Origin of the sequence: Rheinheimera sp. MM224, assembly GCF_947090785.1 — a bacterium.
Classification (GTDB): Bacteria; Pseudomonadota; Gammaproteobacteria; order Enterobacterales; family Alteromonadaceae; genus Pararheinheimera.
Window position 1 is genome coordinate 57,672 of sequence record NZ_OX352320.1, and the last position, 57,671, is coordinate 115,342.

At 46.5% G+C, this 57,671-nt stretch carries 54 protein-coding genes (2 of these 54 cut by a window edge); 37 read left to right on the forward strand and 17 right to left on the reverse strand.

All coding sequences use genetic code 11. The annotated features are described in order from the left end of the window. On the forward strand, window positions 1–1,387 hold the 3' portion of the coding sequence (gene ppc / locus OM978_RS00280) for a phosphoenolpyruvate carboxylase (RefSeq protein WP_264344517.1). Its footprint begins 1,244 nt before the window's first position; the window shows 1,387 of its 2,631 coding nt (coding positions 1,245–2,631); the start codon falls outside the window, past its left edge; the stop codon is at window positions 1,385–1,387. A gap of 69 nt (window positions 1,388–1,456) precedes the next feature. On the opposite strand, the gene OM978_RS00285 is transcribed toward ppc, so the two are convergent. Together OM978_RS00285 and OM978_RS00290 are read right to left on the reverse strand one after the other, a co-directional pair. Then, window positions 1,457–3,748: a TonB-dependent receptor gene (locus OM978_RS00285; protein ID WP_264344519.1), complete on the reverse strand. Its 2,292-nt coding sequence runs from the start codon at window positions 3,746–3,748 to the stop codon at window positions 1,457–1,459. 239 nt (window positions 3,749–3,987) lie between these two features. Beyond that, a complete protein-coding gene (locus OM978_RS00290) occupies window positions 3,988–4,959 on the reverse strand; it encodes an exo-alpha-sialidase (protein ID WP_264344521.1) in 972 nt (323 codons plus the stop codon). Window positions 4,960–5,115: 156 nt separating this feature from the next. On the opposite strand from OM978_RS00290, the gene OM978_RS00295 reads away from it, so the two are divergent. After that, the gene (locus OM978_RS00295; protein WP_264344523.1) at window positions 5,116–6,375 is read left to right on the forward strand and encodes an HlyD family secretion protein; all 1,260 of its coding nucleotides are present in this window, start codon (window positions 5,116–5,118) and stop codon (window positions 6,373–6,375) included. Between the two features lie 345 nt (window positions 6,376–6,720). Next, window positions 6,721–8,835: a peptidase domain-containing ABC transporter gene (locus OM978_RS00300; protein ID WP_264344525.1), complete on the forward strand. Its 2,115-nt coding sequence runs from the start codon at window positions 6,721–6,723 to the stop codon at window positions 8,833–8,835. Here the strand turns inward: OM978_RS00300 and OM978_RS00305 are convergent. From OM978_RS00305 to OM978_RS00315, 3 genes are all read right to left on the reverse strand, one after another. Then, window positions 8,832–9,197 carry a VOC family protein gene (locus OM978_RS00305; RefSeq protein ID WP_264344527.1) on the reverse strand — a complete coding sequence of 122 codons (366 nt, stop codon included), beginning with the start codon at window positions 9,195–9,197 and terminating at the stop codon, window positions 8,832–8,834. The two genes, OM978_RS00300 and OM978_RS00305, sit on opposite strands and share 4 nt — an antisense overlap. A 12-nt stretch (window positions 9,198–9,209) precedes the next feature. After that, a complete protein-coding gene (gene mtnK / locus OM978_RS00310) occupies window positions 9,210–10,382 on the reverse strand; it encodes an S-methyl-5-thioribose kinase (RefSeq protein ID WP_264344528.1) in 1,173 nt (390 codons plus the stop codon). Between the two features lie 100 nt (window positions 10,383–10,482). Next, the gene (locus OM978_RS00315; protein ID WP_264344529.1) at window positions 10,483–11,298 is read right to left on the reverse strand and encodes a copper resistance protein NlpE N-terminal domain-containing protein; all 816 of its coding nucleotides are present in this window, start codon (window positions 11,296–11,298) and stop codon (window positions 10,483–10,485) included. 209 nt (window positions 11,299–11,507) lie between these two features. Here OM978_RS00315 and OM978_RS00320 point away from each other — a divergent pair, with 209 nt between their 5' ends. Continuing rightward, window positions 11,508–14,594: an efflux RND transporter permease subunit gene (locus OM978_RS00320; protein WP_264344530.1), complete on the forward strand. Its 3,087-nt coding sequence runs from the start codon at window positions 11,508–11,510 to the stop codon at window positions 14,592–14,594. Then, entirely contained in the window at window positions 14,581–15,648 is a 1,068-nt protein-coding gene (locus OM978_RS00325) for an efflux RND transporter periplasmic adaptor subunit (RefSeq protein WP_264344531.1), read from the forward strand. The genes OM978_RS00320 and OM978_RS00325 overlap by 14 nt, the downstream gene beginning before the upstream one ends. Here the strand turns inward: OM978_RS00325 and OM978_RS00330 are convergent. The 3 genes from OM978_RS00330 to ygfZ all read right to left on the reverse strand — a co-directional run bounded on the left by OM978_RS00330 (window position 15,645) and on the right by ygfZ (window position 17,673). Further along, window positions 15,645–16,115, reverse strand: a complete 471-nt coding sequence (locus tag OM978_RS00330) for a CreA family protein (RefSeq protein ID WP_264344532.1) — start codon at window positions 16,113–16,115, stop codon at window positions 15,645–15,647. The genes OM978_RS00325 and OM978_RS00330 overlap by 4 nt on opposite strands. Before the next feature lie 86 nt (window positions 16,116–16,201). Continuing rightward, complete coding sequence (locus OM978_RS00335) at window positions 16,202–16,687, reverse strand: FKBP-type peptidyl-prolyl cis-trans isomerase (protein WP_264344533.1); 486 nt, start codon at window positions 16,685–16,687, stop codon at window positions 16,202–16,204. Window positions 16,688–16,698: 11 nt separating this feature from the next. Then, window positions 16,699–17,673: a tRNA-modifying protein YgfZ gene (gene ygfZ / locus OM978_RS00340; RefSeq protein WP_264344534.1), complete on the reverse strand. Its 975-nt coding sequence runs from the start codon at window positions 17,671–17,673 to the stop codon at window positions 16,699–16,701. 114 nt (window positions 17,674–17,787) lie between these two features. On the opposite strand from ygfZ, the gene OM978_RS00345 reads away from it, so the two are divergent. Both OM978_RS00345 and OM978_RS00350 read left to right on the forward strand, forming a co-directional pair. After that, entirely contained in the window at window positions 17,788–18,039 is a 252-nt protein-coding gene (locus OM978_RS00345; RefSeq protein ID WP_233009974.1) for a succinate dehydrogenase assembly factor 2, read from the forward strand. Further along, the gene (locus tag OM978_RS00350) at window positions 18,017–18,463 is read left to right on the forward strand and encodes a protein YgfX (protein ID WP_264344536.1); all 447 of its coding nucleotides are present in this window, start codon (window positions 18,017–18,019) and stop codon (window positions 18,461–18,463) included. Before OM978_RS00345 ends, OM978_RS00350 begins: the two co-directional genes overlap by 23 nt. Here OM978_RS00350 and nadB read toward each other — a convergent pair. Next, window positions 18,446–20,050, reverse strand: coding sequence for an L-aspartate oxidase (gene nadB / locus OM978_RS00355; RefSeq protein ID WP_264344537.1), 1,605 nt, complete (start codon window positions 20,048–20,050; stop codon window positions 18,446–18,448). The genes OM978_RS00350 and nadB overlap by 18 nt on opposite strands. Window positions 20,051–20,262: 212 nt before the next feature. Between nadB and rpoE the strand changes: the two genes are divergently transcribed. From rpoE to OM978_RS00435, 16 genes are all read left to right on the forward strand, one after another. Beyond that, the gene (gene rpoE, locus OM978_RS00360; protein ID WP_264344538.1) at window positions 20,263–20,838 is read left to right on the forward strand and encodes an RNA polymerase sigma factor RpoE; all 576 of its coding nucleotides are present in this window, start codon (window positions 20,263–20,265) and stop codon (window positions 20,836–20,838) included. 23 nt (window positions 20,839–20,861) lie between these two features. Then, on the forward strand, window positions 20,862–21,500 hold the full coding sequence (locus OM978_RS00365; protein WP_264344539.1) for a sigma-E factor negative regulatory protein: 639 nt from the start codon (window positions 20,862–20,864) through the stop codon (window positions 21,498–21,500). A gap of 2 nt (window positions 21,501–21,502) precedes the next feature. Further along, window positions 21,503–22,426, forward strand: coding sequence for a MucB/RseB C-terminal domain-containing protein (locus OM978_RS00370; protein WP_264344541.1), 924 nt, complete (start codon window positions 21,503–21,505; stop codon window positions 22,424–22,426). Then, complete coding sequence (locus OM978_RS00375; protein ID WP_264344544.1) at window positions 22,427–22,885, forward strand: SoxR reducing system RseC family protein; 459 nt, start codon at window positions 22,427–22,429, stop codon at window positions 22,883–22,885. 160 nt (window positions 22,886–23,045) lie between these two features. Then, window positions 23,046–24,845 (forward strand): translation elongation factor 4, encoded by a 1,800-nt coding sequence (gene lepA, locus OM978_RS00380; protein WP_413690769.1) that lies wholly within the window; start codon window positions 23,046–23,048, stop codon window positions 24,843–24,845. Between the two features lie 14 nt (window positions 24,846–24,859). Next, window positions 24,860–25,783 carry a signal peptidase I gene (gene lepB / locus OM978_RS00385; RefSeq protein WP_264344546.1) on the forward strand — a complete coding sequence of 308 codons (924 nt, stop codon included), beginning with the start codon at window positions 24,860–24,862 and terminating at the stop codon, window positions 25,781–25,783. Continuing rightward, window positions 25,783–26,457: a ribonuclease III gene (gene rnc / locus OM978_RS00390; RefSeq protein ID WP_264344548.1), complete on the forward strand. Its 675-nt coding sequence runs from the start codon at window positions 25,783–25,785 to the stop codon at window positions 26,455–26,457. Before lepB ends, rnc begins: the two co-directional genes overlap by 1 nt. After that, window positions 26,447–27,343, forward strand: coding sequence for a GTPase Era (gene era, locus OM978_RS00395; RefSeq protein ID WP_008898015.1), 897 nt, complete (start codon window positions 26,447–26,449; stop codon window positions 27,341–27,343). The genes rnc and era overlap by 11 nt, the downstream gene beginning before the upstream one ends. 1 nt (window position 27,344) lies before the next feature. Further along, window positions 27,345–28,025 carry a DNA repair protein RecO gene (gene recO / locus OM978_RS00400; protein ID WP_264344551.1) on the forward strand — a complete coding sequence of 227 codons (681 nt, stop codon included), beginning with the start codon at window positions 27,345–27,347 and terminating at the stop codon, window positions 28,023–28,025. Window positions 28,026–28,027: 2 nt separating this feature from the next. Beyond that, window positions 28,028–28,759: a pyridoxine 5'-phosphate synthase gene (pdxJ, locus tag OM978_RS00405; RefSeq protein ID WP_264344553.1), complete on the forward strand. Its 732-nt coding sequence runs from the start codon at window positions 28,028–28,030 to the stop codon at window positions 28,757–28,759. Further along, on the forward strand, window positions 28,759–29,136 hold the full coding sequence (gene acpS, locus OM978_RS00410; RefSeq protein WP_264344555.1) for a holo-ACP synthase: 378 nt from the start codon (window positions 28,759–28,761) through the stop codon (window positions 29,134–29,136). Before pdxJ ends, acpS begins: the two co-directional genes overlap by 1 nt. 88 nt (window positions 29,137–29,224) lie before the next feature. Then, entirely contained in the window at window positions 29,225–30,013 is a 789-nt protein-coding gene (locus OM978_RS00415) for an SAM-dependent methyltransferase (protein WP_264344557.1), read from the forward strand. Window position 30,014: 1 nt separating this feature from the next. Then, complete coding sequence (locus OM978_RS00420; RefSeq protein WP_264344560.1) at window positions 30,015–30,551, forward strand: GNAT family N-acetyltransferase; 537 nt, start codon at window positions 30,015–30,017, stop codon at window positions 30,549–30,551. Between the two features lie 128 nt (window positions 30,552–30,679). After that, window positions 30,680–30,955 carry a hypothetical protein gene (locus tag OM978_RS00425; RefSeq protein ID WP_264344562.1) on the forward strand — a complete coding sequence of 92 codons (276 nt, stop codon included), beginning with the start codon at window positions 30,680–30,682 and terminating at the stop codon, window positions 30,953–30,955. A gap of 2 nt (window positions 30,956–30,957) precedes the next feature. Next, on the forward strand, window positions 30,958–32,706 hold the full coding sequence (locus OM978_RS00430; protein WP_264344563.1) for a GGDEF domain-containing protein: 1,749 nt from the start codon (window positions 30,958–30,960) through the stop codon (window positions 32,704–32,706). A 72-nt stretch (window positions 32,707–32,778) separates the two neighbouring features. Next, entirely contained in the window at window positions 32,779–33,450 is a 672-nt protein-coding gene (locus tag OM978_RS00435) for a hypothetical protein (RefSeq protein ID WP_264344565.1), read from the forward strand. Here OM978_RS00435 and barA read toward each other — a convergent pair. Next, entirely contained in the window at window positions 33,447–36,221 is a 2,775-nt protein-coding gene (gene barA, locus OM978_RS00440; protein ID WP_264344567.1) for a two-component sensor histidine kinase BarA, read from the reverse strand. The genes OM978_RS00435 and barA overlap by 4 nt on opposite strands. Window positions 36,222–36,307: 86 nt before the next feature. On the opposite strand from barA, the gene rlmD reads away from it, so the two are divergent. The 5 genes from rlmD (at window position 36,308) to OM978_RS00465 (ending at window position 42,082) form a co-directional block, all read left to right on the forward strand. Further along, window positions 36,308–37,648 (forward strand): 23S rRNA (uracil(1939)-C(5))-methyltransferase RlmD, encoded by a 1,341-nt coding sequence (rlmD, locus tag OM978_RS00445; RefSeq protein WP_264344570.1) that lies wholly within the window; start codon window positions 36,308–36,310, stop codon window positions 37,646–37,648. A gap of 3 nt (window positions 37,649–37,651) precedes the next feature. Continuing rightward, window positions 37,652–39,844: a GTP diphosphokinase gene (relA, locus tag OM978_RS00450; protein WP_264344572.1), complete on the forward strand. Its 2,193-nt coding sequence runs from the start codon at window positions 37,652–37,654 to the stop codon at window positions 39,842–39,844. A gap of 66 nt (window positions 39,845–39,910) precedes the next feature. After that, window positions 39,911–40,699, forward strand: coding sequence for a nucleoside triphosphate pyrophosphohydrolase (gene mazG, locus OM978_RS00455; RefSeq protein ID WP_264344574.1), 789 nt, complete (start codon window positions 39,911–39,913; stop codon window positions 40,697–40,699). A gap of 194 nt (window positions 40,700–40,893) precedes the next feature. After that, window positions 40,894–41,124: a hypothetical protein gene (locus tag OM978_RS00460; RefSeq protein WP_233009954.1), complete on the forward strand. Its 231-nt coding sequence runs from the start codon at window positions 40,894–40,896 to the stop codon at window positions 41,122–41,124. 52 nt (window positions 41,125–41,176) lie between these two features. Further along, window positions 41,177–42,082 carry a hypothetical protein gene (locus tag OM978_RS00465; RefSeq protein ID WP_233009953.1) on the forward strand — a complete coding sequence of 302 codons (906 nt, stop codon included), beginning with the start codon at window positions 41,177–41,179 and terminating at the stop codon, window positions 42,080–42,082. Between the two features lie 531 nt (window positions 42,083–42,613). Here OM978_RS00465 and OM978_RS00470 read toward each other — a convergent pair. Next, a complete protein-coding gene (locus OM978_RS00470; protein ID WP_264344577.1) occupies window positions 42,614–43,729 on the reverse strand; it encodes a RelA/SpoT domain-containing protein in 1,116 nt (371 codons plus the stop codon). A gap of 553 nt (window positions 43,730–44,282) precedes the next feature. Between OM978_RS00470 and folE the strand changes: the two genes are divergently transcribed. After that, the gene (folE, locus tag OM978_RS00475; protein ID WP_264344579.1) at window positions 44,283–44,927 is read left to right on the forward strand and encodes a GTP cyclohydrolase I FolE; all 645 of its coding nucleotides are present in this window, start codon (window positions 44,283–44,285) and stop codon (window positions 44,925–44,927) included. Between the two features lie 94 nt (window positions 44,928–45,021). After that, the gene (locus OM978_RS00480; RefSeq protein WP_264344581.1) at window positions 45,022–45,426 is read left to right on the forward strand and encodes a VOC family protein; all 405 of its coding nucleotides are present in this window, start codon (window positions 45,022–45,024) and stop codon (window positions 45,424–45,426) included. Here the strand turns inward: OM978_RS00480 and OM978_RS00485 are convergent. Beyond that, window positions 45,362–46,501, reverse strand: a complete 1,140-nt coding sequence (locus tag OM978_RS00485; RefSeq protein WP_264344582.1) for an alkaline phosphatase family protein — start codon at window positions 46,499–46,501, stop codon at window positions 45,362–45,364. The two genes, OM978_RS00480 and OM978_RS00485, sit on opposite strands and share 65 nt — an antisense overlap. A 212-nt stretch (window positions 46,502–46,713) precedes the next feature. Between OM978_RS00485 and OM978_RS00490 the strand changes: the two genes are divergently transcribed. Then, window positions 46,714–48,105, forward strand: coding sequence for an alanine/glycine:cation symporter family protein (locus tag OM978_RS00490; protein WP_264344584.1), 1,392 nt, complete (start codon window positions 46,714–46,716; stop codon window positions 48,103–48,105). A 52-nt stretch (window positions 48,106–48,157) separates the two neighbouring features. On the opposite strand, the gene OM978_RS00495 is transcribed toward OM978_RS00490, so the two are convergent. From OM978_RS00495 to OM978_RS00515, 5 genes are all read right to left on the reverse strand, one after another. Then, window positions 48,158–48,559 carry a DUF3010 family protein gene (locus tag OM978_RS00495; RefSeq protein ID WP_233009947.1) on the reverse strand — a complete coding sequence of 134 codons (402 nt, stop codon included), beginning with the start codon at window positions 48,557–48,559 and terminating at the stop codon, window positions 48,158–48,160. 502 nt (window positions 48,560–49,061) lie between these two features. Continuing rightward, a complete protein-coding gene (locus OM978_RS00500) occupies window positions 49,062–49,193 on the reverse strand; it encodes a hypothetical protein (protein ID WP_264344587.1) in 132 nt (43 codons plus the stop codon). A gap of 75 nt (window positions 49,194–49,268) precedes the next feature. Next, window positions 49,269–49,799, reverse strand: a complete 531-nt coding sequence (locus tag OM978_RS00505; RefSeq protein ID WP_264344589.1) for a hypothetical protein — start codon at window positions 49,797–49,799, stop codon at window positions 49,269–49,271. A gap of 279 nt (window positions 49,800–50,078) precedes the next feature. Beyond that, a complete protein-coding gene (locus OM978_RS00510) occupies window positions 50,079–50,963 on the reverse strand; it encodes a LysR family transcriptional regulator (RefSeq protein ID WP_264344591.1) in 885 nt (294 codons plus the stop codon). A 188-nt stretch (window positions 50,964–51,151) separates the two neighbouring features. Next, the gene (locus tag OM978_RS00515; RefSeq protein WP_264344593.1) at window positions 51,152–51,772 is read right to left on the reverse strand and encodes a class II aldolase/adducin family protein; all 621 of its coding nucleotides are present in this window, start codon (window positions 51,770–51,772) and stop codon (window positions 51,152–51,154) included. 106 nt (window positions 51,773–51,878) lie between these two features. On the opposite strand from OM978_RS00515, the gene OM978_RS00520 reads away from it, so the two are divergent. The 6 genes from OM978_RS00520 to OM978_RS00545 form a co-directional block, all read left to right on the forward strand. Continuing rightward, a complete protein-coding gene (locus tag OM978_RS00520) occupies window positions 51,879–53,036 on the forward strand; it encodes a methionine aminotransferase (protein WP_264344596.1) in 1,158 nt (385 codons plus the stop codon). Further along, entirely contained in the window at window positions 53,012–53,794 is a 783-nt protein-coding gene (locus OM978_RS00525) for an amidohydrolase (protein WP_264344598.1), read from the forward strand. The genes OM978_RS00520 and OM978_RS00525 overlap by 25 nt, the downstream gene beginning before the upstream one ends. 9 nt (window positions 53,795–53,803) lie before the next feature. Continuing rightward, complete coding sequence (locus OM978_RS00530; protein WP_264344599.1) at window positions 53,804–54,985, forward strand: MFS transporter; 1,182 nt, start codon at window positions 53,804–53,806, stop codon at window positions 54,983–54,985. A 101-nt stretch (window positions 54,986–55,086) separates the two neighbouring features. After that, the gene (locus OM978_RS00535; RefSeq protein WP_233009940.1) at window positions 55,087–55,509 is read left to right on the forward strand and encodes a cytidine deaminase; all 423 of its coding nucleotides are present in this window, start codon (window positions 55,087–55,089) and stop codon (window positions 55,507–55,509) included. A gap of 11 nt (window positions 55,510–55,520) precedes the next feature. After that, window positions 55,521–56,840, forward strand: a complete 1,320-nt coding sequence (gene deoA / locus OM978_RS00540; RefSeq protein WP_264344603.1) for a thymidine phosphorylase — start codon at window positions 55,521–55,523, stop codon at window positions 56,838–56,840. Between the two features lie 113 nt (window positions 56,841–56,953). Further along, window positions 56,954–57,671 carry the 5' portion of a TIGR02285 family protein gene (locus tag OM978_RS00545; RefSeq protein WP_264344605.1) on the forward strand. It continues 164 nt past the right edge of the window, so only the first 718 of its 882 coding nucleotides appear in the window; its start codon is at window positions 56,954–56,956; its stop codon lies off the right edge, out of view.

Consider the following 57,671-nt stretch of genomic DNA (forward strand, 5'->3'; position numbering starts at 1 on the left):
TGAGTGGGATGAATCAACCCGTCAGGCCTTCTTATTAAACGAACTGAGCAGCAAAAGACCTTTATTCCCCCGTAACTGGTCGCCAAGCCCTGACGTAAAAGAAGTGCTGGATACCTGTGACATAGTGGCTCGCCACGGCGCAGAAGCTTTATCTACTTATGTTATTTCTATGGCCGGTAAACCCTCAGACGTGCTGGCTGTGCAATTACTGCTGAAAGATGCTGGTATTACTTTCCCTATGCGGGTAGCGCCTTTGTTTGAAACCCTGGCGGATTTAACCAATGCGCCGGAGTGTATCAGCAAGTTGCTGGCCATCGACTGGTACAGAGGTTATATCAACGGTCGTCAGGAAGTGATGATTGGTTACTCAGACTCAGCCAAAGATGCTGGTGCTTTTGCCGCGGCCTGGGCTCAGTACAGTGCGCAGGAAGCTTTGGTCGCTATTTGTCAGCAGGCTAAAGTGCAACTGACCTTATTCCACGGCCGTGGCGGTACTATAGGTCGTGGCGGCGGCCCGGCTCACGCCGCTATTTTATCCCAGCCACCTGGATCGCTGGCCGGTGGTTTACGGGTGACTGAACAAGGCGAGATGATCCGCTTTAAGTTTGGTTTAAATGGCTTAGCGCAGCGCAGTTTGGCCTTGTATGCCAGTGCTGTACTGGAAGGGGTGTTGTTACCGCCGCCAGTGCCAGAGCAAAGCTGGCGCGAGCTGATGCAGCAACTGGCAACAGTCTCCTGTGAAGCTTACCGTGCCGTGGTGCGGCATCACCCTGATTTTGTGTCTTATTTCCGCGCTGCCACGCCAGAGCTGGAGTTGGGCCAGTTACCGCTGGGCAGTCGTCCGCCAAAACGTAATCCAAATGGCGGTGTTGAAAGTTTACGTGCCATTCCATGGATTTTTGCCTGGTCACAAAACCGCCTGATGTTACCGGCCTGGTTAGGCGCAGGTAGTGCGTTGGCCGTTGTCGTCGAGCAAGGTAAAACAGATTTGTTGGCGCAAATGCGTGCTAAATGGCCATTTTTCGCCACCCGTTTGTCGATGCTGGAAATGGTGTACTTAAAAGCGGATGCAGAAATTGCCGCCTATTACGATGAAAAACTGGTGCCGGAGCATTTGTTGCCTTTAGGTTCACAATTGCGTCAGCAGCTAGCCGCAGATACGGCTTTGCTATTAAAGCTGATCCAAAGCGATACTTTAATGGCGAATGAGGCCTGGATCCGCGAGTCCATTATGCTGCGAAATACCTATGTCGACCCGCTGCATATTTTGCAGGTGGAATTGTTAAACCGGGTAAGGCATGCGCCTGAAACCGTGAATGACAGCATTAAACGTGCTTTGATGGTGACTATTGCCGGTATTGCAGCAGGTATGCGCAACTCGGGTTAAGTTGGAAAAAAAGAGGGCACACGTTGTGCGCCCTCTTTATAACTTCTAGATGATTTCCGCTTTTAAAACTTAGAAAAAGTTCTTTTTAAACTCAACACCAATAATACGAGGTTCGTTAACAAAACCTGTCAGGTTGTTGAAGTCGATAGCACCTTTTAAGTTTTCTTCGTCGGTGATATTACGGCCAAATAAAGCCACTTCGTAGTCGTTATCAAAGTTCAGATAACCAATACGTAAGCCTGCTTCGAAGTTGCCGTTAGTGCGGTATTCCATAGATTCATATAGGAACAGGTTCGTTTCACCCTGACGGGCTACGTCACCATAAATATAAATCTCACCTGTGCTGACCGGAATATCGTAACGGGCATTCACCGTTAAAATAGTTTCAGGAGCTTGAGGGAATGGATTGCCGTCAATAAAGACTAAGCCGTTGCCGCCAGACTGATCTGTTGGAGTACAGGCACCTGAGCCGCAAGGAGCAACCAGTAAGTTCTGATCCTTCAGTTCAGTGTTGTTGTAGCTGAAGCCACCACCTACTACCAGGCTCTTGGTTGCACGCCATTCTGCGTCCACTTCGAAACCATAACCCACACCTTTGTCAGCGTTGATTAACTGGTTGCCCTGAGTTTCACCACCAATAGCGGATAACTGAATATCGTCAATGGTGTAATAAAACAGAGCACCGTTCAGACGCAGTGAATCGTCCAGTAAATCTGACTTAGCACCTACTTCAAATGAAGTAATAGTTTCTGAGTCTGCTACTGAAGGCGCTTTTTCGAAAGCAACGTCACGGCCCTGAATAGACTGAGCGCGGAAACCGCTGGCAACACGACCAAAAACGCTGGTGGAGTCTGTCAGGCGATAGTTACTGCTTAATTCCCAGCTGACCTGGCCGTCATCTACTTTGATTGGGTCGTAAACCTGGATGCTGGCTGATGGATTGCCATTAGCATCAGGCACAACTAAAGCAACGCCGTCTACGTTTTGCTGGCCTACCCAGAAGGTCTTTTCGTCGTAGGTGTAACGAATACCACCAGTAATATCCCAGCGATCCGTCAGGTTGTAGGTGGATTGACCAAAGACAGCCCAGCTTTCGTTACCGTGGTAAACCGTAGTAGCACCAAAGAAACCGTCGATACTGGTCACACCAAAAGAAGAGTCAAAGTAGAAAGCTCCGACCTGCCAATCTAAAGCTTCAGTGGTGTCACTGGCTAAACGAAATTCCTGAGTAAACTGTTCCAAATCATCCAACTGATCTTCAGTCACAGCATCAAAAGGAATAAAACCAGGGCCCATTTGTTCAGGTATGTTGTCAAAGTTAGAGTCGATGCGGTGACCACCGTCTATATCACCTTTACCTTTACCGTCGGCATTTTCCTGCGCTGTGATAGAAGTGAAGGTCATACCGTCAATATCAAATTCCAGCGTTAATGAAGCACCGAAATTGTCGTATTTCTGGAAGTTACCATCGCCTTTGTCGTAATAGACAGTGTCGCGATCATAATTTTCGTTCAGCTCATTGCTACCGGGAGTCAGGATATTGGCTCTGAATAAAGTGGATGTGCCATCCAGCTTACGACCATGCACATTCAGCAACGCAGAAAAGGCATCTGTGTCATATAAAAACTGTAAACGGCCTGCTTTTTCGTCATGACCACCAGTGAAATCTTTTTCACCGGTAAAACCGTTGTTGACATAGTCATCACGGTTTTGATTCATCAGAGAAATACGGGCAGACAATTCGTCAGTTAAACCACCACCTGCAGCACCTTCTACGTTAATAGTGCCGTAGCTGCCTACTGTTGCTTTGGTGTAAGCTTCGAAGTCCTGGGTAGGTTTCACTGAATTGAATTTCACAATACCAGCTGTGGTATTACGACCAAACAAGGTGCCTTGTGGGCCACGGATCACTTCAGCTTGCTCGATATCAAATAACGGGAAGCTTTTGAGGATCACGTTTTCCATCACCACGTCATCCATAATCACAGAAACTGGCTGAGAAGCGGCCAGGTCAAAATCTGTGTTTCCCAAACCACGAATATAAAAACGTGGTGCAGCACGGCCGTTTGATGATTCAGCGTATAAACCTGGGATCTTGCCAGATAAAGCCTGGATATCCTCGCCACCTGCAAACAAAGCGTCAAACTTTTCGCCGCTTAAAGTTGCAATAGAGATAGGAACTTCCTGGGTGCTTTGCACACGTTTCTGTGCGGTCACCATAATGCGTTCCAATTTTGTCTCTTCAACAGCCTGATCTTTGTCACTTTCCTGCGCTAATAAAGCAGGAGAAAGACCCATGGCTGCAGCGAGCAGACTGGCCTGAATACTCAATGCCAGAACAGACTTTTTGCATGTTTTCATCAATGTTTTACCTTAGTTTTAGGCTGTTATGTATTTTCTGGTGCGTCCTGCAGATTGGTTATCAAAGCGAACCCTACAAACTCTGGAGTGACCACAGTGTTTGCCCTGATAACTTGTCTGCTACTATAGCATTTTACTGCTACTTTTGCCGATCTTGTCGATAAAACGGCTAATAATCATCAGCTTGTTGAAGTTAATTTGCAGATTATCTACTTAAGTAAAGTCTGGTTTACCTGGTGCTAACTTGTTGCAGCCTGAACTTCGACTGATAAAAGCGCTGTATAAATTGAGCAACGCCCTTGATGAGAGGAGTAGTAGCTGACTACTAATTTGTTCTGATGCAGCACCATACCTGCATAACTGCAGTCACCGCCAGATGGCAGTGCCAGTAACTCTGTCAGTTTCCCCGTACTTTGGTCCAGAGTCACCAGACTGGTTCTGACGGTTTCGTCGTAAAGACGGACTACCGCCAGCATTTGCCCTGAAGCAGTAAAAATGGCCTGAGGGCCGCCAATACGACAACCTATATCCAGCCACTGCCAGTGCGTATAAGGAGGGAGCGAATAACCAAGTTGGCCATGATCAGGATCTTTGCGTAATAAACACCAAGCTTTGTCGTTACTATCAAACAACAATGCGGCCTCATTGGCATAACCCTCATCATAGATACGAGGGGCCAGGACATCAAACTGGCCTTTAGCGTTTTGTTGGTATAAGCGAATATGTCGGTCGGCACCACATTTATAGGCGACAGCATAGGCCTGATCACGCAACCAGCTTAAACGCCATAACCAATAATCCGCTTCACCAGCAGCTTGTGGTTCTGACCAGTTTTTGCCATCCGGCGAGTGCCATAAGTAAGATTGATAAGCCTGCTTTGCCTTATCATGAAAAGCCGCTGCGGCCAGTAACTGCAGTTTGCCATCCGGAGTGACGTTGAGTTTACCGTCCCGTAAATCTGCCGCTGGGTTTCGCAGTACAGCCACAGTGCGCCACTTTTTGCCTTGTACTGAACTCATAATTCGCAGCATGCCATCTTTAGAGTGGTGAGTGGACGCCTCGCGAAATACCAGATAATAACGCTGTCGGAAGTAACATAAGTCTGTAAAGGCATTATGTTTTCCGGCTTTCCATGCCCGCTGCACCCAAAGCAATTCAGCGATGGTTTTAGCGGCCGGCCCGGTATTTTTTTTCGCATTCAGCCACACCATTTTGTGTTTTTATTGTTAATTATTTGTTTGTTTTTGTGGTTCAGCTACACTTGGTTGCATTACCAGAGATAGTTTTCTCAACAGTGTCGGGTCTATGCCTGTCGGCACAAAGTGGAAAATCTTTTTGCAGTGTACAAAACTGCACGGAGTTTCACTATGGCGACAGATCAGGGTCTATTTCGAGCCAAAGCTTTGCAAGCACAACAGCAGCGTCTTGAAGGTCAGGTCAGTATTGTTCAGCCTGTCAGCAGCTCTATATTGTGCTTCTGTTTAGTCTTGATTGTTTTCAGTTTACTACTGCTTTTACATCAGGCGAATTTTTCCCGTAAAGAGACGGTGCAAGGTTATCTGAAGCCTTCCGCTGGTGTTGTTCGTATCCAAAGTCAACGTTCAGCTGTGCTTAAACAGCTTTATGTTGAGGATGGTGCTACCGTTCAGGCAGGTCAGAAACTGGCCTTATTAAGTAGTGATGAATATCTGGCTGCTGGGCATAGTTTGTCCGCTCATTTGCAAAGCAGTGTGGGCCTTCAGCTGGTATTGAATAAGCAAAAGCAGCATGAGCTTATCCAGAGTTTTGAGCAGCAAGGCCAGCAACTCAGGGCTCAAATTAATAACGTTAAACAGCAGCTTTCAGACAATCAACGTCAGCAACAATTACTTTCCGAGCGCATAGAGTTGCAGGCTGAACGTTTGCTTTCCCAGCAGGAACTTGCGCTCAAAGGCCATTTACCCAGACAGCAACTGGAACAACAACAAGACCAGCATCTGATGCTGCAGCAACAGCTGGCTGAGGTGCAAACTCTGGCTCAATCCATTCTTCAGCAACAAATTCAGTGGGAAAATCAGCTTCAGGCTTTGCCTCTTGATCAGCAGCGCCAGCTCCAACAATTGCAGGCTGAACGGTTGCAGTTTGAGCAGCAGAAAACCGAGTTGCTTGCTCGTGGTGAAGTACTGTTGACAGCTCCTGTTGCGGGCAGAGTGACTAATTTAGTGGTGAGCCAAGGCCAGCAGCTGCAAGGTACTCAGGTATTGATGCAGTTATTGCCTGAATCTGGTTTTTTGTATGCTCAATTATTAGTACCAACAAGAGCTTTTGGCTTTATTCAACCGGGCCAAACCACCTGGCTTCGATTTGATGCCTTCCCCTATCAGCGTTTTGGCTTGTATCAGGGAGAAGTCAGTCAGCTTTCAAAAGCAGTATTGATGGCACAAGACCCTGATAGTCCGGTGCAAATCCGGGAGCCGGTTTATCAGGTGCAGGTGCGGCTGGATCAGCAGTTTATTGAAGCTTATGGTGAACAGATGCCATTGCAGGCTGGCATGTTATTAAGCGCCGATATAGTGCTGGAACAACGTTCTGTTTTGAGTTGGGTACTGGAGCCATTGGTCAGTTTAAAAGGACGTTTTCAGATTTAAATCAGAGGCGGTATGGAGGAGAAGATGACTAATAGGCGCAGGAAAAATGAGTTTCTGCTGATGAGTCTGGCCTTAAATTGCGGTGCGCTTTTTTTATTTTTCTCAGCGCTAAAAGCTATGGAACAGGGGCATATCTGGGACTTTCTGCTGTGTAGTGGAAGTGGCTTAACCTTTCTGCTGGCTCCAAAAGATCATGAGTTTTTTAAAACGAAAATATCTGGCCTTAGTGACCTGACTAAACTCGGCTTTTATACAGACCCTTTATCTGCAGCTTTTTTGACTATGGCAGAGTGCATGATAGTCGCAGGTATGTTGGGTTTGTTGTTTGGGCTATAGGACATTCAGATGCAAATTATCTATCAATCTGAAGCGGCTGAATGTGGGCTGGCTTGTCTTGCTATGGTGGCCGGTGCTTACGGTTATAAAACCGATATGGCCAGTTTGCGCCAGCGTTATCCACTATCACTTAAAGGTGCAACTTTGCAGCATCTGATGCAGTTGGCCGATCAGCTGGGTTTGGCTGGCCGGGCTTTACGGCTGGAACCTGATGAACTGTCCCAACTTAAGCTTCCTTGTATTTTGCATTGGCAGATGAGCCACTTTGTGGTCTTGGTGAAAGTCAAAGGCCAAAAAGTTCAAATACTGGATCCTGCTTTTGGCAGGCGGGATTTAAGTTCTGCAGATATCGATCAGTGTTTCACAGGTATTGCGCTTGAATTGAATCCAACCTCTGAGTTTAGAAAAGAAGATCAACGCCAAAAGTTAAGTTTGTGGCAGTTTTGGTCCAGTGCTTCAGGTTTATGGCCTGCGTTGCTGCGGATCTTATTGATGTCGCTGGTGCTGCAATTTTTTCTGTTGGTTGCACCTTATTACATGCAGCTTGTTGTAGATGAAGTGCTGGTAAGCAGAGATCTGGATTTATTGCATGTTCTGGCAATGGGTTTTGGATTATTACTGCTGTTGCAAATACTGACCAATGTGCTGCGCAGCTGGCTGGTGTTGCATTTAGGGTCGGTTCTGAACCTGCAATTGGCGACGAATCTGTTCCGGCATTTGTTACATTTGCCGCTGAGTTTTTTTGAAAAGCGTCATATGGGCGATATTGTGTCGCGTTTTAGCTCCTTACAACAGCTACGTGAATTACTGACCAATAGTTTGATAGAAGCTCTTATTGATGGGCTTATGGCTTGCACAGTGCTGGTGCTGCTTTTTATCTACCACCCTGTGCTAGCCTGCGTCGTACTGATTGCTGTGTTGCTTTATGCACTGGTGAGGTTTGTGTTTTACGCACAGCTAAAACAATGCACTGAACAAAGCATAGTGGCTCAGGCTAAAGAACAATCTGGTTTTATGGAGAGTGTCCGAGCCATTCAATGTTTGCAGTTGTTTTCAAAACAAAGCCAAAGGCTAAGTCTGTGGCAAAATCAATACTCAACCGCTGTAGACCAGCATTTCAGGTTAGGACGCTGGCAGTTATCGTTGCAGGCTGTGCATCAATTGCTGTTTGGTATCGAACATATAGTGGTGATTTATCTGGCCGCCTTGGCTGTGATCGACAATGCTTTTAGTGTGGGAATGTTATTTGCCTTTGCCAGTTATAAAGCTCAGTTCACGCAAAGAGCCGCGGCTTTTATTGACCACTGGGTTGAATTCCGGATGCTTGAATTGCACTTGCAACGTCTGGCAGACATAGCGCTCACGGAGACTGAAAAATCGGGGGAGAGTCAGCCCTATATGCAATTGCAGGGGCATATTGAATTACGCGATCTGAACTTTCGTCAGGCCGAACAGGATCCATGGTTGTTCCATCAGCTGAATTTTCAACTGTCACCTGGCGAAAGTGTCGCTATCGTAGGGCCGTCTGGCATAGGTAAAACCAGTTTATTAAAAATCATTCTGGGATTGGCCCATGCACAGCAAGGTAAAGTATTGGTGGATGGTATGGAGCTAACCAGTTTTGGCTTGCAACATTACCGTAGTCAGGTCGCCGCAGTGATGCAGAATGATCAATTGTTGTCAGGTTCAGTACTGGACAACATCAGCTTCTTCAGCCCTAAACCTGACTTACAACATCTGATGCATTGTGCCGAACTGGCCGCTATACATCAGGATATAGTGGCTATGCCTATGGGCTACAATACGTTGATTGGCGATATGGGGTCTGCTTTGTCTGGCGGGCAAAAACAACGTCTATTGATAGCCAGGGCCCTGTACCACAAACCCAGAGTATTACTGCTGGATGAAGCCACCAGTCATCTGGATCTGGTGCTGGAAGCCAGAGTCAATCAGGCAATCCGGCAATTGCAGGTGGCGCGTATTATTGTCGCACACAGGCCTGATACTATTTTAAGTGCTGACCGGATTTTATTATTGCAGCAAGGTCAACTGACTGATATCACAGGCGAGTTTCATCAATTGCATAGATCGTCCACATCACTACATCATGTCCAGACACCTTAAGCTTTGGGTTGCCAGAGCTCAAATCTGTTACCTTCAGGGTCCTTGGCCCAGCCAAATTTACCGTAGTCGCCATCTTCAACCTGATCATCGACCCAGACATTGGCTGCTTTCAGTTGCTTTAACATGGCATCTAAGTCTGTCACTCTGTAATTCACCATGTTTTGTTGGCTCTGAGTACCAAAATAAGTTGTGTCGGCGGCAAAAGTGGACCAGACAGTTTCATCCCCGGTTTTGGCTATAAAGCTGCCATAAGGCGCATCAGGCTCAAGTGGAATACCTAAATGCTGCTGATACCACAATGCCAGAGCTTGAGGGTCTTTAGCACGAATAAAGACACCACCTATACCTGTTACTTTTTCCATAAAACGCTCCTGTTATTGTGCAAGTTTCGCCAATAAGTGTGCAGGTGTTATCTGTTGACGTTGCATAATTAAATCTTGCCCCAACGTCAGTAAGTGGCTCTGGGCCTGAAGCTTAAAGCCTGCATCAGTCAGTTTTTGTAGCTCCTCTGCTGGTGCCCAACCAACAGTACGACGGATCAGCTCACAGCCGGCATAACCTAAAGTGTCCTGCCATAACTGTTGTAAAAACCTCTGCTGATAAAGCGAATTCTGAAAACTCTGATCTCTGGTTTCCTTTTGCATCAGGGTACTGAACAGAGTAGAAAACTCGCGCCAGAATAAGTCGATTTGGTTGGATAAATATGGGCGCACAGATGCATTTTTGGCCGGGTTCTGAGTCGTTAAGTTTAGAATAAGGCTGGCGATAAAAGTACCGGCATCAAAAGCTATAGGGCCATAACAGCCAAATTCAGCACCTATCACTTTATATTCTTCATGGCTTACTAAGATATTACCGCAGTGCAGATCACCATGCAGCAAAGCCTGAGGTTTCGCCAAAAAGTCCGCTTTCAGTTGAGCCACTTCAGCCTGAAGTTCTTCATTGAACCACAAATCCCGGACCTGTGGCTGCTGTGCAAAACTCAGGCTATTACGTTCATGATTGCAGTAGGGGTCGGTAAAAACCAAATCCTCAGTCACAAGGCAAAGTTCAGGGTTGTTAAATTGCAGCTGCCTGGCTTTTTTAACCGGGCCAGTTAAGACAAAATCGCTACTGTAAAAGCTGGTTTTCGCCAGATAGCGGCCCAGATGAATGCCGATATTCTGTGGTTGTTGTCCAGCAGAAAATGCGTTTCTCAGCACAGAGCAATCAGATAAATCTTCGAGTAACAAAGCAGCGATTTCCTGGTCATAGAACAACACTTCCACCAGATACTCAGGGCAGATTTTTGCCTGATGTTTTAATACATCAGCTTCAATTTGTGCTCTGTGTAGACTAACAGGCCAGTACTGGGTCAAGCCAGAATGCTCAGGCAAAGCTTGTTTGACGATAAGGCTGGTGCCTCTGTTATTTTTTACTCTGAACACCTGATTCAGGCCATTGGTATCCAGTTGTTCGGCGCTTAACTGGCTATGGTCACCAAACAAATCGCTGTGCTTGTCGGCAAATAATGCGGCGTCTTTTGGGCTTAAGCGTTGGTAAGGCATCAGGTAGCAGGTCCATAAAAAGAAAAGGCCATCATCGCAAACCGTTTTGGTCTGCACAATGGCCTTTTAACGCTGAGCAGTCAGTCTGCTCGTGCCGACATTAAGGTTGTACTGCAGTAAAACGTAGCAAAGCGGCAGTACGGGCTTTATAAAAAGCCAAACCTGACTCATTCAGGCTGTAGTTGTCTATTCCCTGAATAGTAGCGATAAACTGATCTTCCACTGAACCATTCAAACAGGCTTTTTGTGTGGTGGCCATAGGTTTAAAGCTTAAGCGTAAACCTTCAGCCTCGTAAGCACCGGTAAACTGGTTACAGCCTGCAAAACCGCTGACTCTGCCGTCCTCGCCAAACTGAAGATAAGGTGTCATATCAGGCTCTGTGGCCGGAACAGCTTGCCCCATTAATTCAGTAAGCTTCCAGCGCACCCCCGTTAGTTTATGCTCTGCGACAGAGTCTTGTTTCTTCAGCTTGTAGTTTTCTGCCAGATCCCCGGTGATTAGCTGGCCTTCCATATCCAGTTGAATCAACTGATTCTCGACGACTTTGTACAATACTGGCCCGTCTTGCTGATCCAGTAAGCGAATCACTGAACCCTTTGCATCCCACTCGAAGCGACCTTGTTGCTTAAAAGGGGAGGCGTCTTTGCCCAGATAAGTGGTACTTAACTGATAGCTATTGTCCATATTCAGAGTTAACGAGGTTTCAATACCTTCGCAGTCGGCGCAAGGCACTACTCCTTTATACTCACCAGCCCAATCCAGAGAATTGGCGCTATTGTGACTGTTGGCAATAGCTTTCATTTCCGTTTCAGTTGGTGCAGCCGTCTTTATCGAAGCAGAAGGCTCTGTTGGCGCAGGTCCGCAGGCGGCTAATACCAGCCATGCTGTCAGGCTCAGGATCAGTGGTTTAGACATAAATAATCTCCATCTTTCGGTCATTCAGGGCATTTTTACTTCGTTGCAGTGTAAAGACTGCGGGCTTTACCAAAACTGAATTGACAGGAAAAAACACCACACCAACCTGTATTCACAACCGCTGGTCACAGTGAACTGGAGCCTATGACAGGTACATTTACACTGCCATCTATCGGCTATCTTGTCCCAGAATAGAGTAGAACAGAGTGATGAACTTAACCCGAAGCAGTATAAAAAATCCGGCCGCTGTGGTGGTGGTCAGCCTGATTATGGTGTTATTTGGTCTGCTTGCTGTGGCTAAGTTGCCTGTTCAGCTTTTGCCTTCGATCGAACAACCCCAAATTTTTATTCAGAATGGCTGGCGGGCCGCTGCGCCTGAAGAAATGGAATCAACCATTATTGAACCACAGGAAGCTGCGCTTCGCACTGTACCTGGCGTGACAGAAAGCAGCAGCTTTATTGGCGCTGGTTTTGGTTTTATTACTCTGACTTTTGATGTGGGTCAGGATATGCAGCAAGCCATGCTGAACGTGATCAATGCGTTAAATCAGGCACCCCCTCGCCCTCGTGAAGCGGCTGAACCAGTGGTTTCACTGAACAGTGGGGGCGGTGCTGTCGCGAGTTTGTTAATCCGTAAGCTGGACGAGAATGCTGACGCTGACTTTACCGCCCTGCAGCCTGTGATTGATGATGTGGTGTACCCCAGATTAAAAGCCATAGCAGGCGTGTCCCAGGTTGATTTAGCCAGCCGTCGTGCTAAAGAGCTGCATATAGTTTTTGACCCCTATCGTCTGGCCGCTCTGGGTTTGTCTGTTGATCAATTAAGCTCACGTATTGGCAGGGCCAGCAATGTGTCTGGTGGCTTTGCCGAAGTTGGACGGCGGGAATACACAGTGCGTTTTGTTGGGCAGTACGACCCTGCACAATACGAGCAAATGGTAGTGGCTTATCAAAACGACAGGCCTGTGTATTTGCATGAAGTGGCAGAAGTAAAAATTGATTATGCTGAACAGGCCGGTTTTACCAAACGTAATGGCTATCCGGCGTTTTACATCTCATTGCAGCGTGCCGCTGGTTCGAACACTGTTGAAATTCTTGATGCTCTGAACAAAGAAATCGCCGATTTAAATCAAAACGAACTGCAAAATAAAGGCATTGAAATAGTGCTGAGTTTTGATGCTTCTGTGCATATTAAAAGAGCCATAGAGCTGGTGAATGGCAATCTGGTTTTGGGCATAGCTCTGGCGCTTGGCATTTTGTATCTGTTTTTACGCGGTTGGCAGGCCACTCTACTGATTGGTTTAACCATTCCGGTTTCGTTAATGATGTCCATTATGGTACTGGACTTATTTGGCCGTTCACTGAATGTAGTGTCTTTGGCTGGCCTGGCTTTTGCGGTAGGTATGGTGTTGGACGCAGCCATTATAGTGCAGGAAAACATAGTGCGCTTATTGCAGCAGGGTTTAGCGCTGGAACAGGCCGTGAAAAAAGGCACTGCTCAGGTCAGCAGCGCGCTCTGGGCTTCTACAGCTACTACTGTGGCCATCTTTGTGCCAGTGTTATTTATGCAAGGGGTTGAAGGCCAGCTGTTTTATGATTTGGCGCTGACTTTAGCTGTGGCTGTGACCGCTTCTTTACTGGTGGCTTTAACTGTCTTACCCGTTGCTTCTTTGTATTGGTTAAAACCTCAAACCGGGAAAGAGTCAGTGTTGTTGTTCTGGCAAAAGCTGGCCAGTAACCTGAGCCGTTTCACCAGAAACCGCAAGCTGGCATGGGCATGGGTAGCTTTGTTTGTGCCTGGCTCTGCTTTCTTGATCGCTTTGTTATTACCCAAAGCTGATTTTTTGCCTCAGGCTTCTATTGATACGGTTTTTTCCGGTTTCTCTCTGCCGCCTGGATCCAATATGCAGGTGCTGGAGCAAGAGATAGGCGATCTGCTGGTGGCCCGGTTACGGCCTTATTATCAGGAGAAAAAATATCCTGCTATTAAGGGTTATAACCTGTCGGTTAACAGGGGCTTTAACGTGCTTTTTGTCTACGCCGAAGACCCGGACAGTATAGAGGATATGATTAAGTTACTGCGGGAAGAAATTCTGGTGGGATTGCCGGATACCAATGCCTTTAGCGTACAAGGCTCATTATTTAACTTTGGCTTTGGCAGTGGCCGCGAATTAAATTTAGATTTCCAGGGGCCTGACGTACCGCAGCTTATGCAGCAGGCGGCAGCTGCTATGCCAAAAATCGAAAAATTATTACCCGGCGCTACAGTGCGGCCCGTGCCTGATCTGGCATTGGCTCAGCCTGAGCTGCGTTTAACGCCGGATGAAAACCGTATTGCACAAAGTGGAGTAGACCGTTTTACTGTCGCGAATATGGTGCGCGCTGTAACAGACGGTATTTATATTGGTGAATACTTTGATGGTAACGAGCGGATGGACATTATTCTCAAAGGCCAAGGCTGGCAAACTCCGGAGCAATTAACGGCCACCCCTTTGTATACACCAGGTTCTGGTGGTCAAACCCTGGGTCAATTGAGTGAACTGAATTACACCACAGGCCCTACCTCCTTACAAAGGGTCAATGGTCTGCGAACCATTAGCCTGCAAGTCACACCTCCCGCCACCATGGCGCTGGATGAAGCCATGCAAATTTTGCAACGTGAGCTGATGACCCCTTTACGTGATGAAATGCCGGAGCAAATTTCAGTGCAGTTTCGTGGTAATGCGGACCGTTTGTCTCATGCCATGACAGAAATGGGGAAAAACTTTGCTGTAGCTGTGTTTATTCTGTTTCTGCTGATGGCCGCTTTATTTCGTTCCGCCAAAGATAGTTTGCTGGTCGTTCTGACCATGCCTATGGCCATTTTGGGTGGTGTGGTGGCACTGCGATTACTCAATCTGGTGACCTTTCAGTCACTGGATTTACTGACCATGATAGGTTTTGTCATTTTGCTTGGGCTGGTGGTTAACAACGCCATTTTATTAGTGGATCAGTGTCGGCAAAGCCAACTTGAGGGCGAAACTCTGGATCAAGCTTTGTACCAGGCCATTCTGACTCGCTCCAGACCGATTTTTATGAGTACTTTAACCAGCATTTTTGGCATGTTGCCACTGGTGCTGATGCCTGGTGTCGGTTCCGAAATATACCGGGGTTTAGCTGCTGTGATTGTCGGCGGTATGACCTTTAGCATGCTGTTTAGTCTGGTGCTAATGCCAGCTTTATTGCGTTTGACTTCTACAGCCCGCGAAAACGAACGGGCTACTCTTCCTTTGGAGATCTCTGATGCAACTTCATAAATGGGTTCTGACTACGGCTTTATTTTGTTCCCCTTACCTGGTCGCGCAGACCCCTCCAGAAAAAGTGGTCAGTGTGGCACAGGTGCAACAGCAGGTGATGTTGCCTCATACCATGGTGACAGCTCAGGTACAAAGCCGGTATCAGGCTGATGTGACCGCTGGTGTAGAGGGGCGTTTATTGTGGCTGGCTGAACCCGGCACTCAAATTAAACAGGATGAAGTGATAGCGCGTTTGGACACCACACCTTTGCAGCTGCGCGTCGATGAAATGCATGCCCGTATCAGTAAAGCTGATATTCAGTGGCGACGTTTGCAAAAGGACACGGAGCGTTTGCTTGAATTGAGTAAAAATAACAGCGTTGCCTTAACTCAACTGGATCAAATCAGTGCTGATCGCGACGGAGCTGAAGCTGAACTTAAATTATTGCGCGCCCAGCTGGCGCAGTTGCAGGATCAAATTGATCGCAGCTCAGTCAAAGCCCCTTTTGCCGGCGTTGTGGCGCAGCGTTTCCATCAATATGGTGAAGACATCAGCAGAACGGACGCTTTAGTGCGGCTGGTGAATTTAAGTGATTTGGAAGTAGTGGTGTTTGCGCCGCTGAAATACGCCGCCTTTTTACAGCAAAACCAATTGTTGCAGGTGTTTCATAGTGGCGGCGAAAGTCAGTTGCCTGTACGCAATCTGATCCCAGTCTCTGATATGCGTTCACAAACCTTTGAAGCCCGCATCAAAGTACCGGAGCAGTTACTGGCTAACTTCCAGGTCGGTCAGTTAGTCTCTGTCGCTGTGCCTACTGCGATAGCCCGTCAACAGCTGTTAGTGCCACGGGATGCAGTCGTAGTCAAAAGTGAAGGCCAGTTTGTGTTTGTGGTTGATAGCGAACAAAAAGCTCAGCAAAAGGCCGTGGTCTTAGGTCAGGGCATGGGGAAGTTGATCGCTGTGGATGCGGAGTTGTCAGCGGGTGAACAAATCGTGATCCGTGGCGGCGACACCTTAACTCAAGGCGATAAAGTGAAGGTGCTGACCGACAAAGAGTTCCCTGTAAAAACTTAAGGCGTTTTGGCTGGCGCTTTATCTTGCCATGCCGCAGTGCCCCAGAGTGGCACGCTGGTCAGCGAATGTTTGTAGCTGCCGGTGCTTTCTTTGGTGGAGTAAGACAAATACAACAAGGTCTGGCTACTGTTGTCCAGAATGCGGCGAATTTTTAAGTGCTTAAATAAAATGCTTTTTGAGGTGCTGAAAATCACTTCGCCGTTTTTGGATTTATCAATGTCCTGCAGCATGCTTTGGGTGATTTCACCGGTCTGGCGGCAAGCGATCGACATATCCGATGGATCAGCAAAATCCAGATTGGCTTCAACATGGCTGATATGACAAGTCACACCTGGAATTTTGGGGTCGTTAAAGGTCTGAATTTTAATGTCTTTGGTGGTGAATAAACCTAAGCTGACATCCGCTACTTCTTTTTCAGAACAAGCCGCAAGGCCAAGAGCGGTCAAAACCAAAAGCCATTTTTTCATTGTTCATCATCCTTTTAATTTATGAATACCCAAAGCTCACATAGATCCACAAGAAAAAACGGAGTCTTGCGACTCCGTTTTTTTGTTTAGTGTCCGGCGTGGCCGTCTAAACCATGCACATGGCCATGGGCCAATTCTTCATCTGTTGCATCGCGGACTAAAATCACTTCCACATTAAAGGTCAGGTCAATGCCTGACAGTGGGTGATTACCGTCTACGACCACTTCGTCTTCTGTCACGTCTAACACAATTACAGATTGCTCACGGCCGTCCGGGCCTGCAGCGCGGAAACGCATGCCAACCTGTACATCCATGCCTTCGAATAAATTACGTGGTACCGCCTGAGTTAATTCATCATGACGATCACCATAGGCTTCTGCCGCTGGTACTTCTGCTGTGAACTTGTCGCCCACAGTTTTACCTAATAAAGCCTGCTCTAAACCGTGAATCAAGGCGCCTGTACCAAAAATAAACACCAGCGGTTCTCCGCCAGCTGAACTATCTAATTCGTTGCCTGCTTTATCTGCCACAGTGTAATGAATGGCGACTACTTTTTCTGCTTGTATGCTCATGCAAACCTCAGTTACGCGAGTGAATAGGGCAAAGGTGATATAACTACAACCGATGCATCCGGAGTTGCTAATCGCAGTGGATCAGCTGGGTTAATATCGTTCGGTAACACCGCCAACACCCAAAGTTGCCCCTGAATATTCACCGCATTAATGACCTGGCCAACCCGACGCCAGTTTTCCGACCATTGTACTTCAATATCTGTGCCGCTGGCCGGAGTTTCCTCAGTTTGACTTTTGAGGATATAAGCAGCTCTTTTATTTTTACCCAGATATTTCATTCGGGCCACAGTTTCCTGGCCTATATAACAACCTTTGGTAAAACTAATGGCGTCGATACTTTGCAAATTCAGCATCTGTGGCACGTATTCGCCAATCACAGCCTGCTCTAAATAGGAAAAACCTTGCTGAATATGCTGTGCTAACCACAAAGTTGGAGCTGCAAGACTGCTGGATTGTTCCGCTAATAATTGCCTTGCATGGGCAAAATCCAACACTAACAAATAATGATCGTCAGCTAAACGCAGCAATTTACCGCCAGCTACAGAGCTTAACTGGCCGGCAGCGACAGGCTGGGTGTAACCCAATTTCTCCAGTAAAGCCGCTGTGCCAGTACCACTGATACCTAAAATAGCCAGGCTGTCATGGCCAGCTTCAAAGCTGACTTTAGAAAACACACCAAACTTTTTCAGTTGAGTGGCTGAGGCCTGCAGTTCGTCACGAAAGCCTATGTACCACAAGGCTTCGCCATCGGCACATAGATGAAACTGGGCCCACATTTTGCCTTTGGCATCACAATGAGCGCCACGCAGGAAGTTTTCGGCTGTCAAAGTGTTTAAATCCGCAGTGACCTGACCCTGCAGGTATTTACGGTTATCCGGCCCTGCAATAATCAGGCTTTCAAAGCCCGGCAGCGGACTGATAAAGGCGCCTTGCACTGAAGTCGATAAAGAAGCGAGTTGATCTGCACTGATCCAGGATGCTTGCATAAGGGTAAGTCTCTTAGAATACTAAGTCGATCATTGGGGGATTTAGCCAAAAGCTCAACCCCTGTATGGTTTTTTTGTTAGAATCCGGCTATTACCAACAAAAGGAAAGCTGTAATGAAAGAATTAATGGGTAAACCCCGCCTGCGTTGGGCTTGTCGTCGTGGCATGTTGGAACTGGACGTTTTGCTAGCCCCTTTTGTTGAAGAAGGCTACGACGCTTTAACAGATACACAAAAATACACTTTTGAAGCCTTGTTAGCTTGTGATGACCCGGATTTATTCGCCTGGTTTATGGGACATGGCAAATCCACAGATCCAGAGCTGCAGGCTATGGTGAATATCATTGTTAACAGAGTACGGGTATAACCTTAGTTTTGTGCCATCCCGCATGCGCCGGATTGTGTATCTGGCGCAAAGCTTATTCATTCTGCTTATTTTTCTGCTGCAACCTTTTTATGCCCTATGGTGGCTGGTGCTTTGGCCCTGGTTGTTTTTCTGTTTTTATCAACTGTTACGGCAATGGCAAGAACCCGTCAAAGCGCGACTGCTGTTTTTAAGTGAAAAGGGCGAGCTGAAATGGTGGCAGGACGAACTGCCAGCAGGGCAGTTATCGGCAGAGTCTTTAGTATCTCAGTTCGGGATTTGGTTACGCTGGCAGGACACTGAACAGCGGCCACAGCAATTATGGCTGTACAGAGATAACTTATCGGAAGAAAATTTTCGCAGTCTGGCACGGGTATGCCAGAGCGTAAAATGGCAACAACAAGCCGGCTCAGCGAACCGGCGTTAAAATGGTAGGTGTTGGTTCTGCTAACTGATCCGGATAATCCAGATTGTAATGCAGGCCACGACTTTCTTTACGTGCCATAGCACTACGGATAATCAGCTCAGCCACCATAGTTAAATTACGCAACTCCAACAGGTTATTACTGACGCGGAAATTACGGTAATAATCCTGAATTTCGCGCTGCAACAGCTCTACTCGGTGTAACGCCCGCTCTAAACGTTTTTCAGTGCGGACTATGCCGACATAATCCCACATAAAAAGTCGTAATTCGTGCCAGTTGTGAGTAATCACTACCTCTTCATCAGAGTCAATGACGCGGCTTTCGTCCCAGCAAGGCAGTTCAGTCACTAAGCGGGTGGATTCCAGTTGCTGTTTAATATGCCGGGCTGCCGCCTGGGCAAATACCACACATTCGAGTAAGGAATTACTGGCCATGCGGTTAGCGCCATGCAAGCCCGTATAGGCCACTTCACCTACAGCATACAGATTATCAATATCGGTCTGGCCATTGAGGTTCGTCATGACGCCACCACAAGTGTAATGCGCAGCCGGAACCACAGGGATAGGTTGTTTGGTAATGTCGATACCGACGCTTAAACACTTGGCGTAAATAGTCGGGAAATGCTCAATGATAAAGTCTTTTGGCTTGTGGCTGATATCCAGATACACACAATGTGCGCCCAACTTTTTCATTTCATAGTCGATAGCCCTGGCGACTATGTCGCGTGGTGCTAATTCGGCTCTTTCATCAAAATCCGGCATAAAACGACTACCATCCGGCCGTTTTAAGTAGGCACCTTCACCACGCATAGCTTCAGTGATCAAGTAATTTTGTGCTTCAGGGTGATACAAACTGGTGGGGTGGAACTGATTAAATTCCATATTGGCTACGCTGCAACCGGCACGCCAGGCCATAGCTATACCATCACCGCTGGCTACATCAGGATTGCTGGTGTACAGATACACTTTACTGGCGCCGCCTGTTGCCAGCGCAATACATTTAGCGCCTATCACTTCTACATGTTCTTCGTCACGGTTCCAGACATAAGCGCCGTGGCACTTTTGCTCAGCTAAACCTAATTTGCTGGAGGTGATTAAATCTATAGCGTTGTAATTTTCCAGCAACTGAATATTCGGATGGCCTTTGACTTGCTCAACCAGTGTGATTTGCACAGCGCGACCTGTGGCATCTGCTGCGTGCAAAATACGTCTGTGGCTGTGGCCGCCTTCGCGGGTCAGGTGGTATTTCAGTACGCCATCTTCGTCTTTGTACTGATCAAAAGGCACGCCCTGGGCTATTAACCATTCCATCGCATCTTTGGCGTGTTCAGCAGTAAATTGCACTGCGGCTTCTTCACACAAACCAGCGCCAGCTATTAAGGTGTCGTCCACATGAGAGGCAATACTGTCGTTTTCATCAAAAACAGCAGCTATGCCACCCTGAGCATATAAGGTAGAGCCTTCACGTAAAGGGCCCTTACTCAGCACTATCACTTTAGCGTTGTCGGCCAGATGCAAAGCCAGCGATAAACCTGCAGCGCCGCTGCCGATAATTAATACGTCACAAAGATGTTTTTTTTGTTGTTGCATGGGATACACTTATTCAGTCAAAAACACATAAATGTCTGTAATTTGGGTCTTTATACGCTACTTTTCGGCAACTGGCCGTATCAGAAACGGCAAATTGTAACTTTTTTTACTTATTCCAAGAACTATTCATATAGCTTCCAGTCATAAGGGTACGCTTGACGAGCGCCAGTTGCAAAAAGAAAGTAGTATTTAGCATTAGGGGAAAGGCTCGGATGAGCGAGCAAGAATTGGATTGGCAGATTGTCCAGCGGGTACAACAAGGGGATAAAGCAGCCTTTAATGTGTTGGTAAAAAAATACCAGCATCGGATTGCGAACTTAATCTCACGTTATGTCTCTAACCATGGCGATGTGGCGGATGTAGCTCAGGAAGCCTTTATTAAAGCTTACCGTGCTATTCCCGGTTTTCGTGGCGAGAGTGCATTTTACACCTGGTTGTACCGTATAGCTGTGAACAGCGCTAAAAATTACCTGGTAGCGACAGGACGCAAACCACCATCTACTGACGTAGATGCGGACGATGCCGAGTTTTATGACGGCAGCGATGCGTTAAAAGAGCAGGACTCTCCGGAAAAACTATTGTTATCCGAAGAAATCCGGCACGTAGTGTTCGATACCATTGAAAAGTTGCCAGACGAATTACGTACAGCTATAACTTTGCGTGAATTGGATGGTTTGAGTTACGAAGAGATTGCGGAAGTGATGGGTTGTCCTATAGGGACAGTCAGAAGCAGGATTTTCCGTGCACGTGAAGCTATTGATGCGCAGTTGAAACCGCTCATTAGTTGAACCTCTACTAAACAGGAATCGGTATGTTGTCAGAAAAATCAGATTGGCTCTCGGCTGCTAGTGATAACCAAGCAATTAGCCCTGAACAATTAGACAGTTTACTGCAGGACGCTGAATTACAGCAGAGCTTCGCGCGTTATCATTTGATTGGCGCTGCCATTCGTAATGAATTGCCGGCTCAGCTGGATATGCAGTTTGCAGATAACTTTGCCAGCCTGTTAGATCAGGAACCTGCTTATCAGTTAGAAAGCAACCCACTAGTTCACAGACAAGATACGCCAGTGTCGTTCTGGAAAAAACTGGGTGAAGCTGCCAATACCGGTTGGTTTAAAACTGGCTTTCAGGGCACTGTAGCCGCCAGCGTGGCATTAATTGCTGTGTTAGGTGTTCAGCAGTTCCAGGGCGCTGGTCAGGATGCAGACCTGAACTCACCTTTACCTGTGTTACAAACTCAGCCAGTGGCTGGTTTTGCTACGCCAGTTAGCTTGAGCCAAACCTCAGTGGATTCCCGTTTTGAACAGGAACAACGTCAGGCTATGCTGGAACAACAAAAACGTTTGCAGCAATTGTTGCAGGCACATCGTCAGCAAATCAGAGTCATGGATACTGCGCAGCAGAACATTCCGGAAACTCCAGCTGAGAAACCAAGACAAGAGCAATAAATATGGGTTGGAAAGGCTTAAGTAGTGCCTTGATCATCTTGTTTTACTCCAACCTGAGCTTCGCTGAAGTCTCGGGTTGGGAGTGGTTTGAGCGTAGTCAAAGCTCAGTTCGTCAATTCAATTTCGAAGCCTCCTTTGTTGTCATCAAACCTAATCAGGTAGACAGTTACCGTTGGGTGCACGGTGTACAAAATGATACCGAGATAGAACAGCTGATGCCGCTGGAACAAAGTGGTGTTGAAATTCTGCGTCGTGATCATATGGTGTATTACATCGCACCTGAGAAAACACCGCTGGCGACCAATAGCAGTACTATCAAAGAATTGCCTGCCTTGTTGTATCGCGATATCGAGTCTATCAAAGCGCTGTATGACGCAGTGCCTGGTGGTGCAACACAATTATCTGGCCGTTCCGCCCAATTATTGCGGTTAACACCGCTACAAAATGGCAGACCAGGTTATTGGTTATGGTTAGACAGCCAAACTGGTTTTCCGCTCAAAATAGATACTTTAACGGTGCAAAACGAGGTGTTAGAACGTTGGGTTGTTACTCATATTCTGCCGCATTCTGCATTACCTGAAACTTTGAATGTGGCGGCTAATGCCGAATTACCTGCTGTTGCTGAGTCAATGCCAACCACAGCTTTGCCCGAAAGTCCGCTGGAATTGTCCTGGTTACCTGAAGGTTATCAGCAAGTTGCGGTGACCGCTGCTATGGTTCCTCAACAGGTACTGGAACAATGGTTGTTGTCCGATGGCTTGCATCAGGTATCTGTGTTTGTGCAACCTAGCGCAAGTCTGCCTGCTCAGGCTTTCCGGGATGGCGCGACGACTATTTTCGTGATGCCAAAAAACCAGTTTGATGTGACAGTAATTGGCCCTGTGTCTATTGAAAATGCCAGGCAAATTGCCGAGTCGGTGCGTTAAATGATCGAAGAAATTGCCACTGTGATGAAAAGCCAGACCGACGGTGTCTGGCTAAAAACTCAAAGTGTCAGCAGCTGTAATGCCTGTCAGGCCAATAACGACTGTGGCACTGGTGTAGTGGCTAAAGCTTTAACTCCGCGTGAAAACCTGTTTTTTGTCAAAAGTCCATTGCAGTTATTGGAAGGACAAAAAGTGAAAATAGCCGTGAGCGAACAACATCTGTTGTCTGCTGCGGCTTTATTGTACTTACTGCCGTTGTTTTGCCTTATTGCTGTGGCTGCTTTGCTTAGCCGATTACAACTGGCGGAAAGTGCCATAGTGCTTGGGTCTTTAACTGCTTTGCTAGCTGGTTTTGGTGTCGCCCGATTTTTCAGTGGCCCGGCGGCTCAACAAGAACAAATAGAAATCCTCGCTGTATTACCAGAACTGGCCGTGCAACATATCCGTATTACAGATTAATACTCCGCTGAAATCCGCCGTAACATCTGAACACATAGCAACCAATGCAGAGATCGAGTACAATTCGCGGCAAATTTATCTGAATCAACTTTGGTGTTCGCCCGGTTTGTGACCATAAGGGTCAGAGTGGGGCCACCTGATAGCAGCTTTAGCGGAAAAAATGCCAAAAATTACTCATATTCGTAACTTTTCAGTCATAGCCCACATCGACCACGGCAAATCTACGCTGTCTGATCGTCTGATCCAATTTTGTGGTGGCCTAACCGATCGTGAAATGCAGGCGCAGGTTTTAGATTCAATGGATCTGGAACGTGAGCGTGGCATCACCATTAAAGCCCAAAGCGTTACCTTGCATTACAAAGCCAAAGATGGCGAAACTTACCAGCTTAACTTTATCGATACGCCAGGCCACGTTGACTTTACCTATGAAGTCAGCCGTTCTTTGGCCGCCTGTGAAGGTGCTTTATTAGTGGTTGATGCCGGTCAGGGTGTAGAAGCTCAGACCGTAGCCAACTGCTACACAGCGCTGGAAATGAACCTCGAAGTTTTGCCAATTCTGAACAAAATCGACTTACCACAAGCTGACCCGGACCGCGTTGCCGAAGAAATTGAAGACATTATCGGTATCGAAGCCATAGGTGCTGTGCAGTGTTCTGCCAAAACCGGTTTAGGTATTGAAGATGTACTGGAGACTATAGTCGCCAATATTCCTTGCCCTGAAGGTGATGTGGATGGTCCTACTCAGGCCTTAATCATCGATTCCTGGTTTGACCCGTATCAGGGCGTAGTGTCACTGGTTCGTGTGAAACACGGCAAAATCCAGTTAAAAGACAAAATCAAAGTGATGTCGACCGGTATGGTGTACGAAGTCGATAAAGTCGGTGTCTTTACCCCTAAAGCCAACAACACAGGTATTTTAAGTACAGGTGAAGTAGGTTTTGTGATCTGCGGCATTAAGGAAATTAAAGGCGCGCCGGTGGGCGATACTTTAACTTTATCTAAAAACTCAGCCACTGAGCCATTACCAGGCTTTAAGCGTATTAAACCTCAGGTGTATGCCGGTGTATTCCCAGTATCTTCAGACGATTACGAAGATTTCCGTGATGCGTTGGAAAAACTCAGCTTAAACGACTCTTCACTGTTTTATGAACCAGAGAGCTCAGGCGCTTTAGGTTTTGGTTTCCGTATTGGTTTCCTTGGTATGTTACATATGGAAATCATTCAGGAACGTTTAGAGCGTGAATACGATCTGGATTTAATCACCACAGCTCCTACCGTAGTGTACGAAGTCATCACCAAAAATGGTGAGACAGTGATGGTGGATAACCCAAGTGCATTACCGCCAGTGGGCAATATTGATGAAATTCGTGAGCCAATAGTTGAAGCTCATATTCTGGTACCACAGGAATACTTAGGTAACGTGATTAACCTTTGTATTGAGAAACGTGGTGTACAGATGAACATGACCTACCACGGCCGTCAGGTTGCGGTGGTGTATGAACTGCCAATGGCAGAAGTAGTGATGGATTTCTTCGACCGCTTAAAGTCTACCAGCCGCGGTTATGCGTCGCTGGATTATGCTTTTAAACGTTTCCAGACTTCTGAAATGTCACGGGTTGATATTCTGATCAACGGTGAGCGGGTAGACGCTTTAGCAATTATCAGCCACAAAGACTTTGCACAAGGCCGTGGCCGTGAGTTGGCTGAGAAACTGAAAGAGCTGATCCCTCGTCAGATGTTTGATATTGCCATTCAGGCTGCTATTGGCGCACACGTGATTGCCCGAACTACGGTCAAGCAATTACGTAAAAACGTATTAGCCAAATGTTATGGCGGCGACATCAGCCGGAAGAAAAAGCTGTTGCAGAAGCAGAAAGACGGTAAAAAACGTATGAAGCAGGTAGGTAATGTGGAAGTTCCACAGGAAGCCTTCCTTGCCATTCTTAAAGTCGGTAAATAACAACAAGGGTAGTTATGGCAGGTTATTTTGCAATTTTCCTCGTAGTATTGACCTTAGCCAGTGGTTTAATCTGGTTGATCGACATACTGGTTTTTGCACCAAAACGTAAAGTTAAAGTTGCGACTGCTCAGGCTGCCGCAGCCGGTGGCCTGCCGTTACATGCTATTGAGCAACTGGAAAAACCCTCTTATCTGGCAGAAACGGCCAAAGAGATTTTCCCGTTGATTCTGGCTATCACCATTATCCGTTCGTTTTTATACGAGCCGTTCCAGATCCCATCAGGGTCGATGATGCCAACTTTATTGGTTGGTGATTTTATTCTGGTGGAGAAGTTTTCGTACGATGTGAAAGATCCGGTATGGCGTAAGCCGCTGATCACCACAGGTCGTCCAGAACGCGGCGACGTGATCGTATTTAAATATCCGGAGCAGCCAACGATCGACTTTATCAAGCGTACCGTGGGTTTGCCTGGTGACCGTATTGTTTACAAAAACAAGCAGCTGTTTATTCAGCCTGCTTGTACTGCCGCAGATAAAAGCACTTGTCCTGGTCTAAAGGCCGTACCTTTGACATTGCAGGCGGAAGGCGAGTTTATGGATGGCGAATTGCCCACCAAACGTTATTCAGAGCAATTTGGCGAGCATAAACACGACATACTGCAGCATCCATTTAAGTCAGAACAACTGATGAACTACTACAAGCAGCCAGGTACCGCTATTGAAGAGTTTATCGTACCTGAAGGCCACTATTTTGCTTTAGGTGATAACCGTGACAATAGCCGTGATAGCCGTTTCTGGGGTTTTGTACCTGAAGAAAATCTGGTCGGTAAAGCGGTATTTATCTGGATGAGTTTTGAATTTAGTGACGACCCGGACAACTGGTTGCCTGCATGGGTGCCGGTCGGAGTTCGTTTTGAACGTTTAGGCAAAATTAATTAATGCAAAAACCTGTCAGCGGCCTGATGAAAAAGCTGGGTTACCAGTTTCAGCAGGTCGCGCTACTCGAACAAGCCCTGACTCACCGCAGTTGCAAAGGTGAACATAATGAGCGGCTGGAATTTTTAGGCGATGCCCTGCTCAGCATGGTGATTGCTGAAGCTCTGTATCTGCATTTTCCTAAAGCCCGCGAAGGCGATTTAACCCGCATGCGTTCTTCTTTGGTGAAGGGCGTGACTTTGGCTGAAATAGCCAAAGAACTGGAACTGGCTGAATTTTTACGGCTTGGCCCTGGTGAAATGAAAAGCGGTGGCTTACGCCGTGAATCTATTCAGGCCGACGCTGTTGAAGCCATTTTAGGTGCTATCTTCTTAGATGCTGGTATTGAAGCCTGTAAAGAGCGGATTCTAAGCTGGTACGGCAGCCGTCTAACCGGCATCCAGCCTGGTGTACAAAAAGACAGTAAAACCCAGCTGCAGGAATACCTGCAGGGCCGTCGTTTACCTTTGCCTTTGTATGAAGTGATCGATACTCAAGGCGACGACCACGATCAGGTGTTTACTGTGCGTTGTACTGTGCAGGGCAGAGCGCCTGTTATCGCGTCTGGTAATTCCAGACGTAAAGCTGAACAGGATTCAGCACGGATTTTGTTGGAACAAGTTAAAAATGACCTCTGAAACTTTTGCCGGACTGGTTGCTATAGTTGGCCGTCCGAACGTGGGTAAATCCACTTTATTAAACCAGCTGGTGGGTCAGAAGGTCAGTATTACTTCGCGTAAACCCCAGACCACCCGTCACCGTATTGTCGGCATAGACACGCAGGATAATTACCAGACTGTGTATGTGGATACACCAGGTTTGCATATCGAAGAAAAGCGTGCCATTAACCGCCTGATGAACAAAGCTGCAGCCAGTACGATACTGGATGTAGAGCTGATTATTTTTGTGGTTGAAGGTACCCGCTGGACGGACGACGATCAAATGGTGTTAAACCGTCTGATCGCGGCAAAAAAGCCGGTGCTGTTAGTGGTGAATAAAGTCGACTTATACAAAGACAAAGAAGATTTACTGCCGCATTTACAGTGGCTTGGTAGTCAACTTGAGTTTCAGCAAATCATCCCTTTGTCTGCTGAAAAAGGTACTAATGTGCAGACGTTGCGTGAGTTGGTACAAAAACAATTACCTCCTTGTGAATTCTTCTTCCCGGAAGAATATGTCACTGACCGCAGCAGCCGTTTTATGGCGTCTGAAATAGTCCGGGAAAAGCTGATGCGTTTCCTTGGTGACGAATTGCCTTATGCAGTCACGGTTGAAATTGAACGCTTTAAATGGGAAGAAAAACACTACCATATCGCTGCTTTAGTTTTAGTTGAACGCGACACACAAAAGCAGATGGTGATAGGTAAAAAAGGCGAACGTATTAAAACCATCGCCACTGAAGCCCGTAAAGATATGGAAACCTTGTTTGAACAACCGGTATTTTTACAAGTCTGGGTCAAAGTGAAATCAGGTTGGGCCGATGACGAGCGTGCTTTGCGCAGCTTAGGTTACGGCGAAGACTAAAATGGACAATCGCAGCTGGCCAGCTTTTATTCTGCACAGCCGCGCTTTTAAGGAACAGCAGTTGTTATTGCAGCTGCTGGTGCCTGAACTGGGTCGGGTCAGTGCTGTGATCCGTAAATCCAGCAGTAAAAAACAACAACGATTGTCATTGCAACCTTTCCAGTTATTGCAGCTGGAACTGTTGGGCCGTTCTGAATTAAAAACTGTCAGTAAAGCTGAAGAAGCAGGCCCCGCCTTTTTGTTGCAAGGTGAAAAGCTGTTTGGCGCCATGTATTTAAACGAGCTGATTTGTCGTTTATGGCCGGAAAACGTTGGCTCGGATGCGTTATTTGAGTTGTATCAGCGAAGTTTACAGCAACTGCTCACTGAAGATCTTGAGCCTTGTTTACGGCAATTTGAATTTTCCCTGCTTACTGAATTAGGCCAGCCGGTGGACTGGGACTACGATTCAGAAGGTGAGGCTATGCAGGATGGCGCCTTATATCAGTGGTGGCCGGAGCAAGGCTGGCAAATCGCAGGCAAAGGCTGGAAAGGCGAAATTCTTAAAGCCATAGGCCAGCAGCAATGGCAGCAGGATGATGTATTAAGAGCCGCCAAGCAATTAAGCCGTTTATTATTAGCCCCTTTGCTTGGCAGCAAACCTTTAACCAGCAGAGCATTATTTCAACCGATCAGGAACTAGCTATGAGCGCCATTTATTTAGGTATCAATATCGATCACGTCGCCACTTTACGTCAGGCCCGTGGCACTTATTACCCTGAACCTGTGCATGCTGCATTATTGGCTGAGCAATTTGGCGCTGATGGCATTACTGTGCATTTACGAGAAGACCGCCGTCATATTCAGGACCGTGATTTATTTGTATTGCGTCAAACCATAGCCACCCGTTTAAATTTCGAAATGGCTGTGACTGAAGAAATGTTAGGTATTGCCGCTCAGCTTAAACCTGAATTCTGTTGTTTAGTGCCGGAAAAACGTCAGGAACTGACCACAGAAGGTGGTTTGGAAGTGGCAGGCCAGTTCGATAAAATTCAGGATGCTGTAGTACGTTTGCAGCAAGACAATATTTTAGTGTCCTTGTTTATCGACGCCGATGAAAAACAAATAGCAGCGGCAGCCAAAGCTGGTGCGCCTTTTATTGAAATTCACACCGGCCAGTATGCGGAAGCGACCGATCCGAAAAAGCAAAAGGCAGAGCTTGAGCGTATCACTGAAGCTGCTGCTTATGCGGCTTCATTGGGCTTAACCGTCAATGCCGGTCATGGCCTGCATTACCATAACGTGCAGCCTATAGCCGCTATTTCTCAGATGTACGAGCTGAATATTGGTCATGCTATTGTGGCCCGCGCCATTTTCTCGGGTTTAGGCCCTGCAGTAGCTGAAATGAAACGCCTGATGGTCGAGGCGCGCCGTTAATGGCCATTGTTGGTTTAGGCACCGACATTATTGAAATAGCGCGTATAGAGCAAAGCCTGACGCGCTCACCCCGTTTAGTACAACGGGTACTGACTGAATCTGAGCAGCAAATTTTAGCTGCTCATGGTCAGCCAGCCCGATATTTTGCCAAACGTTTTGCCGCTAAAGAAGCTGCAGCTAAAGCCCTTGGCACAGGCATAGGCCGTGGTATTTCGTTTCAACATTTTATTGTCAGCAACGACCCTTCAGGTCGCCCTCAACTTGAGCTCACAGGTCCGGCTAAAGCATTAGCTGATTCAATGCAAGTGCGTTCAGTCTGGCTCTCCATCAGCGACGAGCAGGCGTATGCCTGTGCCACAGTCATTCTCGAATCCTAACCTTTGCGGGCGGGGTAAACCCGCGCCCCTACCCATGACACATCCTATTAGGGTATAAATACTTCAACTCCAGCTGTAGGTGAAGTAAATGCAAAAAGGTAGTTTGGTTTGTGTCGGCACTGGTATGACTTTAGGTTCTCATATCAGTCCTTTATCCCGCAGTTATATAGAACAAGCCGATGTGGTTTTTGTATTAGTGGCTGATGGTACTACTGAGCTGTGGATCCAGGGAATGAATGCCGATGTGCGTAGTCTGCAGCCTTATTATTCTGAAGGCCAGTCCCGGATGATCACCTATAAACAAATGGTGGCGGCACTGCTTGCCGAAGTGCGCTTGGGTAAAAAAGTCTGTGGTGCTTTTTATGGCCATCCCGGTGTGTTTGCCTGGGTACCACATCAGGCTATTAAAGAAGCTATATCTGAAGGTTATCAGGCTCATATGGAGCCAGGCATTTCCGCCGAAGACTGTTTATATGCCGATTTAGGCTTAGACCCCGGCACTTATGGTTGCCAGCATTATGAAGCCAGTGCTTTGATGTTTTACCAACGCACTATAGATACTGCGGCTTACTTAATTTTATGGCAACCAGGGGTCGCTGGCGATAAGTCGCTGGCGAAATTCAGCACAGGCAGTGCGTATCGTGAAGTTCTAGTCGAACTGTTAAGTCAATGGTACCCGCTGGATCATCAGGTCATTTTATACGAAGCCGTGACTTTACCTATCCAGCAACCTCGTATTGAACGCATTGCTTTGTCTGATTTACCTAAAGCGCAGATGGATTTAAAAACCACTTTAGTTATACCTCCAGCCACTGTCGCTAAAGCCAATCAGCTGATTTTAGATAAGTTAAAGGCTCTGGTGACTCAGGAAGATTAAAATGAATACGGATTGGCAACTTGCAGCAAAAGCCGAAAATTTTGTGATCACCACATCACGTTTGTTGATCCGGCCTTTAACACAACAGGACCTGCAGCTGTATTTGGATTTATATACCAATACTGAGACTATGGTGTTTGTTGGAGAAACTCTGCAAGCAGAAAAGGCTAAAAACAGCTTTCAGATCGCTTTACGACTTAATGCAAAAACACCCTTTAAACGGTTATTTCTGACCATTGTTGAGCAAGGCCGGTGTGCAGGCTTGTGCGCTATCAATCAATGGAACAGTGAAACAGCACAGGTTGAGGTCGGTATTATGTTATTGCGGCCCTGGCACGGCCAGGGTTATGCAGCGGAAGCCTTGGCAGCATTAATTCAGCGGGTGCAACAACAGTTTTACACTGCAGTGATCAAAGGTGATTTAGACCCCGAAAATAAAGCTGCAGTGCAGTTGGTAGTAAAAACTGGTTTTCAACCTGATTTAAACTGCAGCAGAACCTATTGGGTGAAACATAATGATGCATTAGTGCCATTCTGATAAAAACTTAAATACAGAACTTATTATGTACGCTTGTGCTTTTAATTTTATCGTTTTAAAGTGGATTTGCGTGGGTAGTTCTGGCATCAGGCTTTAAGCGGTGCTTTGTTTGCAGTATTGGAGTCGTTATGTCAAAAATTATCAGTCTGTTAGAAAAAATGGGCCAAAATGCTGAGTTTCGTTATGCCAACGCTGAGCAATTAGCATGTTTAATGGCGAACACTGACCCTGCGTTAATTGATGCGGTGATTGCAGGAGACCAAGCCGGGCTAGAACAATTATTGGGAGCAAGAACTAATGTTGTTTGTGGTATTCATCCAGCAGACCAACCAGATGAAGAACCGCAGGATGAACCTGGAGATCAGCCTGAAAAAGAGGCTGGCTCAGTCTTGAAGGTCGGTTAGTTTTGCTATCAATTTTTGGATATAAATTACGATACAGGCGGCAGGTATTTTGGCTGCCTATATTTCTATGTACTTTAATCTTTCCTGTTTATCTTCAGGCATCAGTAGAGCAGTTAACTTACCTTGATAAGATTAAAAGCTCCAAATTTGATGAGTTCAGCAAAGGGGTTGATGTTTTAGCAAACACCAATACGAAATTATCACCCTTTGAAACTGATTACCTTCAACTGCTAAAGGCATATAAGTTAAGTTATCTTGGCGATATTGATAAGGCCCTATTGATATTACAGCCATTAACTTCTAACCCGGATATGGCAATCTCTTTTCGTGCGAAAGCCTTGTCAATCAATAGTCTTATCATTGTCAGACGGTATCTGGACGCATTCTTATATTTTGAGACGCTAATCAATCAACTGCCCCAGGTTAACCAGCCTATAGCCAGAGAGCAAGGTTTAAGAGTTATAGCGATGATGTATACCATGATCGAGCGTTATGACTTATCTGTTTCCTATCTGGACCAACTGATAGCGGAAAACCCAAGTGAAAATTCTGTCTGTGCGGCCTATCAGTTGCGCCTTGAAGCTTGGTTTTCGAGTAATCAGATAGAGTTGTTTAAGCGTGATGTTGACTCTGGTGTTCAATACTGTGAAGAACATAATGAGCCGCTTTGGAGACAACTTATTATAGTTACTAAGGCGAAATTATTATTTGAAGAAGGGTTTTACGAGCAAAGTAAGCTTCTTTTACTAAAAGAATATACTAGGGCTGCAGATACTAAATATTTGCGCTTAATAACAGAATTCAATTATGTGCTAGCTGAAAACCTTTTAATGTTGGGTGATTTAGATGAGGCGAAACGATATGCAAATATGGTTGTCGCTGAGGCAGAGTCTTTTAAAAACTACTTTCCAATAGTTCACTCCTTTAAGGTTTTGTATCGCGCCGCCAAACAAGAAAAAAACTACCAGCAAGCGCTGGATTATCACGAACAATACATGGCAGCTTTTACCGCTTATATGGATGATAAGTCGGCGCAGCAGATGGCGTACCATACAGCACATTCGGAAATTCTGGCACAAAACCAAAAAATTGCCTTGCTGGATAAAGACAATCAGTTACTGCAGTACGAGCAGACTTCACTTAAACATCAGGCTGCTTTTAACAAGCTGTTGATTATTGCTTTGGCTGTGTTGGTATTCGGTCTTGCAGTGATGGCCTATCGCAGTTTTGTCGCCCGTCAGCGTTTTAAAGCTTTGGCTGAATATGATGATTTAACCGCCATCAGCAACAGGTATCACTTTTCGACCTCAGCCAAAGGAGCTTTGGCTTTATGTGAAAAAGGTCAATTACCTGCCGCCCTTATCGTGTTTGATCTGGACCATTTTAAACAAATTAATGATCAGTATGGCCATGCGGCAGGCGACTGGGCTTTACGCCAAACTGTGGATACCTGTCGTAACTTTATGCGTAATAACGATGTGTTTGGCCGTATTGGTGGTGAAGAGTTTGCGATCTTATTGCCGGGCTGCCAGAGTGACAAGGCGCATTTACTGGCGGACATTTGCCGGGATGCCATCAGCAATATTGATACTGCAGCTTCGGGTTACGAATTTAAATTAAGTGCCAGTTTTGGTGTCACTTCAGCAGAAATTTCCGGTTACCATTTAACTAAACTAATTGAAGATGCAGATACAGCCATGTACCAGGCCAAACAACTAGGGCGGAACAAAGTACACTTCTTTCAAGGCTAATCTGAGTTTGCACTATTGAATTTTTGAGTTACTCCGATGTCAGAAACGGCAGTCTGACATCGGAGTTTTGCTTTGAAGATATGGATATTTTCTGTTGTAGTTCATCTGTTATTGCTGTGGGCTCTGTCTTTGATCATTATTCCTCCGGCGGAGAAACCCTCAGCATCAGCTGTGATTCAAAGTTATAGTTACACGCCAATCCGTGTGAAGTCAGTGCCTGCTGTTATTGCTAAGCCGCAGCCAGTCACTGCAAGCAAACCGCCTGAGTCTAAACTTCCAGCTAAAAAACGACCCTCTAAAAAAGCCAGAGCTTCTGAAGCTACTGCTGCTGTTAGTAGCGCTGCCGGAACAACCTCAGAGGCGAAGATCAATTCAGCGGTTGGGATGGTTGAAACAAAACCATCCAGGGCTTCGGGTTCTCTATCCCTGGCGCAACGTGCACTAGCTGCAGCGTCTGCTGTAGCCTCTGAACCTATAGCGGATCGGCAGCGACAACGTGAAGTCGTCTTGAGGTCAGGCACGCCAGCAGATAGTGAGCTTGCTCCTGCAATGCTTAAACAAGTAAAAACTTATGCAGATGGCTCTGAACTGGTCAAAGGTGTTCATGGCTGCTGGAAGGTTCCGCCAACAGAATCACGCAAGGGCGCTACCTGGCTGATGACCAGCACACCCTGTGAAACCGATAGCACAGTAGAACAAATCAACGCTATTTTGCAGAAGCGTCGTACCTATGGCAGTGATTAACCTGAAACTTTAGTTGGTGCGGGCTCTGTAACCAGCGGTGGCCAGTTTTTGGCATCCTGTAATAAGGATTGGATCCTGTCCTGCAGTTCAAATAATTCAGGCTCCAGTTGTTCGGTTTGTTTACCTTTTTTCAGCTCAGTTTCAATCAACTCTGTCAGTTGTTTTAATACTGGCAGACCTGTATAGCAGCTGGCGCCGTGCAATTTATGGATATGCTGTAGCAGTTGTTCAGCATCCTGTTGTTGCATCGCCTGCTGAATAAGCATCAAGCTATCAGGCAATGACTGTACCAGCATCCATAACATTTCTTTGGCTAAATCCAGTTTACCGCCGGCTCTTTGCAATGCCAGAGTCCAGTCCAGCTGTTTGCTTTGCGGCAATTGGTTTTCGCTGGTTGAGGCCGCTAATGCTTGTTGAAAATCCGGGCAACATTCCCGCAAGGTGTAGTGCAGCAGTTTTTCATCCAGAGGTTTAGTTAAAAACTCACAAAAGCCTAAAGCTAACAGCCTGTCCCTTTCACCATCCAATGCGTGAGCTGTCACCGCAATAATGGGAGTCGCTTCGTTTAGCGAACTTTGCTGAATACGCTGGCAAGCCTGAATACCGTCCATCACCGGCATATTAATATCCATAAAAATCAGATCGTAATGCTGTTGGTTGGCTTTTTGCCATGCTTCGGCGCCATTACGGGCTGAATCGACCTGTTCCACCATTTCAGACAGCAGGGTATTAATCAGTTTTAAATTCGCTTCGTTATCATCCACCGACAACACCCGCAAGCGGGCTTTAGGTTTATCCTGCAGCGGATTTTGCTCAGGGAAATCTAAATAAGGCTGTGCCAGAGTCATTGCCAGTTTGCGGTAATGTGCTGGTTTAGATAACACAGCTTTGGCACCTGAGGCCTGCAGCACTTCACGTAAATTCGGTGACAGGGTGTTGACCAGTAAATACAACTGCTCGCTGTGCAGTTGCAACTGCTGCAGTAATTCAATCACCTGATTGACCTGATTCAGTGAAATAGAGCGGCCAATTAACGCCATATCAATTTGTGGCTGCAACGCCAGAGTTTGGCTCAGCTGGCTCATATTGCTGCAACTGATGATATTCAGTCCCCACTGGTCCAACTGGGCTAGCATGGCTTCGCGGGAATACTGCTGAGGTTCAAAATACAAAATAGTTTTTTGCTTCAGCTCCGCCAGCGGCAAAGGTTCAGCTATGGATAAATGGTGGCGTTTGCACATCAGCGTAAACCAGAAGGTTGAGCCTTCACCTGCTTTACTATCAAAGCCAATTTTGCCACCCATAGCAGTGACCAGACGCTGTGAAATGACTAAACCTAAACCTGTGCCGCCATAACGCCGGCCAATGCTGTTGTCGGCCTGGGCAAAACCACCAAACAAGCTTTTTTGCTGATCTTCTGTAATACCAATACCTGTATCTTGCACTGAAAAACGCAGTTGCCATTGCTCGTCCGGCATAGGGCGGCAACTAACACGTATCACTACACTGCCTTGTTCGGTGAATTTAATCGCATTACCGGCAATGTTGGTCAGAATTTGATTAATCCGCATTGGGTCTGCTATTAAATCGTCAGGACAGCTATTCTCAACCAGTAACACCAATTCCAGCTGTTTATCAAAGGCATTAGAGGCTAATAGCTCCACCGAATCATTGAGCAAGTCGCGTAATGAAAAAGGCTCGGGGTTAATCGGCATCCGGCCTTCTTCCAGTTTGGCGTAATCCAACACGTCGTTGACCAGGCTTAATAAGCTATTCGCTGATTTCTGAATAGTAGCTAAATAATCCTGCTGGTTATGGGTCAGGTTGGTTTTCAGTAATTGCCGGGCAAAACCAATAACGGCGTTGAGCGGTGTGCGTAATTCATGACTCATTTTGGCAAGGAAGTCAGATTTACTGCGGTTATCTTCCATCGCCTTTTTACGGGACAGGTCCAGCTCAATATTTTGCATTTCCAGCTGTTCCATACTTTGTTGTAAGTCGCTGGTCGCCTGTTCAATGCTTTGCTGCATTTCTTCGTCATGGGTTTTTAGTGCTGTTGCCAGCGCATTAATACCAGTGCGTAGCTGTTCCAGTTCACCGAGAAAAGGTTGTTGCAATTGACTTTGATACTGGCCTTCACGTAGCTGTCCAATCACATCTCCCATTTGCTGCAAAGGACTGCTGACCTTCTTAATCAGGCGCAAACTGAAATACACACAGGCGGCAAGCCCCAATAGAATAATCATCAGGCTGCTGAGCAACGAGGTTTGCTGTGCCAGCATCACTTTATCTTTGGCCACTTGTACTGAGATATAACCCAAAGGCTGATCGGCCGGGTCTGTGCTGAAATCGGCTTGTTCCGGTAAAATAGGGGTGCGGATCACAAGCCAGTTGCCAAGGTCTGTGATGGTACTTTGCTGTGGAATAGCGCTGTCGGGCGCGTACTTCAGCATGGCAAAGTCTTTGTGATAGTTGGTGGTCACAAAGAGCTCGTGATCGGCATTAAAAATAGCGATACTTTTGACCAAAGCTGAATTTTTTCTGTGACTGACATCCAGCAAACGTTTGACGTCTTGCCGGCTGTTATGTAATAACGCATGTTCGCTGGCTATAGCTAAAGGGACGGCAATGTTTTCGGCCTGTTCTTCCAGATACTGGGCCAAATCATGATAGCGGGCATAGCTAAAATAACCCCCAAGGCATAAACTGACCAACAAGGTCGGCACCAGGGTGGTCAATAAGACCCAATCTCTTAAACCAATTTTCGTCATCTGTAGCGCTGCTTGATAGAATAGTCCGGAGCGAATTTATAATGACACAAGGCTTACTAAAAGCCCACCACAGGTACTAAGTCCAGATGGTCAAAATTTATCAGGCTGCCAAAGGCGCCAGAGATAAACCTCAACAGTTAAAGCAAATCGAAGTACAGATTGAACGTCTGGATCACGAAGCTCAGGGCATAGGCTTTGAGCAAAAGCGTATTGTATTCGTCAGTGGTGCTTTGCCCGGTGAGCGGGTGAAAGTGCAATTGACCGAACAAAAAGATAAATCGGCCAAAGGCAAAGTGGTGAAAGTGCTGCAAGCCTCGCCGTTGCGTCAGGCTCCGCTCTGTAAGCATTTTGGCGATTGCGGCGGTTGTCAGCTGCAGTATCTGTCAGCAGAACACCAGTTGGAGCTCAAGCAGCAAGGCGTGGATCAACTAATCCGCCATCAAACCGGCTTAACCAGCTTACCCTGGCAGACACCGCTGAAAAGCGAAGGCCAGGGTTATAGACGTAAAGCCCGTATTGGCGTTTGGTTTGATAAAAAAACGCAGCAATTTACAGTGGGTTTTCGCAAAGCCAACGACAAAGTCATTACCTCCATTGAACACTGTATGGTGCTTAGTCCGGCTTTAAGTTCAGTATTCAGTGTATTGCAACAACAACTGCCAAAACTGCAACAAGGCTCTGCTATTACTCATGTTGAAGCGTTGGATGCTGACGGTCAGGTGTATTTAATAGTGCGGCATATCCGCCCTTTGCCGGACTCTGATCAACAAGCTTTGATCCAGGCTTGGCCAGAAGCCATATGGATAGGCGAAGCAGAGCCTGAACTTTATCAGCATTGGCAAGTCGGAACAGCAGAACCTTGTTACCAGTTACCTGCTTTGGGTTTAAAACTGAAGTTTTCTGCTGCTGATTTTATTCAGGTAAATCAGGGTATTAATCAGCAAATGGTGCAGCAGGCACTGGATTGGCTCAGTCTGCAACCAGGCGATCAGGTGTTAGAACTCTATTCTGGTATAGGTAACTTCAGTCTGGCTTTAGCGCAACGCGTCAAATGGGTGCATGGCCTGGAAGGTGTCACCACTATGGTGCAACGTGCAGAAGCCAATGCAGAGCTGAATGGCCTGACGAACCTGAGTTTTAGTCAGGCTGACTTGCATCTGCCATGGCCAAAAGCCGACTGGAATAAGCCGAAGTACCAAAAAGTACTGCTCGATCCAGCCCGTGCTGGTGCAGTTGGAGCTGTAGAGCAAATAGCGCGGTTAAGTCCGGCACAGATATTGTACGTGTCCTGTAATCCGCTCACTTTTGCCCGGGATGCGAAAGTTTTACTGGATTGTGGTTATCAGCTGGATAAAATCAGTGTGATGGACATGTTTCCACAAACCAGCCATCTGGAGTTGATGGCTTTGTTTCACAGGAGAAAGTAACGAATGGTGACGGTAAGGCAATCACATAGCGCCGAATACCACCCAGGCGGCACTCAGAGCTGGTTAAGTGCCTTAGGTTTACCTGAAGCAAAAATCCATGCGCTGTTGGATGCTGAGCTCTGGTTACATCAACAGAATTTGACCGATCAGGAACCCGAAGTACAAACGGGCTGGGAAATGGTCGAAATTCTGGCTGATTTGCGTATGGACAAAGATGCCTTAACTGCTGCGTTGTTGTTTCCGTTAGTTGAAGCAAAGTTGCTGGACCTGGAACAGGTGGAAACACAGTTTTGTTCTGCTGTGCTGACCATGTTAAATGCCGTACGCCAGATGGAAGCTATTCGTTCTATTCCGGTTGGGCCAAACCAAAGCAGTAACCCACAACAAGCCGACAACCTGCGCCGTATGTTATTGGCTATGGTGGAAGATGTGCGCGCTGTGGTGTTAAAACTGGCCGCACAAATTTGTTACCTGCGCTCAGTTAAAAACGCCGATGAAGAAACCCGCGTACTAGCGGCCAAAGAAACCAATGCAATTTTTGGCCCGCTGGCCAATCGCTTAGGAATAGGTCAAATCAAATGGGAGCTGGAAGACTTAGCGTTCCGTTACCTGCACCCTCAAACCTACAAACAAATTGCCAGTTTGCTGGAAGAAAAACGCTTAGACCGCGAACAATATATGCAGGATTTTGTCGCCTCAGTGCGGCAGAAAATGCAGGACGCCACTATTTCGGTTGAAGTGTACGGCAGGCCTAAACATATTTTCAGTATCTGGAAAAAGATGCAGAAAAAGCAGCTGGCTTTTGATCAGCTGTACGACATTCGTGCCGTGCGTATTGTCACCACCAAGGTACAGGATTGCTACGCCGCTTTGGGTATAGTGCATACCTCCTGGCGTCATTTGCCGAAAGAATTCGACGACTACATAGCCACGCCAAAACAAAATGGCTATCAGTCTATTCATACAGTGGTGCTTGGCCCTGCGGGTCGCCCTGTCGAAATTCAAATTCGTACTCATCAGATGCATGACGATGCCGAACTAGGTGTTGCTGCGCACTGGCGTTATAAAGAAGGTGCAGGCCATGCCGCTCGCGAAGGCCAATTGGATGAGAAAATCAGCTGGTTACGTAAACTGCTGGCATGGCAGGAAGAGCTGGTCGATGGCTCAGATTTAGCCGAAGAGTTAAAAAATCAGGTCACCGAAGACAGGGTTTATGTCTTTACGCCTAAAGGCGATATCGTCGATTTACCTGTTGGCTCCACACCGCTGGATTTTGCTTATTATGTGCACTCCAATGTGGGTCACCGCTGCATAGGCGCCAAGATTTCTGGCCGTATCGTGCCTTTTACCTATCAGCTGAAAACTGGCGATCAAATTGAAATTTTAACAGGCCGCGAGCCAAACCCGAGCCGCGACTGGTTAAACCCCAACTCAGGTTATTTAAAATCCAGCCGTGCCCGCTCCAAAGTGCAGTACTGGTTCCGCCTGCAGGACAGAGATAAAAACATAGCGGCAGGTAAAGAGCTGCTGGATACCGAATTAAGCCGCTTGAACCTGACTATCGACAGTGTGCCAAAAGTGCTGGCGCGTTTTAACGTGAACAGTATGGAAGAGATACTGGCCGGTATTGGCGGTGGCGAAATTAAAGTCACCCAAGTGGTGCATTACATACAAAGTCAGTCGGGCAAAATTCAGCAGCCTGAAATTGACCCGCGCCTGATCAGCAAACCTATGTCGGCCCAGCCGAAAAGCCATGTGGTGGTGCAGGGCGTAGGTAACTTGTTGACTCATATGGCCGGTTGCTGTCAGCCGCTGCCAGGTGATGCGATAGTAGGTTATATCACTCAGGGCCGCGGTATAGCTGTGCACCGTGACGACTGCGATCAGTTTAAAACCTTGCAGGAAGCACATCGTGAACGGGTAGTGGAGGCAACATGGGGCGATAAATATGCTTCAGGTTATGAAGTCACTATTCGTATTGTGGCGCACGACCGTAATGGCTTATTACGGGATATCACCAGCATTCTGGCCAATGAAAAAGCCAACGTGCTGCGGATGAGCAGTAACTCGGATATCTCGCAGCAAACCGCTACCATTATTATGACGATGGAGCTGTATAACCTGGATTCACTGAACAAACTGCTGACCAAAGTCAGCCAGATTGACGATGTAATCGAAGCGAAACGTTTTCACTGATTTGCGAACTTAACAACTTATAGCGCTGGAGCCCATGCTCCGGTTGCTTCTTCTGCAGGATCTATTGTGTCACAACCACTTCAGCAACTATTGGCCATTATGGCCAGACTTCGGGACCCACAAAACGGCTGCCCTTGGGATAAAGAACAAACCTACCAGACCATAGTGCCTTATACGCTGGAAGAAGCTTATGAAGTGGCGGATGCGATAGCCCGCGAAGACTATGCCGAGCTAAAAGACGAGCTGGGCGACTTGTTATTTCAGGTGGTGTTTTACGCTCAGATTGCCAAAGAAGAAGGCCGTTTTGAATTTGACGATTGCGCTGCCGCCATTAACGACAAGCTCATTCGCCGCCACCCTCATGTGTTTGCTGATATGAATTTAGATAGCAGCAAAGCCGTACTGCAAAACTGGGAAGCGATAAAAACCACAGAACGCACAGCTTCTGGCAAAACCTCTGTGCTGGATAATATCCCGCTGGCGATGCCGGCATTAAGCCGTGCCTACAAACTGCAAAAACGTTGTGCGCAGGTAGGCTTCGACTGGCCTGATGTAGAAGGTGCCTGGGATAAAGTGCAGGAAGAAATTCAGGAAGTGGCAGAATTACCAACAGGTGCGGCTGAACTGGAAGAAGAGTTAGGCGATTTAATGTTTGCGCTGGTCAATGTAGTGCGTAAACAAGGTTTTGATCCGGAAAAAGTCATGCGCCAGGCCAATCAAAAGTTTGAGCGACGTTTTCGGCAAGTAGAGCAGGCGCTGGTCGAGCAAGGCTCTAGCCCGGCACAGAGTCATTTGGATGAAATGGAACTGTTGTGGTTAGAGGTAAAAAGAATGGAAAAACAAGGCAAAAGCTAAAAATTCACCGTGAAAAAACGATCAATACTTGACTGCTTTTTAATTTGTCTAATACTCTGGTCTGGAATAATTAAAATACTAAAGCCAGATCAATGACTAAGATATATCCCATTTTTTTCTCCGGTCTCTGCCTGTTTTTTTTAAACGCCTGCGCGGAGACTTATAGCCCAGCTATTAAAGCCCCCGAACTGACAGTGGTCAATTCCACTGGCGAAACCATAGACCGTATTGTCGAACGTTCCTGTGACGCCAATGACGACAGCAACGACAGAGTGCTGGCGCGTGAGCTGAAAACAGGTCGCAGTCTGGTGATCCCGCTGGCCGTAACCTGCAGTAATCTGGAAGCCTTTAATAAAGAGGGTAGAGTTGTTGGCCGTCAGGTTGAAGTCTCTACGCCACCGGATCTGTACTGGCAAATTTACTGATGCTCTATACGCACTGATCTTCCACGCAAAAAAAAGAAAAAGGAATAGAAGTATGAATAATCTGTTGAAACTTATCTGCCTTGCAGGCCTGGCAGTATTGATGACCGGTTGTAGCTCTTATGACTATTATCAGGTGGAGTCGAACTTTAAAATGAGTGCGGCGAACGATAGGATACCGGCCACTATTACTAAGGGGCAGGGTTTTGAGGCTAACTTCCCACGTCTTGCCACTATCGCTGTTAAGGCTCCGGATTTTTGCGTCAGCGAATCACAGTCGCAGCGCACTGGTACAGCCCGCGCTGAAACCAATGTGATGCAAACCACTTGTGGTGTCGAAATGGCGCAAATTGAAAGCTCGTTAGCCAAAGCAGGTTTTGGTGTGATCAGTTGGAAAGTACTGCAAAACGAAATGACAGTATCGACTTCTCATCTGGATGCAGCAAAAAAACTCAAAGCCGACGCCATGTTTCAGATTAACTCGCTAGAACGTGGTGTCACTCAGGCTGGCCAGGACGCGCGCTGGGACAGACGTTTTTACATCACAAATAGTGGCAGCAAAGTTCCAACAGCGGTCGACAGTTATATGGCCAATTTACTTGATACGTACGCCAAACAAAACGAACAAGCCATGATCGCCGGCATTGAAGTATTAAGTGCCAGCATTAATGCCAGTGTAACTTTGGTCGAAAACGGCCGTGCCATCTGGTTTTACGAGTGGAACAATGTGCAATCGCAGGAAGATGCCGATCAAATAGTTGCCAATACTTATGTGTATTGTATCGACGGCTATTGCCAGCCTTATGTGCCGCAAGACTATGCCGCGTACAACGACCAATTGGTACAAGGCACCAGTGATGCGGTGTCTATAGGTGCCAAAGCAGCAGACCGCCGCCGTTCTGTGCACGATAAGCTGATGAAGCAAGTAGTGGAAGATATGGTGGGACGTTTTACTTTGTAATTCAGGTGCATCGCTAAGTGATTTGGACAAGGCCGCTTTTTTTAGCGGCTTTGTTTTTGGTTGGGTTCGGTTAGGTTAAAAGCTTTCGCCGCTGGCGAGATACTTTCTTTTGCTTCGCCAAAAGAAAGCTATCCAAAGTTAGAAAGTGCAGGAAGCACTTTCTAACAGCCGAAGGCTGGCCCGCAGGGTGAATTGCAGGGATGCAATTCATAAAAGGCGACCCCAGGTCGCAGCGAAAGACCGGCCCAAAATCGTGCGTCCAAGGCGGCTGGGTAACTCGCTCGTCGCTACCGCTCCTCACTCAGACACTCCCAGCCTTAAAACCTTGGCCACCCAATTTTGTCCGGCTCGCGCCCCAATGGGGAATTGGTGCCAGTAGTTAGAAATGCCTATTTTCTGGAGGGCCGCAAAGAGCGAAAAGCGGAAATAACGCTTCGTTAAGAAGCAAAAAACTGTTGGCTAAAATTAGCGACGAAGGAGCAAAAGCCGACTGTTTTTTCCTTTTGAACGACTTTTTATTTTTTAATTACTCTAATCTATGTGCTTTTTTATGAAATTTCTAAAGTCCATAGTATCACCAAAATAATTTGGATAAGCTTTTTTTAAGCTCCTAGCATCAGATGTAGCCAGAAGAACTGATAGTACAATTGATGGGTCCTTTTCACTATCATTCAAAGCCGCAAGTGCAAGTTTAGAGTCCGTTGTTTTAAACTGCTGAGCTTGTACTTTTATTTGCATTTTGTCCCCATTATAAACAATTGGGTTATCCAAGTCTTTTCTCGTTAGAGTAACCAAGCACATGCCTATCGTTTTACTTGACGAAAAGTTTACAGCTGAAGCAGTTGCTGCTTTTATTCCAAATGTAAACCGAGTTAATTTGTTCATGACACCTAATTCATCTACTAATATTTTGAGCTCTTTTTCTAAATTATTTAATTCACTTTCTTCAACTGTTGCGGCACGTTCATCATGAGCTACTAATATTCCTGCAACTCTAAAAAATCGCCTCCACTTGTCATGTCCAGTAAGACTAGTTTTTAATTCAATTTTTTCCAATGTATCAATAATTTCAAGAGTAGTCGCCCAAGCATGCTGTAGTTTAGTTCTAAGTTGAACTTCAATTTTTGTCTTTTTCCAATTATTTCCAGTTTCATCCTCATCAAAACAACTATAAATAAGATGGACACCGCCATAACCACTATCTTTAGGTATTAAGTAGTTGGATTTATTGATTATTTTATGTACAGACTTACTTTTCTCTAACTTGTCTTGTAGAGACTGTAATTCTTCTAAATTCCTTACAATTGCTCTGCAACCACCTATATCCTGCATTCGTGTAAGCTTTATTGCATTACTTTGATTACCATCAAGGGTTGGTCGCTCTAACTTGTTAATAATCGTAGGCAATCGTTTTAATCTACGAGCGATAACGGTACTTCTGTTTATTTTTTTTGCTGTTCTCGCTAGGTGATTTTTGATTAGCATTAAAGGGTACAAATGTACTTCACGAAAATTCTGTATTATATCAATAGCTTCCTCACGCTCGGTGTTTTCGCAACCGTGTCGAATACTTCTAGCAGCTTTATCTATCGATTTTTTTGAGTACCTCAATAAAACCTTTTGGTTTTCATATACTTGATTTGCCAAGATTCATCCTTCAAAACATAAACTTTAATAGAAGGGGTTTCTGCCCGCAAATCGGACATTTTTACGCCTTCTCTCCTGAATTTAACTGATACCAAACTAATCCTGATGTACCTCTATTTCAACAGTTTTTTCCGAAACAAGTAAATTTGACGCGGGCAAATTTATGTAGGCTGTACGCTAGTTGTTCTTGAATTGACACAAGCTGGGCACTTGGGAATTTATCCAGTAGTTCGCGATTATAAAAGAAGTGATGATCAGACTTTTACAACAACGCAATTGTCCGCTTTTGGCACATAGTGACGATACAGATGATCTCACAAAACGGCCGGGCAACAGCGTTAGCAGACCCTGTCCAGCTACATGGATGTATTCACGGCGTGTCTGCGTTGCTGTTGGCCGCGTCTTTTGAGTCGAAGCTCAGTGGGTCAATTCTTTTCAGGCTATTACCGCAATCGCACATCAGCCCGCTTTAACAACCTATTCACCAAACTAAACCAATTCTCTGTGGTCTGCGTATAACATGGACTATTGATAACAAGCGGCGAGAGCTTTTATGTTAACTGAATCTGCTTTAGTGGTACGCAGCGCTCTTGAGGCTGCTGGGTTGGAAACTCCTATGTTGGACAATGGCTTGTCCAATGATCAGAAAAAACAGCGTTTAACTGAATTAATGACGCAAGTGGTGCAAACCCTTGGGTTGGATTTAACAGACGATAGTCTGGCGGAAACTCCCACCCGTATTGCCAAAATGTATGTGGATGAAGTGTTTTCTGGTTTGGATTACAGCACTTTTCCAAAGATTTCGATGATTGACAATAAAATGCGTGCTGAAGAAATGGTCAAGGTGCAAAACATTAGTTTTACCAGCACTTGCGAGCATCATTTTGTCACTATAGATGGCACTGCTACTGTGGCTTATATACCAGGCAAAAAGATTATTGGTTTGTCGAAACTGAACCGGATTGTGAAGTTTTTTGCGCAGCGCCCACAGGTGCAGGAGCGTTTAACTCAACAAATTCAGGTTTCATTGCAGGCATTGTTGGGTGTAAAAGACGTGGCTGTCAGCATTAATGCTGTGCATTATTGTGTGAAGTCGCGTGGTGTGATGGATACCAGTTCCAGCACTAAGACCATGGCGCTGGGCGGTGCTTTTAAAACTGATGCTGCCACACGCTCTGAGTTTTTATCGAATTTTTAAACCATTCATCCCTGAATTACCTGGGGGATAAACTGGCTGATTTTAGCTGCAACTGGCACACTAGGCGTATTAATAGTTGCCAAGGGTTGTTGCTATGTTAGCCGGTATTCACCATGTGGCGCTGATTTGCAGTGATTATCAGCGCTCAAAACATTTCTATACTGAAATTCTGGGCTTAAAAGTTCTGGCTGAACATTACAGAGCTGAGCGTTTGTCTTACAAACTGGACCTGCAGTTGCCTGATGGTAGTCAACTGGAGTTGTTTTCTTTTCCAAATCCACCGCCTCGGCCAAGTACACCTGAAGCTCAGGGCTTACGCCATCTGGCTTTTCAGGTGCTGGATGTAGCACAAGTGGTTGCACATTTGGAAGCCAATGGTATTGCAGTGGAGCCGGTGCGGATCGACCCTTACACAGAACGGGCTTACACCTTTTTTAAAGACCCTGATGATCTGCCACTGGAACTTTACGAGATACTGCCAGCTGAGCTGAGGCGTTAAAATCAAAAGCTGGTGCGGCTTTGAGTTGTACCGCCTGATAATCAAAACCCAGAGCTGCAGCTAATGTTGCGGCCATCTGGCCTTGTTGCCAGCTTCCATTGGTGCGAATTAAACCTGCCGCCGGAATCTCTGGCCCCATAGCCGCCAACCAGATTTGTTCTGAGCCGGCAATTTGTGGTACCGGTCCTTTATAACCAGGCACAGCTGCACTTTTACCATGAGAGCGCCATTGTGCCGCTTCGCCGCGGCCATGGTCAGTGCTGATCAGTAAAGTGGTTTGGTCACGGTAATAAGGGTCGTTTTGTAATTCCTGCCATAAGTCAGCAATAAACTGATCACTGCGATGAATAGCCGCCAGATACTGGTCATATTGGCCTAAGTGAGCAAAATCGTCGGCTTCACCCAGGGCTATATACAGCAATTTAGGTTTATGCAGGCGCATATGCTCCAGCGCAAACTCCTGAGTAAACACATCCAGTCGTACTGACGCAAAAGGGCTGGGTGTTTTGGTCTGCAACTGGTTCAAATACTTTTGTTTTTCGCTCAGTTTTCCTTGTTCCTGCATAAAACCGGCATTGACCGTCAGGCCTGAACGCTTGGTATTTAAGATATATGGAAACAAATCCCAGGAGCCAAAAGCTGCCACTTTATGCTGCATCCGGGGCTGTTGGTTTAACCATTCCAGCACTGTGACATTAGGATTGGCGACTTTGTTATTGCTGCGAATTGACGGGTCGGAAAAGCCGGCCAGTAATTCCTGATAACCTGGGTATGAAATCTGATAAGGGTTGCTGACATTAATAGCTGAACCCTGGCTACGGTCGCCGACCGTAATGCCTTGCTGCTTTACTGTTTTATGCAAAAAGGGCATTAAAAGCTCTGGCTGGCCTGGTTTAAAGGCCCGGATCAGTTCCGGTGTTTTCACCCACTGTGATTGCTGATAAAGGGTTGGATCTGCTCCGGCAAAAACTTCCTGCCAACGTACTCCGTCTATGCTGACCAATACAACTTTAGGTTCAGCCTTCAGGCTCAGTGGTAATAGCAATACAAGCAACACAAGCCAGTTTAACTTCATCGTTTTACCCCAACAGCAGTGGATTGGGGCAGATCCTGCCAGTTGAAGATGACAACAAAGCTTAAAACTGATGGCAATTCGGTGACATCAATAGTATTCAGGCTAAAAAAGCTTGCGTTGCTCCTGTTCTGCGCTGAAGATAGCTATTACTAAAAATAGCCGTCTGGATGTATATCAGGCGGTAATAAATCCAGATCCCAAGGTGCGCGTGTATGTCCGATTTTAGTTTTCAGCAGGCCTTTGAGTGGCTAAGTTCCGCCATTGCCTCTGTAGTGTTTTATGCCATTCCGATTAACGGCGCTGCTTTGCCTGTCACAGTGCTGTGGCTGGTGCTGGGTGCCGTTGTCTTTACCTGTTATCTGGGTTTTATCAATATCCGTGGTTTTCGCCATGCGATACGAGTGGTGCGTGGAGATTACGCCGATAAAACAGATAAAGGTGACATCACTCAGTTTCAGGCTTTGTCGGCGGCTTTATCTGGCACTGTAGGCACAGGCAATATTGCCGGTGTGGCTGTAGCCATTGCTTTGGGTGGGCCAGGTGCGACCTTCTGGATGATAGTGGCAGGCTTTTTGGGCATGACCACCAAGTTTGTTGAGTGTACGCTGGCGGTGAAATACCGGGTGTATAACGCCGATGGCACAACTTCGGGTGGCCCAATGTATTACATCAAAGCCGCTTTAGATAAATATGGTTTGCCACGACTGGGTAGTTTTTTAGCGGCCTTTTTTGCTATTGCCTGTGTGTTTGGCTCTGCTGGTTTTGTCCATGTAAATCAGGGGTTTTCGCAAGTAAAGCTGGTGACAGGTTTTGATAATGCCTGGGTTTTTGGTCTGGTGTATTCGTTTTTAGTGGGTCTGGTGATAGTAGGTGGTATTCAAAGCATAGCCCGTGTCACCAGTAAATTAGTGCCTTTAATGTGTGCTATTTATTTGTCGGCTGCTTTTGTATTTCTGGGTATGAATTTAGAGGCTATTCCTGATGCGGTTTGGACCATATTGCGCAGCGCTTTTGCGCCTGAAGCTGCTTATGGTGGTGTGATAGGTGTGATTATTCAGGGCTTCCGCCGTGCAGCCTATTCTAACGAGGCCGGTATAGGCTCATCGCCTATAGCGCATTCGGCGGCCCGCACTAAAGATCCTGTGTCTGAAGGTTTTGTTGGTTTGCTGGAGCCTTTTATCGACACTGTCGTCATTTGTACGATTTCTGCTTTAGTGATAGTGGTGAGCGGTGTATATCTGCAGCCTGGTTTAGATGGTGTACAAATGACTTCAGCGGCTTTTGGTTCCGTCTTTGATTGGTTCCCGCTGGTGCTGATGGTGGCGTTATTGCTGTTTGGCTATTCCACTGTCGTGAGCTGGTCTTTTTATGGCTTAAAGTCCTGGACTTACTTGTTCGGCCACAGCAATTTTACCCAACGTAGTTTTAAAGTGTTGTTTTGTTCGGTCGTCGCTATAGGGGCCGTGCCTAATATGCTGGCGGTATTTGATTTTATCGACTCAATGATCTTTTTAATGGCAGTGCCAAATATTCTGGCTTTGTATTTGTTATTGCCTGAAGTGAAGCAGGATTTAAAAGCCTACCTTTTAAAGCATAAGGGCTAAACAACAAAAAAGGCAGCAAGAAATTGCTGCCTTTGTCCTTTCAAACCGGGTATTACTTAGCCAAGTATGCATAAGCCGTAATAAAAGCAGTTTCCTGAAAACCTTTTAAGCCTGTTTCTTTAAATACGATAGGCACAGGGTGACGCGCCAGCTGCTCTTTAATAAAAGAGCTGGTCAGAATTTCGGTTTTGACATCAGGTAATAACTGCAAAGCAGCTTCCATTTTAAAACCAACAGCACCACCGGCAAACTTGCCTTTTTGTGGGCGTTCACGGATCACAAAAGTGTCTATTTTGTAATCTTCTGCCAGCTTGGCAAAAACAAACTGAAATTTCTTCATCTGCTCGCTGTCCTGATCTTTCAGTAACGGCAAGCGGACAGTGCGGCAATCCGGAATATCAAACAGGCCGCTATCTATAGCCAATAAACATAAAATGGCTTCACTGCCTTTCATTTCAACACCACAAACGCGCATAAGGATTTCTCTGACTAACTCAAGTTGGGGATATTATGACAGCTTAACAAGGAAAAACTATAGCCAACCTGATTGATGTTTATTCTGGGGGAGAACACATGCATCCAAATGTAGGGGCGTGGGCTTGCCCCGCCCGTCTAGCGTTCACATTGGTGTTTGGGCGAAAGCACGCAGTCAACTGTAGGGGCGTTGGTTTATCCCCGCCCGTGTGGCTGCAAGTTCGGACATAGAGCCCCTAAGTAATTGCTGTTGCAGCTAGGCGACAAGGGCGTGAGACCCCAGGAGCATAGTTGTCCTATGTGACAGGGGCGAAGGCACGCAGGCAACAACGCTGCGGCTGCAAGTACGACGGGGAAAAAGGGGAAAAGAAAAAAGCAGACAAACCTGACAGGGGGGAGGTGGCTTGTCTGCTCACAGTGAGGTCAGATCTTAGTTGCATGCTTTGGCCGGGGAAGCCAGGCATCACTACAACAAGATCTTATTACTGCTGAAAATCTTCGTCATCAATATCCCACTGGCTTACCGAAATCTGCCGGTAAAAAGACCAGTGTTGTAACAACCAGTTCAACCAATGATGGTGCAGGTCGTGATCTTGCGGTATATGGAATGACATATCTGTATCCTCCTAAATCCGGGCGCCAACGCTAGTAAGGCGCCCAGTCTAGTTCCTTTAGATGACAGTACTTATTTAATCTGCCACGTTTAAGGTTGATGCTGTGTACACAGGGCTGACAGCTTTCATTTTTTCATTTAAAAGCGCCAGGTTGTGCTGGTTAATTTCACTTTGCTCCAGCGTAGTGGCCTGTTGAAAATCAGCTAAAGCTGCAACAGGATCTTGCCCCATCAAACGGGCTACACCACGGTTAGTGTGAGCAAAAGAACGCATTTCGCGTTTGTAGCTTGTATCTGAACCTTCGGCGCGACGGGCGGCATAAATGGCTGAACTGCATGCTTGTTCTGCCTGTTTAAACTGCGCCATGTGAGTGTATGCCACGCATAAACTCATGTGTTTACTGAAGGCGTCTGCGTGCTTGTCTGTTGCTGCTGTTGCTTCTGCAACACCATCCTGATACAGACCTGCTTTAATTTTGCTCACGCCAGGGGTGTCTTCGATTAATACCATCTTGAAACCGCTGGTGGCTGCGCTGGCGACAAAAGAACTTGAGGCCAACAGCATCACTGCTACTTTTTTGCCAAAGCTAAGGGATGTCGCTTTCATAATTTACTCTCCAGTACTCAATTCAGTAATTTCATTTCAAAGTGCAGGTTAGTCACTGCACTGTGCTTACTTTAGAAAGTTCCTGAAGAACTGACAAAGGATATAAATCCACCTGATAGTTGAGGAAAATTCATCTATGGTGCGCTAGAAAATGTCACTTTGAATTGATAAGTGGTATGAGTGCAGCGGAGATGTTCAGTCTGAAGTTCGCTTTTACCTACATCCCTGTAGGTAACAACGGCTATAAAAAAACAAGGCAGGGCTTAAAGAAACAGGCCGTTAAAATGCGCGCTGAAAGCTTTGTAATATCCAATTCACCAGCAGTTGGATTTGCGGTTTATTTGGGTCCGTCTCGTGTTGCACCAGATAATATTTATCGCGGCTTTCCAGTTCTTCACTGAACAGGCGTTTTAAGCTGCCGCTGGCAAACCAGGAATGGCTGATAGGCCAAGGCACCAGTGCTATGCCTAAACCTTGTTGAGCTGCGCGGGCGACGCTGAACATGCTGTCGAGCTGGATCACTTGTTTCGGCGTAAAGACTTCCAGTTCAAGTTGCTCCGCCCATTGATGCCAGGACCAGGGTCTGGCCTGATGCACCAGACAAGGTACTTTGGTTAGCGCTTCAAAACCTAACCCATCCAATTGCTGATACAAAGCCGGGTTGCAGGCTGGCACGTAGCTAATAGGAAACAACTCATGAGCTATTTTGTCTGTAGGTTTGGCGCTGGCTAATAAAATCTGCAGATCGGTGTGTTTCGCCGGATCCTGCCTCGATTTAATGGTTTCAACTTTCAGATTGATATCAGGATGTTGTTCTGACCAGCCAACCAGTTTCGGCACAAATAACTCACTGGCAAAAAACTCCGGCATCGAGATACTGATTTCGGTCGGGTTTTTCTGCAGGCTAAAGGTACGTAAGGTTTGTTCCAGTTCACGCATCAGCGGCAACAAAGCCTGATAAAAGGCTTTGCCTTGCGCTGTCAGTTCTACAGATCGGGTTTGACGCAAAAACAGGTCCAGTCCAAGCTCTGATTCCAGCTGTTTAATTTGGTGACTGACAGCCGAAGGGGTCAGATACAACTGACGAGCGGTTTCTTTAAAACTTAAACAGTCGGCGGCGACACAAAAACAGCGTAGGCCGCGCATCGAGCTATGTATGGCCATAATAATTCACAATTGTTACCAAAGACCCATAACTTAAGCAAAAATAGAACCATGTGTTCACGGCTTTGATTCTAAAGGTTTTTTTTATTGTCTACCAGGCGCATTGAACCGAGTACGGTCAGTGCTGCCCCACTATGGGGCAATGACGCCAACTTAAAGCAAGCGGACTGAGTATAACGCCTAAATTGTTAATTAAAATGACAACTTGCTTTAATGCGTTCCAGCTCACAGGCAATTAAAAAATGCCAGGTATCCAGATGCCGTTTTGCACTGTCGATACTGTCGCCCCAGACGTATAAACCATGGCCCCGTATTAAAAATGCATGGGGTAAAGTTTCACGAGCAAAGCGTTGGTGTAATTCCTGCAAAGTAAGCTCTGTGTTTTGTGGATCCAAAATCGCCAAGGGGCAACAACTGCGTTGCTCTGCAGAGGCCGCAACCAGATTTTGTAATTCATAACCAACAAAGAGGTGTTGGTCTGCTTTGATTAAACAAGAGAAAACAGTAGCTTGCAGACCATGTGTTTGCAGTATCACTTTATGCTGCTGGCTCTGCTGATACAAAAACTGATGGATAGCTGTGGCTGTATCTGGCTGATTTTGGCTGGTCCAGTGGTACGAAATCAAATCCGCAGGACTTAACTCGTTTTTATCTTTATCTGCCGCTGTAAAAAGCGCGCTATGCTCAGAAGTGCGTATTGAGAACAGTCCGCTGCTAAAAGGCAACCATTGGCGCTGAGCTGCCCAACGACTTAAAGTACAAAGCTGGATTGCATAAGGATTTAGATTGGTTTGGATAGATTGATTCATCTTGATGTTTAGACGTCTACACATGAAACTGTCTGGATGATAGCATCCGTTCTATTGTCAGGCCAGCCAGTTTTCTACTGTTTTTGTGCTGTTGTGAGATCAGATTATGAAGTTACAAAGTAAGTTACCTGCCTTAGGCACCACTATTTTCAGCCAAATGTCGCAGTTAGCGGCAGAACATCAGGCTATTAATTTATCTCAGGGTTTTCCTGATTTCCCGTCCAATCCACGTTTGATTGAATTATTGGCCGAATCAGCCCGCGAGGGATTAAATCAGTATGCGCCCATGCCAGGTGTGCTGTTGCTGCGGCAACAAATTTCAGCTTTGGTCAAAAGCTGTTACCAAAGAGAAGTTTGTCCGGAGCAGCAAATCACAGTCACCAGTGGTGCCACCGAAGCTTTGTTTGTCGCTATTCAGGCCTTGGTGCGCCCTGGTGATGAAGTTATAGTCTTTGACCCTGCGTACGACAGTTATCAGCCTGCAGTCGAGTTGGCGGGCGGTTTTACCGTGCATGTACCCTTGTTGCCACCTTTGTATCAGGTGGATTGGACTCAGTTGGAAAAACAAATCAGCAAAAAAACACGGCTGATTATTGTCAACAGTCCGCATAATCCAACAGGAGCTGTATTCAGCCACCAGGACTGGTTGTCGCTGCAGGCGTTGGTGTTAAAGCACCGTTTGTATTGCATCAGCGATGAAGTGTATGAGCATTTAGTTTTTGATGGCACACCGCAATTAAGTGCCAATCAATACCCTGAATTGGCTGATCGCACAGTGGTGGTATCGTCCTTTGGTAAAACTTTTCATGTCACAGGCTGGAAGTTGGGTTATGCAGTTGCTCCTGTTGAACTCACCACAGAATTTCGCAAGATCCATCAATACGTTACCTTCTCCAGTTTTACTCCGGCTCAGCATGCTATTGCTCAGTTACTGCTTGAACAGCCAGGTGAAGTGAGTGGGCTGGCGGCTTTTTATCAGCAAAAACGTGACCAATTCAGGCATAGCTTAGCTGATTCGGCCTGGTCTTTATTACCTTGTCGGGGCAGCTATTTTCAACTGGCCGACTACAGTGCATTCAGTGATCTGGATGATGTGGCGTTTTGTCAGTGGCTGACCCGCGAACATAAAGTGGCAGCTATTCCGTTGTCGGTGTTTTACCGTCAGCCGCCCAGTCAGCGTATAATTCGCTTTTGTTTTGCCAAAGAGCCTCAGACTTTAGCTTTGGCGACGGAGATTTTATGTCAGTTATCCATGTTGCGTTAATTCAGTCCGAATTGGTCTGGCAGGACAGTACTGCCAATCGTCAGAATTTAGAACAGCAAATCCAACAGCACAAAGGCGCACAACTTTTTGTGTTGCCAGAGATGTTTAATACGGGTTTTAGCATGGATTCAACGACTATTGCTGAAACTATGGAAGGGCTTACAGTACAATGGATGCAGCAGCAGGCTAAGCTCGCAGATGCTGCACTTTGTGGTTCAGTGGCTATTTCTGCCGAAGGTCAGATTTTTAACAGATTATTGTTTGTGACACCGGACGGTTTGGTGCGGTTTTACGATAAACGTCACCTGTTTCGGATGGGGGGCGAACAGCAGCATTATCAGGCAGGATCTGAGCGGGTGATTGTCTCTTATCTCGGGTTCCGATTTTGTTTGCAGGTCTGCTATGACTTACGTTTTCCGGTTTTTGCCCGCAATCAGCAGGATTACGATGTGCTGATTTATGTCGCGAACTGGCCTGAGCCAAGGCGTCAGGTCTGGCGCACTTTATTGCAGGCCCGGGCTATTGAAAACCAGGCTTATGTGCTGGGTTGTAACCGTATTGGTTCGGATGGTAACAGCCTGAACTACAGCGGTGACAGTATGGTGGTGAATTATTTAGGCCAAATCCAGGCTGAACTGTCCGTTTCGCAGGCTGGTGTGGTATCGACAGAGCTGAACCTGAGTGCTTTACAACAATTTAAACAGAAGTTTCCGGCTTATCTGGATGCGGATCCTTTTGTGTTAACGCCTTCATTTTAAGGAGAACCCATGTATCAGCGGCAAGTGACGGTACTGGTGTATTTAAGTTTTATGTTATTGGGTTTGCTCAGTATTTTGTGGGGCATTTTGCTGCCTGACATTATGGTGCAGTTGCAGATGTCACCTGCCGCTAGCGGCTTGTTTTTTGCCTGTTTGTCTATGGGTTCCATTACCGGCGCGTTTTTAGGCGGCAAGTATGTGCAGAAGTTTGAATTTGTGCCCTTATTTGCAGTGTTATTACTGACTTTAGTGGTGCTGATTATTGGTGCTTCCTTTGTGCAGTATTGGCCCTTGTTGTTGTTTTTTGTCTTTGCTCTGGGTTTAACCTGTTCAGGTTTATTCACCATAGGCCACACGCTCATTGCCCGGCTTTATGTGGAAAAACGTGCCCGCATGATGGGGTTTATGGACTTTATGTTTAGCTTAGGCACCTTAGCTGCACCTTTGTATGTAGTAGTACTGTATTGGGGTATCGAAGACTGGCGTTGGCCATTACGCATTTTGGCGGTGTTTTTAGCCGGAACAGCGCTATTCGCCTGGTATTTAGGTCGTACTCATCAAAGTCCTGCTCATATGGCACATGCCAAAGGTAGTTTGTCTTATCGCCAGGTGATGAAAAAACCAGTGTTTTTTGCTTTGGCCTTAATGATGTTTGGTTATGGTGCTGTAGAGTGGGGGCATGGTAACTGGTTTGTCACTTATGCCAGTCAGGGCTTAGCTTTAAGTACAGAACAGTCCCGCTTAATTTTTGCCTTTTTTACCGGTGGTATGGTGCTGAGCAGGTTAAGTTTTTCATTGTTTTTACGTTGGTTTACCAGTGCTCAGTTATTGATGATCCTGGTGCTCTGTGCCTTTTGTGGCGCTGTATTAGTGAAAATCACTGCGGTGCCGGCGTTATTGCAACTGGGTAACTTTGCTTTGGGTTTAGGCTTAGGCGCTATATTCCCGCTGATGTTAACGGCAGCTATGGATCTGGACAGTGATAATGGTCCGGTGTTGTCGGGTCTTGCCAATATTGGTGGCTCTATAGGCTATCAGGCTGCAGCTTTGGGCACTGGTCTAGCGGCACAACAAGTGGGTATTGCGACCGCCTACTGGCTGATCCCTATACTGGCGGTCTGGCTCTTAGGTACTGTCAGTTATTTCAGTTATTTGTTGCATAAAAAACATACGCAAGCAGTACAAGTTTAACTTTTTTGCTGCATTTGTTGGTTTTATAACCAGCTTACTCTTGATTCTGAACGGCTTTAGGCGCATAACCTAAGGCCGTATGACCTGCAAGAAATCAGAGTATGACAACAAGTATCCAATGGGCAGAATTAGCCCGCGCTGCGAAGGCAGCATCCGAACAGGCTTATGCGCCTTACAGTAAATTCCCGGTAGGTGTCGCGGTTCAGGCCAAAAGTGGCAAAATCTATTCCGGCTGTAACGTTGAAAACGCTTCTTATGGCGGCACTATTTGCGCTGAACGTAATGCGATAGCTGCTGCTGTTGTCGCTGGCGAACGTCAGTTTGTTGGTTTGATGGTGTACACCCCGCAAGAACAACTCACCCCACCATGTGGTATCTGTCGTCAGGTGATTGCTGAGTTTTTTACACCAGACAGCCCGGTGCGCAGCTGTAATCATTTGGAGCAACAACAGGAATGGACGCTGGAGCAATTATTACCCAGCGCCTTCACCCCGTTGTTTCTGGCTAATAGCAAAAAATTCTGAGTCTGGAGTACATGATGTTATTACCTCAGGAAATTATTAAACAAAAACGTAATGGCGGCGCGTTGACTGAAGCTGCTATCGCACAATTTGTCCGTGGTTTAACGGATCAAAGTTTCAGCGAAGGCCAAACGGCAGCGCTGGCTATGGCCATTTATCTGAATGGCATGAGCACAGCAGAAACTGTGGCTTTAACCAGGGCTATGCAGCATTCAGGCGCTGTAATGAATTGGAATGACATGCTCGATGGCCCTGTGGTAGATAAACACAGCACAGGTGGAGTAGGGGATAAAGTCAGTTTAATGCTGGCCCCTATGATTGCCGCTTGTGGTGCTTATGTACCGATGATCGCTGGCCGTGGTTTAGGCCATACAGGTGGCACTATCGACAAGCTGGAAGCTATTCCTGGTTATCAGTGTCAGCAGCCTTTAGATAAAATTCAGCAACTGGTGAAACAACAAGGTTGTGTCATTGTGTCGCAAAGTGGCGAATTAGCTCCTGCCGACCGCCGTTTGTATTTAATCCGTGATGTCACAGCGACAGTCGAATCTATTCCGCTTATTACTGCCTCTATTTTGTCGAAAAAGCTGGCCGCTGGGCTGCAGGCTTTGACGATGGACGTGAAGATCGGCTCTGGCGCCATTATGAAAAATGTCGCAGATGCTTCAGCTTTAGCCAAAAGTATTGTCAATACGGCCAAGGGCGCTGGTGTACCTACTCAGGCTTTATTAACAGATATGAACCAGACTTTGGGTGCAACAGCAGGTAACGCACTGGAAATACTGGAAACGCTGGACTATTTGACTGGTAAATACCGTGAATCACGTTTGCATCAGGTCACTTTAGAACTAGGTGCCAGCATGTTGCAGTTAGGTGGTTTGTTTAACGATAAAGCCAGCGCTATAGCGGCATTGGAGCAGAGTTTAACCAGCGGTAAAGCGGCGGAGATTTTCAGTAAAATGGTGGCGGCTCAAGGTGGTCCAGCCGACTTCCTGGAAAAACCTGAACTCTATCTGGCCAAAGCCAAAGTGGTGCTGGATATCAAAGCTCCTATTGCTGGTTATCTGAATAAAGCTGACACCACTGCTATTGGTATGGCTGTAGTGCGTTTAGGCGGTGGCCGTGCTCACCCGGATCAGGTGATCAATATGGCTGTGGGCTTCAGTGATGTGAAAGCTTTAGGGGCAAAAGTGGCTGCTGGTGATTTGTTAGCCCGGGTGCATGCCGATACAGTTGAAGCTGCAGAACACGCCAAAACTGAATATCTGGCGGCTTTGAGTATTGAGCCTGTCGCTGCAACTATTGATCCCATCATTCACTTAGTGATTGATTAGGCATTTAAAAAGTCGCAAGCAAAGGTTTGACAATCGGCTTTTGCTTGCGACGAACGATCTTGTTGCTGATTAAGGCATTTGCTACTGTACTAGCCTCTTTGCAAGGAGGCAGGATGAAGAAGTTAAGTAGTTGTATCGTTTTGATCTTATGGGCCTTTACTGCGTCAGCCCAACCTGTGATGCAGTGGTATACCAGCCATTGGCCCCCTTATCGTATCAGTGAAGGACCTTATGCCGGACAAGGCTCTTTTGACTTGTTGTTGGCGCAATTGATCGAAGCTTTACCCCAGTATCAGCATCAAATTCATCAAATCCATTTGGCTCGTATCGTTAAAGTATCAGCCACCACCAACGAAAACCACTGTACTTTCGGTTTACGTTATACGCCTGACCGTGACAAACGCAGCTATTTTTCTCAGCCTGCTGGCTTATTACCTAATCTTGCCGTCAATAGCCTGCAGCAGCACGATAAACTTAAAACACTGGATCCTCAGCAAGCTGTGCAGATGAAGACGTTGGTGAAGAACCCTGATTTGTTGGGGCTGATTGAAAATGACCGGGCTTATCCTGCAGTGATTGCTGCGCAAATTAATAAAGCTGGCAGTAATCTGGGCGGCAGCTCAATGACCACTATGAATCCGGCACAGTTACTGGCGGCAAAACGGGTCGATTACGTTATAGATTACCCGAATCGTTTACGTTACTTCAGCGTAGAAGCAGGGCAAGATGCCAAGCTAGAGTTCAGACCTATAGCAGAAATCCCCGGCTTTTCTTATACCTATGTTAGTTGTTCTAAAACGGAAGCTGGTAAGCGTTGGATTGCGGATATTG

Bases quoted from the DNA above. Each gene is read 5' to 3' on its own strand.
- OM978_RS00285 (WP_264344519.1), bottom strand. From the start codon at position 3,748: ATGAAAACATGCAAAAAGTCTGTTCTGGCATTGAGTATTCAGGCCAGT.
- OM978_RS00290 (WP_264344521.1), bottom strand. From the start codon at position 4,959: ATGGTGTGGCTGAATGCGAAAAAAAATACCGGGCCGGCCGCTAAAACC.
- OM978_RS00295 (WP_264344523.1), top strand. From the start codon at position 5,116: ATGGCGACAGATCAGGGTCTATTTCGAGCCAAAGCTTTGCAAGCACAA.
- OM978_RS00300 (WP_264344525.1), top strand. From the start codon at position 6,721: ATGCAAATTATCTATCAATCTGAAGCGGCTGAATGTGGGCTGGCTTGT.
- OM978_RS00305 (WP_264344527.1), bottom strand. From the start codon at position 9,197: ATGGAAAAAGTAACAGGTATAGGTGGTGTCTTTATTCGTGCTAAAGAC.
- mtnK (WP_264344528.1), bottom strand. From the start codon at position 10,382: ATGCCTTACCAACGCTTAAGCCCAAAAGACGCCGCATTATTTGCCGAC.
- OM978_RS00315 (WP_264344529.1), bottom strand. From the start codon at position 11,298: ATGTCTAAACCACTGATCCTGAGCCTGACAGCATGGCTGGTATTAGCC.
- OM978_RS00320 (WP_264344530.1), top strand. From the start codon at position 11,508: ATGAACTTAACCCGAAGCAGTATAAAAAATCCGGCCGCTGTGGTGGTG.
- OM978_RS00325 (WP_264344531.1), top strand. From the start codon at position 14,581: ATGCAACTTCATAAATGGGTTCTGACTACGGCTTTATTTTGTTCCCCT.
- OM978_RS00330 (WP_264344532.1), bottom strand. From the start codon at position 16,115: ATGAAAAAATGGCTTTTGGTTTTGACCGCTCTTGGCCTTGCGGCTTGT.
- OM978_RS00335 (WP_264344533.1), bottom strand. From the start codon at position 16,687: ATGAGCATACAAGCAGAAAAAGTAGTCGCCATTCATTACACTGTGGCA.
- ygfZ (WP_264344534.1), bottom strand. From the start codon at position 17,673: ATGCAAGCATCCTGGATCAGTGCAGATCAACTCGCTTCTTTATCGACT.
- OM978_RS00345 (WP_233009974.1), top strand. From the start codon at position 17,788: ATGAAAGAATTAATGGGTAAACCCCGCCTGCGTTGGGCTTGTCGTCGT.
- nadB (WP_264344537.1), bottom strand. From the start codon at position 20,050: ATGCAACAACAAAAAAAACATCTTTGTGACGTATTAATTATCGGCAGC.
- rpoE (WP_264344538.1), top strand. From the start codon at position 20,263: ATGAGCGAGCAAGAATTGGATTGGCAGATTGTCCAGCGGGTACAACAA.
- OM978_RS00365 (WP_264344539.1), top strand. From the start codon at position 20,862: ATGTTGTCAGAAAAATCAGATTGGCTCTCGGCTGCTAGTGATAACCAA.
- OM978_RS00370 (WP_264344541.1), top strand. From the start codon at position 21,503: ATGGGTTGGAAAGGCTTAAGTAGTGCCTTGATCATCTTGTTTTACTCC.
- OM978_RS00375 (WP_264344544.1), top strand. From the start codon at position 22,427: ATGATCGAAGAAATTGCCACTGTGATGAAAAGCCAGACCGACGGTGTC.
- lepA (WP_413690769.1), top strand. From the start codon at position 23,046: ATGCCAAAAATTACTCATATTCGTAACTTTTCAGTCATAGCCCACATC.
- lepB (WP_264344546.1), top strand. From the start codon at position 24,860: ATGGCAGGTTATTTTGCAATTTTCCTCGTAGTATTGACCTTAGCCAGT.
- rnc (WP_264344548.1), top strand. From the start codon at position 25,783: ATGCAAAAACCTGTCAGCGGCCTGATGAAAAAGCTGGGTTACCAGTTT.
- era (WP_008898015.1), top strand. From the start codon at position 26,447: ATGACCTCTGAAACTTTTGCCGGACTGGTTGCTATAGTTGGCCGTCCG.
- recO (WP_264344551.1), top strand. From the start codon at position 27,345: ATGGACAATCGCAGCTGGCCAGCTTTTATTCTGCACAGCCGCGCTTTT.
- pdxJ (WP_264344553.1), top strand. From the start codon at position 28,028: ATGAGCGCCATTTATTTAGGTATCAATATCGATCACGTCGCCACTTTA.
- acpS (WP_264344555.1), top strand. From the start codon at position 28,759: ATGGCCATTGTTGGTTTAGGCACCGACATTATTGAAATAGCGCGTATA.
- OM978_RS00415 (WP_264344557.1), top strand. From the start codon at position 29,225: ATGCAAAAAGGTAGTTTGGTTTGTGTCGGCACTGGTATGACTTTAGGT.
- OM978_RS00420 (WP_264344560.1), top strand. From the start codon at position 30,015: ATGAATACGGATTGGCAACTTGCAGCAAAAGCCGAAAATTTTGTGATC.
- OM978_RS00425 (WP_264344562.1), top strand. From the start codon at position 30,680: ATGTCAAAAATTATCAGTCTGTTAGAAAAAATGGGCCAAAATGCTGAG.
- barA (WP_264344567.1), bottom strand. From the start codon at position 36,221: ATGACGAAAATTGGTTTAAGAGATTGGGTCTTATTGACCACCCTGGTG.
- rlmD (WP_264344570.1), top strand. From the start codon at position 36,308: ATGGTCAAAATTTATCAGGCTGCCAAAGGCGCCAGAGATAAACCTCAA.
- relA (WP_264344572.1), top strand. From the start codon at position 37,652: ATGGTGACGGTAAGGCAATCACATAGCGCCGAATACCACCCAGGCGGC.
- OM978_RS00465 (WP_233009953.1), top strand. From the start codon at position 41,177: ATGAATAATCTGTTGAAACTTATCTGCCTTGCAGGCCTGGCAGTATTG.
- folE (WP_264344579.1), top strand. From the start codon at position 44,283: ATGTTAACTGAATCTGCTTTAGTGGTACGCAGCGCTCTTGAGGCTGCT.
- OM978_RS00480 (WP_264344581.1), top strand. From the start codon at position 45,022: ATGTTAGCCGGTATTCACCATGTGGCGCTGATTTGCAGTGATTATCAG.
- OM978_RS00485 (WP_264344582.1), bottom strand. From the start codon at position 46,501: ATGAAGTTAAACTGGCTTGTGTTGCTTGTATTGCTATTACCACTGAGC.
- OM978_RS00490 (WP_264344584.1), top strand. From the start codon at position 46,714: ATGTCCGATTTTAGTTTTCAGCAGGCCTTTGAGTGGCTAAGTTCCGCC.
- OM978_RS00495 (WP_233009947.1), bottom strand. From the start codon at position 48,559: ATGAAAGGCAGTGAAGCCATTTTATGTTTATTGGCTATAGATAGCGGC.
- OM978_RS00500 (WP_264344587.1), bottom strand. From the start codon at position 49,193: ATGTCATTCCATATACCGCAAGATCACGACCTGCACCATCATTGGTTG.
- OM978_RS00505 (WP_264344589.1), bottom strand. From the start codon at position 49,799: ATGAAAGCGACATCCCTTAGCTTTGGCAAAAAAGTAGCAGTGATGCTG.
- OM978_RS00510 (WP_264344591.1), bottom strand. From the start codon at position 50,963: ATGGCCATACATAGCTCGATGCGCGGCCTACGCTGTTTTTGTGTCGCC.
- OM978_RS00515 (WP_264344593.1), bottom strand. From the start codon at position 51,772: ATGAATCAATCTATCCAAACCAATCTAAATCCTTATGCAATCCAGCTT.
- OM978_RS00520 (WP_264344596.1), top strand. From the start codon at position 51,879: ATGAAGTTACAAAGTAAGTTACCTGCCTTAGGCACCACTATTTTCAGC.
- OM978_RS00525 (WP_264344598.1), top strand. From the start codon at position 53,012: ATGTCAGTTATCCATGTTGCGTTAATTCAGTCCGAATTGGTCTGGCAG.
- OM978_RS00530 (WP_264344599.1), top strand. From the start codon at position 53,804: ATGTATCAGCGGCAAGTGACGGTACTGGTGTATTTAAGTTTTATGTTA.
- OM978_RS00535 (WP_233009940.1), top strand. From the start codon at position 55,087: ATGACAACAAGTATCCAATGGGCAGAATTAGCCCGCGCTGCGAAGGCA.
- deoA (WP_264344603.1), top strand. From the start codon at position 55,521: ATGATGTTATTACCTCAGGAAATTATTAAACAAAAACGTAATGGCGGC.